Consider the following 57,671-nt stretch of genomic DNA (forward strand, 5'->3'; position numbering starts at 1 on the left):
TCACCCGTCCGCCGCTCGTCATCTTCTAGCAAGCTAGAAATGTTACCGCTCGACTTGCATGTGTTAGGCCTGCCGCCAGCGTTCAATCTGAGCCATGATCAAACTCTTCAATTAAAAGTTTTTTGAAACCTAAGTTTCGTGCTCAATGAATTCTGATTTTGATACCTTTCGGTATCGAATTGACTGTGCTGAATAAACTATGTTTATTCTGTTGGTCACTCAGCTCAATTGAGACTCTAAATTTGTTTGCGTCATCTAGCGAACTAGAATCTGCTGTTAGAACTCAACCTGTACGAGTGCCCACACAGATGATTGCTTCATATTTTTAAAGAACATTTCGAAACATTTCGCTGTTTCGAGGGGTGTGCATTCTAAGCATTCCCGATTTTTTGTCAACACTTAATTTTGAATTTCTTGAGAAGAAGTTTTCTCTTAAGTTTTCAAAGCTAAGTTTTACTTGACGCTAACTCGTTGCTGCTTTGCTTTTCAGCGTAGCGCCCCGTGTCAGTGGGGTCGCATTATAGGGCGATCCGATTTTAGTGCAACCCTTTTTTTCGATCTTCTTGATCGTTCGAACAAACATTAACCAAAACCCACTTTTTAGTATAAAAACCATGCAAAAAAGGACAAATCTTACTATCAGAACTATATTAATTATTGCGAAGTTTAATTAACTCGTTAAGATAGCTAACTCATTTGTTAAATTAATGTTTAACCTTATTTTAATTGGTATATTTATATGAAGTCTTTTGATCATAAAGTAATTTTGATCACTTTGGTTATTGCAGTAGCGAGCTTTTTCATTGTTGATCTTGCATTAAGCTCTACACAGCTCGACGCTGCTCTTATGCTTGCCGTAGGTATTATCATCGGTAGTGTAGTAAGCCAGTTTTTAAAAAGTGATACACAACAAGAAAAACAATCAAACTTATCAACTACTACATTATATGTAGGCAATCTACCATATCGAGCCAACGAACATGTTGTCCGCGAACTTTTCGAAGAGCAAGGGCAAGTATTTTCAGTTCGTCTACTTAAGGATAAAAACACAGGCAAACGACGTGGTTTTGGTTTTGTTGAGATGTCTAAGCAAGATGCAGAAAAGGCGATCACTCAACTCAATGAGCGTGAATTTCAACAGCGTACATTAAAAGTAAGAGAAGCAAAGCAAAAGCCTGAAGGTGAGATGGATCACTCACCCGCTTAATTAATCTTTATTTAAATTAATTATAGAGATTGCTTCTTTACTATCCATTACTGGTGCCGTTGCATAGAAACACACTTCCGATGCACTCGGCACCTTTTCTCCTACTACTATTTGACTTCCCAACAGTGACACTGCACGGTTGGCTATTGCTTTGCCTGAATCAACCAGCTCAACATGCTTCTGTAAGCAATTCTTGATATCGTGAGCTATCAAAGGAAAATGTGTACACCCCAACACGAGCCTATCAACAGTGGCTGGAATGTTAAGCCGAGCTATTTCCGCGCACAGTGCCTCTTTATCCAACTCGTTATGCCAATAAAAGTACTCAGCGATCCTTACAAGCTCCGTTGAATGCAAAGTTTCAACTTTACAACCTGAGGTAAAATCCATGATGAGCTTATGCGTATATGCATTATTTGACGTTGCCGGTGTTGCTAATAGTGCGATGTGCTTGGTCTTTGAACTAGACGCAGCAGGCTTAACAGCAGGAACCACACCTATAATTGGTATCTGGGTATGTTTTCTGGCTTCTTCTAATGCGTATGTTGAAGCGGTATTACATGCAATAACGATAAGATCAACATTGCCCAAGTATTGCTGTTGCCAACGAATAAGTCCCTTGATACGTGATTTGATTAGCTCTTGAGGCTGAAGGCCATATGGGAGAAAAGCATTGTCCATAACATAACTAAATGAAACCCCCTGCAAACATGCCTTTAAGTGCGACAGCACACTGGTGCCACCGATCCCCGAATCGAAAACCAAAATATGCGACAAACTTCATACCTCAAATCAATGAAGTATGAAGTTTGCCATGAGTCCTCGCGAAAATAAACTGGCTTAGCTTGTTTGTTTTTGCTCTACTTGCTCTTTATTTAGTTCATTCAGTTTACTAAAAAAGCTACTAGCATAATCCAAAAACTCATTTAGTCTCGACTGACCTTCATTCATCCAAGCAAGCAGGTTTGGCAACTCATTATCGGCATTGAGTCCCTTAGCTTGCTCTTGCACATCTGCTAACTGCTTATTGAGTGGCATAAATGCCTTCTCTAACTCTTTCATTGGATTACCTTGCTGATATTGAGCAATCGCAGCTGACGTTTTACTTTGTCTTAGATCCATCGTGAAATTAGTGATCTGATCTGAGTTTAAGCTAAGCGACTTTGCCAAATCGAAAGCTTCATCGTATTCACCACCGAAAAAAGAGTCACTGACATTACGGATATCTTCCATCATATCGTTAATTGCCTGCTGCTCCTCTTCGTTCAACTCACCATTTACCTTAATTGAGAAACTGACTTCGTGAGAGGACTTAGTGCCATATGCCATGCCATAATCATTACCTTTTTGCGCGACACTCGCAGCGGCCCCCTGAGCATACGCATCGGAGAATGAAATAACGACTTCATCCCCTTCAGCTGTAGTAAATGCATATTCAGCCTGATTAGAGAGGCTCGCAAACTGTGCGGCACTGATCGCTAATGCCTTTGGCGACTTTTCTTCAAACAGCTCTTTTTCAAAATCATCTAAACCTTTAAAAATCCCTTCTCGTGATTTTTCAATACCATCTTCGATATCGGAATTGAAAGCGCCCATGCCTTTTAACTCTTCGCTGGCTTCATCAATACCCTGCAGCACGCCCTTACGTGCCCCATCTAGCATGGATTTCAATTCGTCATCATTTTTGCCGTCGACTTTGGCTTTCTTCACTGCACCCTGAACAAAATCGAGTACATTTTTGACAATAGATTCAAAATCAAATAGTGGCTTGTCTTTTTTATCTTGTGTCGGCTTCTCAATCCCCAACGCTTCTGCAAGCTTATCATCAAGAATTTTAGCTGCTAGCTTAGATTTATTCCCCGCATAGATGTCCGAATTAATTTGGATATTTGGTCCTATCCCTTTGCTCTTTCCAGGCTTATGCTGCATCGCTGGATTGAGCAACTGATTTAATTGCCCGATTTTCATGGTATGCCCTCCAATATATTAGTTAGATTATCGGCATATTTGCGCAAAGCTAAAGTATAATGATTAAAAAAACAGCAAACCAGACGCATCAGTGATGCTAGACTGGACAAATTAGCAACGCTCCCTAAAATAGCGCCTCTTAATTCAACATAGATGGTTTTAGCATGGCAGTAATAAAAATTGATGATTCAGCATACGAGCAACAGTTAGCAGATAAAGCTGAGCGTATCACAACACAATTTGCACAGTTTGATGCACCTGCACTTGAAGTGTATGAATCTGCAACTCGCCATTACCGCCAGCGCTGTGAATTTAGAGTATGGCATGAGGGTGAAGATCTGTTTCACATCATGTTTGACCAGCAAACAAAAGAAAAGATCCGTGTTGATAGCTTTGATCCTGGTGCGCCGCTTGTCAATGAAATGATGCAGGTGATGATACATCAGCTGAAAGGCAACGAAATATTGCGTCGTAAACTGTTTCAGATCGACTACCTCACGACACTGAGTGGTGAAGTACTGATCAGCTTGCTTTATCACAAGCAGTTAGATGAAGCGTGGCAAACCGCGATGCAGACATTGAGAGCCGAGTTGCAACAAACCTATAAAGTTGATTTTATCGGTCGTGCTAGAAAACAAAAGGTTGTGTTTGGCAACGACTATGTAACTGAAAAACTAAGCGTTAACGGTAAAGAGTATATTTATCAGCAGGTTGAGAACAGCTTTACGCAACCGAATGCACAAGTGAATCAGAAAATGCTAGCTTGGGCGCAGTCCATCAGTGAACCGCTAAGCAACGATCTACTTGAGCTTTATTGTGGTAACGGTAACTTTTCAATTGCGTTGGCTGGTTCATTCAATAAAGTGCTGGCTACGGAGATCTCTAAATCATCAGTAAAGTCTGCACAATTTAATATTGCAGCAAACAAAGTCGATAACTTAGATATTATTCGCATGTCGAGTGAAGAGTTTACACAAGCCATGAAAGGGCTGAAGTTTTCTCGATTAGATGGTATTGATTTACAGTCCTATGATTGCCAAACGATCCTTGTCGACCCGCCTCGTGCTGGTATGGATGAATTAACCTGTCGCTTAGTCAGCAACTACGACAACATTATTTATATCTCATGTAATCCAGACACATTAGAGCGTGATTTAGCCTTGTTATGTGAAACACATAAAATCGCACGCATGGCAATTTTCGATCAGTTCCCTTATACCCATCATATTGAATCTGGCGTTTACTTAGTGAGAAAGTGATCTCTAACTATTAACGACTGGCTGCCATCGCTGTGATAAGTGCTGGCAGTTGAGTTTCGCTAAAGACTTGAATACCGGATTGCTGTAATAAAGACGCCGTTAGCCCCTGCCCTACTATTTTTTTACCTGTATGACTACCATCGTAAATCAGATTGCTGCCGCAAGACGGACTGGACTCTTTTAACAACGCAAACTTTATATCGTGCTGAAGACAAGCCGCTAGCGCTTTTTTAGCACCGAGTTCAAACGCGGTGGTAAAATCATCCCCTTGTTTACTCAAAACTTTACCATCTGCTATTTCAGCCGATGGGCGAGGTGTTGGTAAACCACCAGATACTTCGGGGCACAGCGGTAAGACCCAATTTTTTTGCCGCCAATACTGCAACGTATTGTCTTGAAGGCTTTGTGAAGAGGCGTCATACCTCACCGGATAACCTAATAAACAGCTAGAAACTAAAACTTTAAACATAAAAAAGCCCCGCAACAATTGCAGGGCTAGTCTAATACAAATTAGATTTTATTTCTTTGCTAAATAATTCACCAAAGCTGCAATTTGCTCAGGCTTAGTCGTACCAGACTCACGAAGCAATAGCTTGTATTTACCGTTTACCACGAACATTGGTACACCTGTTAGCGCGCCTTTATCAGAAAGTGTCTTCTGCATTCGTTGCATTTTTGAAGCTTTAGTACGAACAGAGAAACTGGCATAAAGTTTATCAAACTTCTCTTCTTCAACACCTTGTGCAATAAAGATATCTTTTACATCAGCAAGTTCATTGATTTTTGCGCGCTTGCCATGGATATGATTAAACATGGCTGCAACTATCTTGTCTTTTTGTGGCAGCACTTCAGCAGTTGCAAGTGCTTGTGCCAACACCTGTTGGATCTCAGGCTCTCTTGGACCAACAAAATCTATATGGCTCTTTTTAAACTTAACGCCCTCGTCCAGCTTTGGTTTAACGTCAACGATTAAATTTTCCATTGCGTTACAGGCTGGACAATAAAAAGAAAAATACTCCATTACCTCAGGCTTTTTCGTGCCACGCTCGGCAATAACTTCATAATGCACACCTTCTTCAAATGGCGCAGCCTGAGCAAGAAGAGGAAGCATTAGTGCAACCGCTAAGCCTTTTAATACTTTCAACATACTAACTTTCTCCAGTCCTTATTTTTTTAATAGATATGCGATCAATTCATCAAGCTGCTCTTGGCTCTTGATACCTTTCATTTCGATTCTGTATTTGTCATTTACGATAAAAGTTGGAACGCCTGTTAGTGCACCCGCGTCAGAAAACTTATTTTGTGCTTTAAGCATGTTATTTTCAGCACTCACGACAGGCATACTCGTTACAGCCTGCTCAAACTTTTCAGCAGAAATCCCATTTAACTCCATTAGCGTTTTCAAATCTTTAATGTCTAACAGTTTGTTTCTTTCAACATGAATAGTATTGAAAATCTTCTCAGCAATCACATCCGCTTTGCCTTCTTGCTCGGCAATAATATAGGCATAGCTAAGATTACTTTGCGTCTCTGTAGGAATACCTCGTAGGAAGTTTACATGGCTTTTTTCAAAGCGAGCTTCCTTTGGTAAATTCTTTTCAATCGCTTTTGCAATTGGCTCAAAGCGGAAACAGTGAGGACAGTAAAAAGAGAAAAACTCGGTAACTTTCTCTGATTTACTCTGTTCGGTTGTTAAGGTCGTGTAGTGCTCACCTTCGGTAAAGTCTGAAGCCATTGCTGCAATAGGCAAAAATAGTGCGACTAATGCGATTCTGAATTTCTTTAGCATGTTACTCTCTCTAATTTTAAGGAAATAGGCTCAAACTTGGTTCATCTAATGCGGCAAATTGCTCTTTTAACGCTAGGATCTGTTGTTCCCAGTATTTGTCTGTCGCAAACCAAGAAAAGTTCCGTTCGAATGCAGGATCCTGCCAGCGCTGTGCCAACCAAGCCATATAATTCACCATTCTCATGGCACGTAGCGGCTCAATTAACGCAAGCTCTTTTGAATCAAACGGCATAAATTCTTCGTAACCCATAAGCAGGGTGTCTAACTGTACCAATTGCTCGTTGCGGTCGCCATTTAACATCATCCACAAGTCTTGTATTGCAGGGCCTTGCTGACAATCGTCAAGATCCACCAACATCAATTGATCTCTAGACCACAATAAATTTCCAGCATGACAATCCCCATGAAGCCGAAGTGTTTTAGTAACTTGATACTTTAAGGTTGCTTTGTTAATAACTTGCTCAAGAATAGTAACAAATGGAGTATGTAGATGACTAGGTACTAGCTGGCTTTTTAGCAGTGTTTGTTGCGCATCAACCAAAAAACGCTGGGTATTGAGCTGTGGTCTATGCTCGAATGCTCGCTCAGCCGACAGACAATGCAAGCGCCCTAGATAGCGACCTAAAATTTCTAAGTGGTCTAGATTATCGAGTTCGAACTGGCGTCCACCAACGCTTGGAAACAACGTATAGCGGTAACCTTCATGAAAGTGCAGACTACGCCCAGCAATAATTAAAGGTGCCACAACTGGCACTTCAGCTTCTTTCGCTGCCAGCGCGAACTCATGCTCTTCAAGAATTTGTTCATCCGTCCAACGCGCTGGACGGTAAAACTTCACTACATAACGCTTGCCGTCCTCAGCACCAAATTGATAAACACGGTTTTCATAGCTGTTCAGGGCCAATAACCCCGTTGTAGGATATATCTCAAGTGCCTCAATCGCATCTAAAATAAGATCCGGTGTCAGTGCGTTAAAACTAAAATCGTTCATAATGTTTATAAAAAAGCGAGGTTTTATACCTCGCTTTTACCTTACTCTATTATCTTCCTTTGAAGAAATTGGTCGGCTGCGCCAGCCGCTCTTCTGGATCTTCTTGGTTAATAAGCACAAACTCAAATTCGGTTACTGGCTTTTTCAAATCATATGGATCAATCACAACAGAGAGTGGCACATCTAATGTCGTGCCTGCAGCTAAGTGCACCTCATGCTTACCGATCACCTGATAATTACTTAGACCCGTTATTGCAATAGAAAATTTCTGCTCAACTTGCGCTTTGTTTATCACTTTCAAGGTATAGGTATTTTCTACCAATCCCTCAATATTGACACGATAAAGTTGATTTCTATCCCGAATAATATCAAGATCCATCGGCTTACGCATCGCAATATTCGCAACTAATGCACCAGTGATAACGACCAGGATCATTAAATAACCGATTAATTTACCACGTACTGGTTTGGTCTTTTCGCTAGATGATTCTAAATTGCGCTCTGTAGTGTAAGCAATTAATCCGCGCGGGTAGTTCATCTTATCCATAACACCATCACAGGCATCAATACACGCACCACAGTTGATGCATTCATATTGCAAACCATTACGAATATCGATACCGGTAGGACACACCTGAACACACAGGTTACAATCAATACAATCTCCTAGACCTAGCTCTTTTGGATCTTGCTTGCGTCCTCGAGGACCGCGACTTTCACCTCGTTCGCTATCATAAGCGACGGTAAACGTATCCTTATCAAACATGGCTGATTGGAAGCGAGAGTAAGGACAGATGTGTAAACACATAATTTCCCTCATCCAACCGGCATTACCATAAGTACAAATGGTAAACACGATGATGCTAATGACGGAATAAAAACCTGCTGAAAAAGTAAGTAAATCAGGGAGCAATGAGCGGATCGGGGTAAAGTAACCAACAAAAGTGATTGCGGTATACAGTGAAAAGAGTATCCAGCTACCGTGTTTTGCCGTTTTTCGCCAAAACTTGTCAAAATCCATCGGTCTCTGATCTAGTTTTTTCCGTTGGTTTGCTGTTCCTTCAAATTTTTCTTCAAACCAAATAAAAATAAACGTCCAAACGGTTTGCGGACAGGTGTAGCCGCACCATACCCGGCCATAGAAGGTGGTCACCAAGAACAGAGCAAATGCCGCTATCATCAGAATAAAAGCAAAGATAGTCAGATCTTGTGGCCATAGTGTCATGCCAAAAATATTGAACTTCTGCTCAAAAATATCGAACAACACCGCTTGATGGCCGTGAAAGTTTAACCAAGGTAAAGCCATAAATGCCAACATACCAATAAAGCCGATACGCCTTCTTAGCAGTTGATGTAGGCCAGACACCGCCCGGACATATATGCGATTACGAGGATTAAAACGATCGGGCGTAGAGCTATTGAGCGATTTCCCTTCAGTGCCACCTATTGGCTTTTGAATTTTTACTTCAGACGGTATGTTTTTAACCTTGATTCTTTCGTTCTCCATGGAAGCTCCTTAGTGCTTTGGAACGAGATGCACTTGCTACAGTGACCTTGAAAAATACAGGCTAAACTATTGCAATGTGCCCCATGACATAGTTTAGCGCTTACTATTATACGCTTTGAAACCCTATGATTAATAGTAAGTTGAGCTAAAACCCACCATAAATGATGAGAGACCTGTTGCGACCTGACAGACAAGTTTATTACACTAGGAACAAGATTTTTGTTAGCTAGATCAAATCAGCGTCAGATTATGAAAAAATTCTTAGTATTAGCCATTATAGTCGTTGCTCTGTTTACTGTGGATCATCCATTGATTAAAGAGCCAAGAGATAGGTTACTCGGTCAAGGCGTTGAAGTGCTAAGCGAGTCCAGCAAAGTACAACGCAGTACGGCTGCAAGAATCGCCAGAGCCAACGTAGTAAAAGCAATTACCATGACAGATGACGAAAAGCGCTATATTGATGAAGCCCTTGCAACAGATGAAAAAGTAAGGCTTTTCCACCTCAAGTATTGTAAAGAAAACGACTATAACTTGTATTTTTACGGCCCCGATCTCGTCAAAATCTGTGAAATTGCAGAGCAAGCCATTCATGAAGCAAAGGGATTATAATGGACTTTAGTCAATTAAATAAAAAGTCGGCAAAATCCTTTAATGATCAAAAAGCACTCATCAAAAAGCTTAGTCAGGGACGTGTTGTCAATTGCCCAAGCTGTCAGCAACCCATAGCACTCAGTTTAAGCCAATCAACGTCAAATAGAGCTGTGGCGCAATGCCAGCAGGGTTGCACATTTATCGAGTTAGATCTCGCATAAAGGTTATTCAAATAGTCCACTATTCACTGCGGCAACTTCGACTAACTCAGCATAAGATGCGGCAAACTCGTCAGCCAATTGCGCTTGAGTTAGTTGAAACTCGACCAGTGACTGTCCTATTTTGTCACAGTAAATCGTTAACTGTTGCTCACCAAGTGCAAAGAGCCCTAGTTGTTCTGTGCTCACTTGCAAAGCTTGTTTAATATCGTCGGCGAGCGGACTGGACATCAATTGCTCGTAAAAGGGCGTTGCCGCCATTAAAAATCCTTCGGCCCAATTAATTTTTTGCTCAAGTGGTGTTTCACTATTCCAAGGCAATTGAAATTCAGTTTCGTATACCTGCTCAGAAATCTCATGATGTAAGGCCATCAATGCAAACGCAATACTCTCATCTAATTCTGGATCCGCATTGGTTAAAGTCTTAAGCCACTTATCAACCTCAATACCGTTCGGGTCTATGCAGGTAGCAAATAAATATCCTTGTAAAAAAGCGATATCAATAGAAAGCTTGCGCGCAGAAAAGTAGTTTTCTAAATTCAGCTGATCAGCTGCAGTAAAAGAGAAGTCGTGCATAGTGTTGCCTTGAACTTAGGCGCCGTATCAGCGCCTACAAAAATACTTTTATATTAATAACTAACCTGAGATTAGATTAACTAAAGTCTGATATGACAGAAGTATATTATAAATTTACCGGGTAACGACCTTCGCCATCCGGTCTACCCAAAAACTTAACCGCATCGTGTACTTCTTTTGGTAGACTTGCATCTGGCTTAATATTACCAGATACGCGAAACTGGAAATTGGCAGCAAGTGTCGCATCAGCCTGTAAGCCCAGACGATTTTCAGGGTCAACAAGCACGGCAATATCTCCTGATTTACAATCGAGCTGGCCACTAAGGTCGCCGATACTAAACCAACCATTCATGCCTTTAACATCAATATTTGGACTACTTATCTCACCATTTAGCCCTTCACAGTATGGTGCACCACTTTGGTACTTTTTCACATTGACGATAACACGCCCTTTGGCATCAACCGGCAATGGCAGGGTTACTTGATCCATAGCCTGCTCAACACTGAAACGAAGTGAGGCATTATTTACCATCACTGATTTACTGACTAAATTCGATGAGAAATTAGCTTTTCCTGAGATCTCATTTTTATCTCTCGCATTACCAAACTGTACATTGCCTGCCAGATCACCGAGTAGTAAAGCCGACGGTTCAAGCTCCCACTGAACCTGATTCAATTGAATGTTATTGAATCTCACACCGCTCACTTGACCATGCCAAACAGAACCATTTACTGCACCTAGCTGCAAATTAGCTGGCAATTGACCTTTAAAAACTTGCAGCAACACCGCTGCTGGCATAGTAAAAGCACTAAAAATAATAAATGCGAGTAAAAATATAATGAGTAGAGATAGTGTTTTTTTCATAATTATTTCTCTAAAACCAAGCGACTAACACGCACAAAGCCAGGTAAATTCCCTTGTGTAAGGTCTAGGTTTTCTACTTTTACTCCATGCTTATTTGTCAGTTCATCTATCCAAGCAACAAGTTTATTAAATTCCACATCATCGATGGTTAAACGCAGGCTTTCGCCACTAGGTTGCATTTTACTGATATCGATTTGAAAGCGGCCACGGGTGTTATTGACTATCTGGCTGATATTACCGCCGCTAATCACCTGTGCAGGGCTGTTAGATTTCAGCTTATTCACGCTTTGACCAACCCAATTTACGAGCTCGTGATTACGTTTTAGCTTAGCTTTGGCATCGCTGACAGCCTGATTTAAAGGTTTGAATATACCCATTATCAGAACAAAAACGACAAAAATAACGCCGGCAACGATCAGCAGTTTTTGTTCTTGCTCTTTTAAACCACGCCAATAGTTAACTGCTTGCTGCTTCATGCTGCACCTCGAATACGAATTTCACCCACCACAAAGTCACCATCATTGTTCAGGGCCCCCTGTTCAACGCTTACACCGCGTTGCTCTAAAATTGCTTTGACCTGACCAAATATCTGGAACTCTTTTGCGCGCGCTCTAATTCTGAGTTCATTCCTACGTTTGTCGTAACGTAGCGTTTCAGGAGCGAAAGCATCAACCTCTTCATAAATGGCCACAAAATGATTTGTTAATTCGAGCAAGCCGCCTTGCTCCGTACCAGATAAAGCATCAAGCTCATTTTGGATCTGTTTTTTCAATAAATGCGGACGCACTACTTTATTTGGAAATGCCTGTTGATACATAGCAACCGCTTGGGTTTCTAGCTGATTAGCTTGATGACTTATTACATACAGTTGAGTGCCTTTAATTGCGATAAAGCTCACTACTGCCACGCTCGCCGCTATTAAGCCACTGCGCCAATCACGCCACCACTGCGGTTGCTTTTTCTTCGCAGCGAACCGACCTTGACGCAAATTAAAATCAATATTTGATAATGATTTCGCGAAGATGGCTAAAGGTAAATCGTAATCTTGTTGTTGCGCAGTGAGCGCTATCGTTTCTGAGAAATCACTTGCAGGGCTAAAATGCGCCAGCTGCTCAACACCCGCAATGGCGAGGTACTCGTTAACCCAGCTAAGTTCAGCAGTGCCAACTTGCCAAGCATTGTGTTTGAATAGCCATTGCTGCCCTAACTGCACGGCACTAGTCATCTCTTCATGAAGCGGCAGACATAAGGCGTCTGGTAGCGCTTTACTTACACTGATCCCTGCGTCATCGAAGGCACTAAACCAGCTTTGTAGCCAACTGCTATCACAAATCGCAACATCGATAGTATGTGTGTCGGCTTTCATACCCGGTTTACCAATTGCGATAAATAGCGCATCGATGTCGGTCGCGACATGTTCCTCAAGCATAAATGGTAAGGCTTGCTCTAGTTTCCTATTCCATTTTGCTGGTAATTCTAGCGTGCGTAACTGCACCGCTGTCGCTGGTAGTAACAAAACAACTGGTCTCGTTTGCGCTTTTTCGGCAAGGCTAGCAAGCTGTTCACTCCCTTCTAATTCACCACTGGCAATAATTTGTTGTTGTTCTGTTGACCACACTAACCAGTGTATTGTCGCCTGGTGTGACTGATCCACACGGATCAATAATTGTTCTGTCACTCTACGCCTCCAAATTTACGAGCAAGCACGTACGCTTTACCATCTTTTGTTTCTATAATTGATGTGAGAGAAAAGCGTCGCTCATCAAACACAGCTGTTGCTCGCAACTGAAAATAATTGCTGTTAATCGTAAAAATTTTGGAAGTCTTGTTAGGGTCTTTGACCCCTTGATTCGCGACTTCCGTGTAAAATTCATTAATATCGGTAAAACCTTTTTTTGGTCTTGCAGAAATAATAGCTTCAGCACCTGACTTCGATAAACCAGGTATAAGCGCACTGAGTAAAAGCGCTTGTTCTGGCAATATCGTATTGACGTTTACCGCAAGCTCCTCACTTCCGGGGATCACGCAAACATAAGGCTTAATTTTTTCCATCACCAGCGGGTTAAAGCCCTTAATCACGCGTAGCTCACTAACAGACGCCATCAAATTATTAGCCGTTAAATAAGGCGTCTGATTAGACATATACTCGTCTTCTTCTGCCCCTGAGCGGTAAGTAATGCTATCTTCGTCAAGCCAATCGTAGACACTATCAGCAAGGGCTTCCTCGCTTTCGTTACTCGGCAAATCCTCAATATTCTTCAAAAGCTCCAATAGCGCAGCATGGGCTGGGTTAGTATTCTTTCCACCAATCTGCTGACCACCTTGGTCATTTCCATTTGTTTGTGACTTTGCTCTCAAAGCATTCAGGTTTAGGCATGCCTGTAAGTCTGTAACTTTACCGCTCAACGTACCATGGTCAACAGGGTAAGGCACTTCTTCACGAGCCCAAGGCTGGTCTAGATTAACGGTATCAGGATCATCTTTTTTCGCTTGTATCAACGCTCTTTTGACTAATTCCTCAGCACCATAGCTATACCACTTGGCTTGTTGCTGAGTTTGAATATTCGAGGCCTTTTGTACCTGCACCATTAAACTACTCGCCATTTCAGCGGCAATTGTCGCTGCCAATGCAACGATGAAAAGTACGATAACAAGCGCTGCACCTTGCTGCTTCATGGCTGTTGCCCCTTATCATCAGCAACACCACTGCCTGGCGTTAAAAATAAACGGCTTATTGGATCCGAGTCTTTTCTTTGCAACGTCACTTTAATCGCTTTAGGTAACGATTTCGACTTCCAATCAGCTTGCCATTTTAGTTTGTCGTCCAAAAATTCAAACTTTAATTCTTCGACATCTTCCAAGATGACCTGCGCGCGTGGCTCTGTTCCATCTAGCTGATCAACGTATATTCGATAAATACGCTCAAGCTTGTCATCGATAACCCGATAGCCCACTGCCTGCAGTTCAGAGCGAGGCAATAAACTAATAGGGTTAGTCCAACCATCACGAACAAAAGCGATACCATCATATTGGCTCTCAAGCTCATACCGGCCATGGATGATATAAGTTGGGCTAAAATCCCCTGCTTCATTTCTGACTTCTCGCTTAGTGATCTGATTAAAATCCTGATCCATCAAGCGGAAAGTCGTTTGTAGACCTTCAATTTCGGCAATTTTTTCCGCTGATGCAGCTTGGGCCTTCAGCGTTGAATCTAAAATTTGGTGAGTCGCCGTCACCACCACCGCTAAAATAGCCAGTGCCAACAATACTTCTATTAGCGTGAAACCACGCTGAGGTGTATGCACTGTCACTACTTACTCCGGTACATAAAAGTGGTGATGTCATACACTGAGTTTTTGAGTTCAGGTTCGCGGAAAACGTGCACGGTGAGCTTTACAAAGCTAGGATCTGCGGTTTGTTGGATATGCTGTTGCCAATACCAAGTGACCCCGGCCATTTCCTCTTCGCCTTTGTTACCATTCTTCCCATGCCAGTCATCGCCTTGCGCACGCAAAAATACCAAGCGATTTTCTGCCACCCACGACGCATAGGTCTGCTCTTCAAGCGAGCCGATATGGTTTATATGTTCGCTTGTTGCTTGCATTGCAGCAATACCAGCGACAGCACAAATACTGAGCGCAACCATGACTTCAAGTAAGGTAAAGCCCAAGCTTTTTCTAGCGTTCATTCTTCAGGTTCCCGCTTCAGCCCTACTGGTGCCATAAATTCACCTTCGACAAAAAATATTGGCTCTTGAAGCTCTTTATTTTCCACACTTAATCTAAATGCGCTGACTTCACCGGAAGATAAAATAAGTACTTGCGGGATCTTGAGCTTTTTAAGTTCAAGCAAATTGTCGTCGTCGCCGCCACTCATCAACTCTCGCCAATTTGCTTGCTCAAGTAAGTTATCTTGAGACCAAGGCAGATCTTCTAATATTAATTCCACTTTGTACTGCTCAGGCAGCTCAATTGGTTTGTAGATATCGTCGGCTTCGAAAGTTCGCCACTTCTCACCGTCAAAAACCAAAAACTCAATCACACCTTTATCTAAGTGAAAACCAAGTTCAACCTGATTTAGTACTGCAAATTCTGATGCAAGATTAATCGTCCCCTGCACACGCATAGCCATGGTTTCGAGCTCTTCCTCATCACTATCACTGACGGTATAAGTAATGAGGTTTACTGAAAAAGCAATGATCACCAAGACAATAAGGACTTCTAGTAAACTGAAGCCCTTTACCTTAGCTAATGCCGGTTTATGCAGAGGTGCTAACATAGATTAACGTTCGTCTTCCGTATCCCAGTTACCGATATCATCATCAGTTCCAACTTCGCCATCCGGACCCATTGAAAAGATATCGATTTGGCTCATTTCGCCAGGACTTACTAATTGGTAAGGATTACCCCATGGATCTTCTGGAAGCTTAGAAATAAAGCCACCTTCAGGGAAACGTTTTGGTACCGGGTCAATATTGGTTTGCGTTACCAAAGCTTCCAAGCCTTGCTCTGTAGTTGGATAGCGTTTGTTTTTTAGTTTGTACATCTTCATTGCGTCTTCAATCTGACGAATATCTAGACGTGCCTTTTCTTTTGCTGCTTCTTCTTGTTGACCCATCACGTTAGGCGCAACGATAGATAAGATCATACCGATGATAACAAGTACCACCATCACTTCTAGTAGTGAGAAACCTGATTGTTTTTTCACAATGTTTACCTCAATGCTGTTATTGATGACCATGCAAAAACATGCGATGGCCTTTCCTTTTTGACTACAATCCTACGGCTTTGTTCATCGCCATAATCGGCTGAAGAATCGCCATAACTATAAACAGTACAATAATTGCCATCGTCGCTATCATCGCAGGTTCTAGCAACTTCAGCGAGACATTTACCATACTTTCAAATTCTCTTTCTTGGTTATTCGCTGCACGCTCAAGCATCTGTTCTAATTCACCCGACTTTTCACCGCTGGCAATCATGTGCAGCATCATAGGTGGGAACATTTTGGTCTGTTGCAACGACGCTCTAAGGCTTGCACCTTCACTCACACGAGTCGCCGCTTCTGCAACGGAGGCTTTGATTTTTTCGTTCTCAAGTACTTGGCCTGAGATTTTCATGCCCTCAAGTAGCGGAACAGAACTCGATGAGAGAATACTTAAGGTACGCGCAAATCGTGCAGTATTGACACTGCGAGTTACCTTACCAAGACCTGGTAAACTCAGCAGCTTACTATCATACCAAAAGCGGATCTTAGGTTTTTGTAATGCTTTTTTAATCGCGTAGGTGCCAATGACAACCACTGCCAATGTGATCATCCAGTAGTTTTGTACAAAATTACTGGCAGCCATAACCCACTCTGTTGTCCAAGGCAGTGCTTGCTTAGATTTCTCAAAGGTCTTCAAGATCTTTGGTACTACCGTTCCCAATAGAATGGAAACAATCGCGATAGCAAAGATGACCAAAATAATGGGATACACCATCGCTTGCGTAATTTGGCTGCGCATATGCTGGCGCTGTTCAGTGTAATCGGCCAAGCGATTTAGTACTTCATCTAAGTGCCCTGACTTTTCTCCAGCGGCAACCATTGAGCGGTACAAGTGATCAAATACGTGAGGAAACTCCGACATACCATCTGCAAGTGTATAACCTTCAACGACTTTTGATCTTACCGCCATCAGCATACGCTTTAGTCTTGGCTTTTCGCATTGCTCAGCTACAGCCATCACCGCAGCTTCAACAGGTAAAGAGGATTGGATCAAGGTTGCCAACTGGCGCGTGATCAAGGCAAGATCTGATACCGAGGGACGGTAGCCTTTAAAAAGCGTAAAACCACCACTACTTTGGTTTTTATCTTTCTCCGCAGCAGGCAAAACTTCAAGTGGCATCATGGCTTTTTCTCTTAGCATCTGCCTAACTTGCTTCGCCGTATCCGCCTCTAAAATTCCTTTCTTCTCTTTGCCTTTACCATCTAAGGCGCGGTATTCAAACGCTGCCATTAGCCTTCCTCACGTGTTACACGCATTACTTCTTCTAAGGTTGTTTGGCCAGCAAGTACTCGCGAACAGCCATCTTGTCGGATGCTTGGCGTACGCTTACGAATATACTTCTCAACCGCCTGCTCACCTTTACCGTTATGAATAAGTTCACGGATGGGCTCATCAACGATGAGAAGCTCATGAATACCCGTACGGCCTTTGTAACCATTGAAATTACACTCTTCACAGCCGACTGCACGGAAGATTTGCGTGCCACTGTCTTTGGCCACACCCAGTAGTTCACATTCTCGTTCATCCGCCAAATGCGCTTCTTTACAGTTAGGGCAAAGTGTTCTTACCAATCGCTGTGACAGCACGCCTAGTAGTGATGAACTTAAAAGGAATGGCTCAACCCCCATATCTTCCATACGCGTGATAGCACCAGCGGCCGTATTCGTATGCAGTGTGGATAATACCAAGTGGCCGGTCAAAGATGCTTGAACACCAATTTGCGCGGTTTCTAAATCTCGGATCTCACCAACCATCACCACATCGGGATCTTGACGTAGGATCGCACGTAAACCTCGAGCGAATGTCATATCCACTTTTGGATTTACTTGTGTTTGGCCAATGCCTGGGATTTCATATTCAATCGGATCTTCAACCGTTAAAATATTGCGATCCTTAGAATTGATTTGTGTCATGCCTGCGTACAAGGTCGTACTCTTACCTGAGCCCGTTGGACCGGTAACCAGTATGATGCCGTGAGGCTTGGCTATGATCTCTGCAAACGCATCGCGGTTTGCTTGGGTCATGCCCAAATCTTCGAGATCTAATCGCGCATTATTTTTGTCTAGTAGACGCAGCACCACTCGCTCACCAAAGCTTGATGGCATCGTCGATACACGCACATCCACGGCTCGCCCCGCAATCCGCAGACTAATACGGCCATCCTGCGGCACACGTTTTTCTGCGATGTCGAGCTTAGCCATTACTTTGATACGAGAAACTAATAATGAAGACAATTTACGGTTTGGCTTCAAGACTTCTTTCAGTACACCATCAACCCTAAAGCGAATAACTAGTTCTTGCTCGAATGTTTCGATATGAATATCCGATGCACCTTCTTTTATCGCTTCACTCAACATGGCATTAATTAGCTTGATGATAGGCGCATCATCATCCGCGGCAAGCAGGTCTTCTGTTTGTGGCAATTCTTCAGCAAGCGAGAACAAGTCCATCTCGTTGCCGATGTCTTCCATCATCTGTTGTGTTTCAGAGCTGTCTCTTTGATAAGACGCCTCAAGCATATGCTCAAAGCGTTCTTCATCTAAAGCTTCGAGATGTAATGTCTTTCCTGCAACTCGGCGTACCTCCATCAGCGTTTCAAGATCAAGCGTACCTTTGTGAAAGAGCTTAGCCTGATCGCCATCAGGGCTGAGTAACACCCCTTTGCGACGTGCAAACGAAAATGGCAAACGTAAAGTGATTGCTGGGACGGGCGGCATTTCAGCCACCTCACCTAGTATTGGCTCAGCGCTTTGCAGCTGCGCTGCCATCTCTTCAGCTTCAGCTCCTAAATCCGGCGTGACTTTCTCATCAATCATTTTCACGCTCTTTTTTGTTTTGTTCTTTTAAGAACTCTTCATACGTAGGAGGCAGAGTAAGCTTATCATCCCACTTAGGTAAGATTGGCGTGTCTTCAAATGGCATTAGCTCAATGCCATCTTCTCTTTGTTTATGCTGCTCACCACGGATAAAGTTATATTTTGAATGGCTAATTTCATTCATACTGCGGCTATCACGTACAATAGTCGGACGAATGAATACTAATAGATTGCGTTTTTCCTTTTTAGTCCCTGTTGATCTAAATAGGTGACCTAATATTGGAATGTCACCCAATAGTGGTACTTTAGATACACTTTCTTGAACGGTTTCATCAATCAGACCACCTAAGATAACCATGCCGCCATCATCAGCGATAACCGTGGTATTGATAGCACGTTTAGCCACTCGAATATCCACCGACGTCGCACCTTTCACGCTTGATACTTCTTGTTCTATCGTCAGTTGAACCGCTGTGCCATCGTTAATCTGAGGGGTTACTTTTAATTTAATACCCACTTCTTGGCGGTCTACCGTTTGGAACGGGTTTGAATTATTGTCGTTCGCCGTTGAACCCGTAACAATTGGCACTTCTTCACCGACGATCATGGACGCTTCTTCGTTATCCATAGTCGTAACCGATGGCGTGGCAAGAATATTTGAGTTGGTATCAGTAGTTACCGCTTGAATGATTGCACCCCAATCATTCTTGACAATACCTGCGGCTAACCCATTAATACCGCCTAGAACTTTGGCAAGCCCAGTCAAATCGCCCTTAACAGTCTCATCATATTCCGTTGTTTTTCCAGATTCTGTACCTGTTATATTTTTAGTGACTGTTTTGTCACGTGCTTGCTCAGCAGCAACCGCTATGGATCCAATTGGTGCAGTTGTACCGTCATTAAACTGTAGCATACCGCCTTTTTCAGAGATCCATTGTAAGCCAAGGTTAATACCATCGGCTTCAGAAACCTCAACAACAATCGCTTCAACCAATACTTGGGCACGACGGATATCCAGTTTTTTAATAACTTGACTCAGTGAACGCATAGTGTCTGGCTGCGCCGTTATCACCAATGAGTTTGAGTCTTCATGCGCCTCAATGCTGGTTTCATTTTTGCTACTACTGCGAGTTCTTGCTTGCTGACCTGCGGCTTGCTCTTCTTCAATCGATTTACTCACGCCTTGAAGAACCTTAACCAGATCTTCAGCTTTTGCGTAATTCAGATAGAAGACCTGAGTATTGCCTTGGGATTGCAACTCGTCGTCTAAACGCTTTATAAGCTCAGCAGCTCGGCTACGCGCCTGTGACTCACCGCTGACAATGACGCTATTAGTGCGGGTATCTGACACAATTTTCGGGATAAGGAAGTCTGGTACACCGCCTTTCCCTGAGTCTTGAAAAATCTTTTCAACGACTTTAACAACATCTTCAGCAGTGGCATGCTTCAGCTTAACGATATCAACACGTTTATCACCTGCTTGGTCAACCGTTTTGATTATATCAACTAGGCGATTCACCGAGGACGCGTGGCCAGTTAGCATCATCACGTTTGCTGAATTTAGATTGGTTACGTGACCACCATCTTTTTGGTCACTGAACTGACGAATAAGTGGACCAAGCTCTTGCACGCTAACGTTCTTCACGCGAACAACGCGTGTTACCATTACGTCACCATTACCTAGCTCTTCACCAGATACCAAAGGTACATTTGACTTTTTACCATCAGAACTACGAACTACCTTAAGCACACCGCTATCCATTTCAATAACAGAATAACCATACACTTCCAGCACGTTTAAAAAGAACTGATAATAAAGCTTTTCATCCATCAACTCATAACTGCGAACATTGATATTACCGCGCACGTTAGGGTCTATGATGATAGTTTTATTCAGCTTATCACTAACGATATTAATGAATTCATTAATATCGGTACCTTTGAAGTTCGCGGCATATTCAACCGCAGAAACAGAAAGTGAAATACCAGCAGCAATCAAGAGCGTTGCATACTTAGCTAACCCTTTTTTGGTTTTTGTGAGGTGTAGCTTTTTACCCATTATTCTAAAACTCCAAAATTAGTAACTTTACAGGCTAAACTGCACATCCATCACTTGACCGTCTCGCTCAATCGTGATGTTCGCATCTGTGCTCGTTCTAAGTTCATTAATAGCTGACATAGCCTGTTTCATATCCGTGAGCTGAAACCCATTAATTGCGATTGCTAAATCATTCGCTTTAAGCCCCACCTGTTCGAACAATTCAGGATCCTTTCCAGGTGAGAGACGATAGCCAATAACTTCGCCGTTACGCTGTTCCGGAGCAATCTTAATATAATCAAATAATTTACCTGGATCGCTGAGCAATTCCTGGCGACGATTTGCTAGTTCATTTCGAGATGGGGTTGGTGAAGCTGTGCTGTTGACGATTTTCTTTGACTTTGTTGGCATCGCCACAGTGCGACTAAACTCTATACCATCTAACATCAGCGTTTCAAAACGCCCACTGACATCCAAAATCACACGATCAGGTAACACTCGGGCAAGCTTAGCGCGAGTGCCTGTGATTGGTGCATCAACTGAGTAGGTCTCCTGGCGACCCTGAGACTCGATAATAGCAAGACCCGCACCATCATCTTGGCTTACCGCTACGATACCGGTTAGCCTAACGTTAAGCGTTGTTTCTGGTGCATCAGAAACCACGGGCTGTGGTTTGGTATCAGGCTTAGCATTTGCCTCACCAAACAAATTTTGAGCGACAATTCCTTGGCTTGTGATACCGCTACTTGATTGACTATACAGTTGTGATGCTGGAAGCAAGGGTTGTGTTTGTGGCACTGGCCATAACAACCAAAATAATTGCGAAAAGAGAAACGCAACGTAAACAACCGACAGGACAACAATGATACGACTCAATTTTGCGTGAGGCAAACCAAGCCAAAACTTCTGAAGCTGTTGTAACTGTAATTCCATATAATACTTTTCTTATTTTCTTGAACGCCCCAGTGTACCGCCTCGAAATTTTTTCAACAAGCGTGCATTTGTTAAACTTTTAATTAAATAGGTACACCGTAGGCCAATTAACTGAATCTAAACTTAACCTTGGAACATAGACACTCATATTAGTTCATTTTTTAGGTAAAGTGCGATTAACTCACAAGTTTAGTGCCTGTCATCTACTTTGTTTGCATAACGAAATATGCTAAATTTGTTAGGTTAAATTTCACACTAGCAAATAGTTAACGAATTGTGACAAAACTCCAACAGGAAAACAACCAATCTGAACAGAAAGTTCGTATTGATAAGTGGTTATGGGCTGCTCGCTTTTACAAAACACGAGCGCTTGCTCGCGATATGGTCCAAGGTGGCAAAGTACATTACAACGGTCAACGCTGTAAACCAAGTAAAACGGTTGAAGTCGGCGCGGTAGTGAAATTAGCCCAAGGATATGAAGAGAAAGAAGTAACCATACTCAAAATCATGGAAAAGCGACAAGCGGCTCCAATTGCTCAAACTCTTTATGAAGAGTCTGAAGCAAGCATTGAAAAACGAACGCAAAACGCGTTGGCGCGCCAAAACAATAGCTTGTTTGCGCCTCGTCCTGCCACTAAGCCGGACAAGAAACAACGCCGTGAATTACTTAAATTGAAATCAAACTAGGATTTTCATTGATGCAGACTGATTTACTTCATCGTTATATTTTTGACAAGCTAGACGTACGTGGTGAGCTTGTACAAATAGAACAGACTTTTACTGACATCATTAGCGGTCACAACTACCCAGAGCCTGTGCAACACCTATTAGGCGAGTTATTGGTTGCAACCAGTTTACTGACCGCTACGTTAAAATTTGAAGGTGACATTGCGGTTCAGCTCCAAGGTGATGGTCCAGTAAAATATGCGGTGATCAATGGTAATCACAAACAACAGATGCGTGGCGTGGCAAGGCTGCAATCTGAGGTTTTGGGATCATCTATACCTGAGCTCATGGGCAAAGGGTATATGGTTATCACCATTACACCGACAAAAGGCGAACGCTATCAAGGCATAGTTCCCCTTTCTAAAGAATCACTTGCCGAATGTTTAGAAGAATACTTCGAGCAATCTGAGCAATTGAAAACCCGTTTATGGTTCGCAACAAGCCTAGTCGGCGATAAAGTGAAAGCGGCAGGTCTGTTTTTACAAGTACTGCCCGTCAATAAAGAAAAGTCTGTTGCCGATTTCCAACATCTTGAAGCACTAAGCGACACGATTAAAGATGAAGAGCTACTAGATTTAGACGCCAATACCGTACTAACTAGACTGTATCACGAAGACAATCCTCAACTTTTTGAACCGCAAGCTATCTCGTTTGTATGTGGATGTAGCCGAGAAAAAACCGAGAATGCGCTGGCCAATGTCGGACTAGAAGCCTTGATGGAAGACTTGCAAAAACACGGCGAGGTCAATATTAGCTGTCATTACTGCTTGAAAAACTACGTTTTTAACGAGCAAGATATTAAATCGTTATTTAATTAAGTTGCGCTTTAGCCCTTAATTACAAAATGAAACCGCCATTTTTGGCGGTTTTTTTATGGCTATTGGGTGATACCGGTGTCATAAAACATACAAAAGTTATGACACCGGTATCATTGAAATTATTCAAGTTTTTTGACGTTTTTATGTAATTTTAAGCACTCTAAAGGCTCGAATATCTCAATTTCATCTGTTACTATAAATTTAGCTAAGGGCAAGAGTACCCCAGAGCTATCCCGTTCAACTCTCACTTTTTAGGTATAAACATGACTTCAAGCGCTACTCGTTTTGTCGATTTAACCGCAGCTGAACTTGTCGAACACGCTATCCGTCGTGGCGAGGGCACTTTAGCCGCAAATGGAGCTTTTGTTGCAAAAACTGGTCGTCGTACTGGACGTTCACCAAACGACCGTTTCATCGTAAAAGAATCAAGCACAGAAAATGACATCCAATGGGGTAACGTAAACCGCCCATTCGAAGGTGCTAAGTTTGATGCTTTATGGGCTCGCGTAGAAGCGCACGTTCTTGAAAATGACCACTTCGTCTCTCACTTAGAAGTCGGTGCGGATCCAGAGCACTATTTACCAGTCGTTGTAACGACTGAAACTGCTTGGCACCACATTTTCGCTAAAAACATGTTTATCGAACCTAACTCTTATAACAAAACTGATTTACCTGAATGGCAGGTGATGAACGTTCCTTCTTTTGTTTGTGATCCTGAGCGTGATGGTACAAACAGCGATGGTACCGTTATCATCAACTTTGCACAGCGCAAAGTGCTTATCGCAGGTATGCATTACGCCGGTGAAATGAAGAAGTCGATGTTCTCTGTACAGAACTTCTTACTACCAGCAAAAGGTGTGCTACCTATGCACTGTAGTGCAAACGTTGGCGAAGCTGGTGACACAACGTTATTCTTTGGTCTATCAGGAACAGGTAAAACTACGCTTTCTGCGGATCCTAAGCGTTTTCTTATCGGTGATGATGAGCACGGTTGGGCACCTGGTAGCGTATTCAACATTGAAGGCGGTTGTTATGCGAAATGTATCGACCTGTCACAAAAGAACGAGCCTGTTATTTGGGATGCAATCCGTTTTGGTACTATTTTAGAAAACGTCGTGCTAGATGAAACGCGTACTCCTGATTATACCGATTCAAGCTTAACGCAAAATACGCGTGCAGCTTACCCTCTTGAGCATGTTGAAAAGCGTAAAGTTGAAAACCGCGCAGGCGAGCCTCGTGCAGTTGTATTCTTGACTTGTGACGTGAGCGGCGTATTACCTCCAGTTTCAATTCTAAGCGAAGAAGCTGCGGCTTATCACTTCCTTAGTGGCTACACAGCGAAAGTAGGCTCAACTGAGATTGGTTCAACTTCTGATATCGAATCAACTTTCTCAACTTGTTTTGGTGCTCCTTTCTTCCCGCGTCCAGCAGGCGTGTACGCTGAGCTACTAATGAAACGCGTGCGTGAGTTTGGCGCTAAAGTTTACCTAGTAAACACAGGTTGGACTGGTGGTCCTTATGGCATTGGTAAGCGTTTTGACATTCCAACAACTCGCGCCGTGATTGATGCAATCGTAAACGATACATTAGAGGGCGTTGAGACACAGCACATTGAGGCACTAAATTTAGATGTACCAGTGGCAGTGGAAGGTGTTGATAGCAAGCTACTTAATCCGGTAAATACATGGCAAGATCAGGCTAAGTATGCGGAATATGCAGCTAAACTTGCGGCTGACTTCAAAGAAAACTTCGCTAAATACGATGTTTCTGAAGCAATCAAAGCAGCAGGCCCTCGCGGCTAACCTAAGAAAGATTCCTTTATCAAAAGCGCCCCTTGTTTGGGCGTTTTTTTGTGCCTAATTTTTTACACATGAATATCTTTCAACAAACTTATTATTAACATCTAGGTACATACATGCTTATATATTGCTGATTATTTAAACAGCACGTATAAGGAAAACCATGAAATTACAATTAAAAAAGAAACAACTAAAATCGCTGCAAGCGAAAGATCTAAACAATCAGGCGACCAGAAAAATTGCTGCCGCGGGCGCGACTTTTGGCTCTAGAGTTGATTGTGGCAGTTGGCAAATTTGTGATACTCACGTCGCAATTTGTGAGTCAATGGGACTTTGTCGTTCAGTAGATATCTGCTAATAACGCGATAACCAAGTCCTTTAATAGGGCGAAAACTCGCCCTATTACGACGTACTCCAAAGCTTATTTAGCACCAACTTTTTAAAGGTTAATACAAATTGTTTCATTGTGATTGGAATGATAGCCACAAGCGCAATTCCCTTATCAAAGTCAGGATTAACACAACAGTAAAGTGCAATCTCAGTTTTGCTGCTTTCTCTAAAGCGTGTAATTTCAGCCTCGCTGTAATTGGTTTTGCGTCCAACAGCTTTCAAACACCTTAGGCCATTATAAGGGCTTACCAAGCCAACTGGATTGATGGTGTCATAGAGAATTGCTATCGCGCTATTTTGAGACAAGCTATTCGGATAAACTTCGGCGATATTTTTTGCCATGGCCCTGAACATGGCGGGACTGAGCATGGTATCTGCATATAACAGTTTTCTACGTGGGTTACGTATATAACGTTTTAATACCTCGATAAGAGAAAACCTAAAGGTACTGTTTTTCCCTCTAAAGTCAGGCAAAAAAGCAGCTGAAGCGCCAACAATGCAAACATCCTTGTTGCTATCATCAAAGGTCAATAAGCAATAGCCGACAATGTCACCGCCTGATAAAAACAACCGGAGTCTGCGCTTTGTGCTTTCGCCTTTTTCAAAGTACAAAGCAAAGTAATGCTCTACCTCTACATTAGAAAAGCTTGTCGCTATCACTCGCTTCAATTGGTTTAAATACTGTGTATCTAACACTCCCTTTTGATAGCTTAAATCCCTATGCTTTATTGTGCTCAACTTGCTCGCCTACCCTATTGAAAATCATGCTTCCTCAAGCTTTCCCCGATAAGCTGGCAAAGAAACCTCCGCGATCAGACCACCACCATCTCGATTTCGTAGTCTTACTTTACCGCCGTGTGTGGTCACGATACGTTTGATAATGGCAAGCCCTAAACCACTCCCCTCACTCCCTCTAGCCTGATCTCCCTGTTTAAATGGTTCGAATACAGACTCTAACTCTGACTCAGGAATACCAGGCCCTCTATCCATTACTTTTACGATAACAGCACGGTGCTTGGGGCTATACTCTGTCGTCACCTCAATATCTTGTTCAGAATAACGGATCGCATTTTCAATCATGTTAGTAAACACTCGCTTTAACGCGACGGCATTCATCATTACCGCTGGTAAGTATTCCTCTGCTTGCAGGTGAATTGGTCGCTGATGCTGCTGTTCTGCATGAACAACTTCTTCAATAACCGTGTTAACATCGTCTGGCGACATTTCCGCACCGTTGTGATGACGGAGATATTCAATGAATTGGTCAATAATCGCATTCATATCTTCAATATCGTCGATTATCCCCTCGCGCAGGTAGTCTTCTTCATCCGACATCATTTCAGTTGCTAGACGAATTCGGGTTAAAGGCGTACGTAAATCGTGCGATACACCAGCCATTAACAGTCGTCTATCACTTTCTAGGTCTGCGATCCCTTTAGACATTTTATTAAACGCCCGAGTCACCTCTATGACTTCCGTGGACCCTTCTTCAACAAGCCGGGTTGAAAAGTCCCCGACCCCTACTCGACTAGCAGCAATTTGTAGTGATTTTAGCGGTTTATTTAGATGCCGAGCAAAAAGCCAACCCCCTAACACACTTAAGAAACCAATACTGGAGAGGTAGAAAACTAAAAACTCCATTTTTGTTTCACTGAGTCCGCTAAGCGGCACTCTTACCCAATATCCTGGCGCTTGTGGTGGCTCAACCCAATAAACAACCGGATCTCCTTGGCTTATCCTGACTCGCGCAGAGCCATTAAGTTGCTCCGACATACTACGAGACAGCAATGTATATTCTTTGGCCTGCCCCAGCCCATTTACATACGCCTCTCTTTGTGTCATCACCTCAATGCCGGTTATCTCAAAAAATTTTCGAGATAGTGTATTGTCCACTTCAACACCATCTTCCCAATCAATGAAGACCGTTTTAACCTGCTTAGCGAGCATCAGATTCACTTGTTCAAAGGTTGGTTTGAAGACGTATAAGGTAACGGTAATGTAAGACACGACTTGATTTATCAATAGTAACGCGCCGACAAAGAAGACGGTTTGCCCAAATGCACTACGAGGTAACATGCTGGCTACTTCACGCCGTCAGGCACAAATACATACCCAAGACCCCACACCGTTTGTATATAGCGAGGATTAGAGGCGTCATCTTCAATCATACGACGTAAGCGCGAAACCTGAACGTCAATGCTACGCTCAAGTGCGCTATAATCACGCCCTCTAGCAAGGTTCATTAACTTATCTCGACTAAGCGGCTCGCGAGGGTGACTCACCAGTGCTTTAAGTACCGCAAACTCACCTGAGGTAAGTGAAATTGTCGCTTCTCCATGTTGCATCTCTCGCGTCGCTAAATTAAGGGTAAAGTTACCAAAGCTCACTTCATTTTCTTCTGCCGCAGGCGCACCTGGTACTTCTTTGGCACGACGACGAAGAATGGCTTTTATTCGCGCCAGCAGTTCTCTTGGGTTGAATGGTTTTGGAATGTAATCATCCGCGCCAAGCTCAAGGCCAATAATACGGTCAACTTCGTCACCTTTCGCCGTCAACATAACAATTGGGATCTCATTCTCTTTTTGTCTTAAACGACGACAGATGGAAAGGCCATCTTCTCCAGGAAGCATCAAATCTAACACCATTAAGTGAAAGTTTTCGCGTTCAAGTAGTCTATCCATTTGTTCAGAATTGGCTGCGCTGCGGACGATAAATCCCTGCTCAACGAGATAACGCTCTAAAAGACTGCGTAAACGCATATCGTCATCAACTACGAGCACTTTGGTGGTTTCATTTCCCATTTATATTTCTTCTATTTATTAATTTACTAAAGCTTGCTGATCTGCGACATTTCGTGCACAAATCATTATCCTGTTCATTTAACGCTCATGGCGATAATGGACCATGATATTATTATGCTTAAATATAATTGAATTTGGTGCTTTTCGACACCATACATTGATACTAGATTGTTACCGAACATTACAAGGGTTTAACCCAAAATACCTGAGAAACATGAAAACGAATTTGATCACGCCCGAAGGATACCGCCAACTGCAGCAAGAACATGATCATCTGTGGTTTGAAAAGCGCCCAGAGATCACCAAAATTGTGAATTGGGCAGCGAGTTTAGGCGATCGCTCCGAAAATGCCGACTACACCTTCAATAAACGTTTATTAAGGCAAATAGATAGACGGGTGCGCTTTTTACGAAAGCGTATGCCCGAACTAAAAGTCGTGGAATACAGTCCCGAACAAGAAGGTAAAGTATTTTTTGGCGCTTGGGTAGAAGTAGAAAGCGAAGAAGGCGAGGTTCGTGCATTTCGGATTGTTGGACCTGATGAAATATACGAACGCAATGACTACATCTCCATCGATGCGCCAATGGCAAGGGCCTTACTAAGCAAACAAGTCGATGATGAAATTACGGTCACCACACCGCACGGCCGAAGACTTTGGTATATCAACCAAATCGAATATCGCAGAAACACCGAACAATGATAACATTGAGCTAAATTTTGTTTGCCCAAGATGAGTATTATCTAGGCAACACAGACCGATTAAGAAGAGTATAAGGATTTTGCATGAGCAATATCACACAACGTTTAGCAACTGAGCTTAACGCCAGAGAACAGCAAGTTAATGCTGCTATTAGTTTGCTAGACGAAGGGGCAACCGTTCCATTTATTGCACGTTACCGTAAAGAGGTAACGGGTGGCTTAGATGACACTCAACTGCGTTTGCTTGAGCAAAGGTTAGGTTACTTACGAGAACTTGATGAACGTCGCGAGTTTATTTTAAAAACCATCGATGAACAGGGTAAACTCTCTGCTGAGCTAAGTGCAGAAATACAAGCCGCCGACAGTAAAACCGTACTCGAAGATTTATATCTCCCATACAAACCAAAGCGCAGAACAAAAGGCCAAATCGCGATAGAAGCAGGTTTGGAACCCTTAGCTGACGCTTTATTTGCAGATCCAACATTAGACCCAGAACAACAAGCGACTCCTTTCATTGATGAGAACAAAGGCGTTGCAGACAGCAAAGCAGCTTTAGATGGCGCTAAATTCATTCTCATGGAGCGTTTTGCAGAAGACGCTAAACTACTTGCTAAGCTCCGAGCACACCTTAAAGACAACGCGCAAATCGAAGCAAGAGTCATCGCAGGTAAAGAAGAAGCAGGAAGCAAATACCGTGACTACTTTGAACATAATGAGCTACTAAATAAAATTCCATCACACCGTGCGCTGGCGATGCTAAGAGCACGTAACGAAGGCTTTTTGCAGTTATCTATCAACCCGGAACCAAGTGCAGAAGACGCCGCTCAATTTTGTGCACAGATCATTGCCGATCATTACCGCCTAGCCGTCTCTGGTAAAGCTGCCAGTGATTGGTTGATGGGTGTAGTCCAGTGGGCATGGAAGATTAAAATCGCCCTGCACTTGGAAAACGAATTCTTAGGGTCAATGCGTGAAAAGTCAGAGCTAGATGCTATCGAAGTTTTTGCGAAAAACCTAAAAGATCTGCTGATGGCTGCGCCTGCAGGTGCAAAAGTGACAATGGGTATCGATCCGGGATTACGTACCGGATGTAAAGTCGCCATTGTCGATGCCACAGGCAAACTGATTGCAACGAGTACTATCCACCCTCATGCCCCTCAAAACCAGTGGGATAAGTCGCTGAAGACACTAGAGCAAATGTGTCGCCAATACAAAGTTGAGCTTATTGCTATCGGTAACGGAACCGCGTCTCGCGAGACCGACAAACTGGCCGCAGAACTGCTAAAAAGCGCCACCGAATTAAAACTTAATAAAATCATGGTGAGTGAAGCTGGCGCATCGGTGTACTCTGCCTCTGAATTTGCCGCAAACGAATTTCCAGATCTTGATGTATCTCTACGTGGCGCAGTTTCTATTGCAAGAAGATTACAAGATCCGTTAGCAGAGCTTGTAAAAATCGAACCAAAATCAATCGGTGTTGGCCAATATCAGCATGATGTTTCTCAAAGCCAGTTAGGGCAAACGCTAACTGCTGTGGTCGAAGACTGCGTAAACTCAGTGGGTGTCGATGTGAACACGGCATCGATACCATTACTAACGCGCGTCTCGGGCTTGAATAAAACATTAGCCAGTAACATCGTAAAATACCGCGACGAAAATGGCTCTTTCACGGATCGCAAAGCGCTTAAAAAAGTTGAGCGATTAGGACCTAAAGCATTTGAACAAGCAGCCGGTTTCTTACGTATCGCCAATGGCGACGATCCACTGGATGCATCAGCAGTGCATCCTGAAGCTTACCCTGTTGTCAAAGCGATTTGTAAAAAACAAAATCTAGAAGTGAATACCCTTATCGGTAATCGCGAAGTCTTGAATGGCCTTGTGGCAAATGACTATGTAGATGATAAGTTTGGGGTACCAACGGTCACTGATATTATCAAAGAATTAGATAAGCCAGGCCGAGATCCTCGCCCAGAATTTAAAACGGCGCAGTTTAAAGCTGGTGTTGAGACAATCACAGATCTTAAAGTCGGTATGATTTTAGAAGGTGTGGTCTCTAATGTTGCCAATTTTGGGGCTTTTGTGGATGTAGGTGTACATCAAGATGGACTTGTTCACATTTCAGCACTCACGGATAAGTTTATTTCCGATCCACGTGAAGTCGTTAAAGCGGGAGATATCGTTAAGGTCAAAGTGATTGAGGTTGATGTGCCTCGTAAACGCATTAGCTTTACCATGCGCTTAAACGATGAAATATCTCAAGCTCCAGCGCAAAAACAAAACGCTAAGCCGCACAAAGGAAAACCGGTACCTAAGTCTTCTAAGCCAAATTCACGAGATGCAGGTAACGCCGCGATGGGTAATGCGTTTGCTGAAGCCTTCGCAAAGCTGAAGAAGTAATCTCAACAGAACAGTGAACAAAGAAAAGCGCGGCCTTGGTCGCGCTTTTCGTTTGTCGGGGGTTTTAACTCGTTTTCACTGCAATGACCCGCGGAGGAGAAGGCCAATACCTACGGTTAAATTTGCACTGATAGCGATGCGGGTTGGTTAGGCATCGCTACATGTTGATAAAAATTTGAGATCCTGAGCGATCTTGCTTGGATTTCAGGGTCAGCTTCAATTGGCATCGCAACAGCATAAGGATCTGCATCCTGCTTAAGCTTGGCTTGCTCTTCTTCACTCTCTGCTTTTGCCTGCTCACCACTCAAGCGGCGAGTTTGAATGTTTTGCACCCGCTTGCTATCACTTTGCTCTTCACCACTGATAGAAGCTTTTGCCAACTCAGCCTGCGCCGCCGAGAGTTTTTGAGTCGCATCTGCTGCGATGGCTCTGTCAGCGCCAGATGGTTCTGCTGGTGCTAACGCTGCCGCTCTCACCGTTTGCATTTTTTCAATCGTGCCCTGCGGGTCACCTTCAAGCGGCGCAACGTCGATCATCACCTCGCCGCCAATAGCATAGTTATTGCCATCAGGACCGCGCTGATATTCATAACTCGGTGAGCCGGCATATTGCCCGCCTACTCTGGCATGAGCCTGCTCATGTAATCTTACTTCTCTATCTCGAGATTTTAATTCTTGAACGATCTGCTCATCTTGCTCGGTTTGTTGCTGCTCTTGTTCATTCTTTTCTTTTTCTTGGCCTTCGCCTTTTTCACCTTGCTCTTTGCCTTGAATGGTTTTGCTTTGCTCTGTTTTACCATCAGAGCCGTAAACTTTTGCATCGTCTACGTTAGAAGAGCGGCCTTTTTCAGAATCGGAAAGATTGCGGTTTTCAGTAAATGAGGGATTGGTTGGTGCAGGTTTTGGGATCGCTTCACGCAACTGATTATCGCGTACAACCGTTTCGGTGTACACGTTGGCAGTGTTTAAATTCATCGCCGGTGGTGGCGTTACTATGTTCATTACACTTTAATATCAATCAACGTACCTAACACTTCATCTGCAGTGCGAATAGTTTGCACATTGGCTTTCGCGTTAAACTCTTCAACTTTTAAGGCTACCACTGATTCGGTCAAGCTTGGCGTTTCACTCACTGGAACCGTCACAGCTTCACCGGCACTAGCACCATGCAACTGCCGCCCAGCTGCACGTTCAGAATCACTTTGTTGATCAATGGCAGCACGGTTAATATCAGCACTTGCTTGGGCAATCCCCTGAGCAGCGCGGTTATAACCGTCGATTCCATTATTTAACACATCACCTACTGGCATATTCGCACCTAGATAAACCTTTTCTTACTGACTAATTATTGCGCAAAATATCAACAAAGAAAAGTAAAAGCGGCAATTTTTTGCCGCTTTATTACTCCAAATATTTAAACAATTGATTTAAGGCGTGATAAAAAGGCCTCTTTATGTGAGATAAAAGGCGCATGAGAGGCCTTTGCAAGCGTATGAGCCTTAAAATTTGGATTGAGTACCTGCATTTTCTCTACAGCCGCTTGTGGAACAAGAGAATCTAAACGGCCGAAGATGCCTATTGTGGGGAGTTGCAGCCGTGAAAATTCATCTCGTAAGTCCTGCGATTTCAATATCTCCAGTCCACCAGCTAGTGCTTTCGCCTCCGCTTCCGGCAGTGTGCCTAGTAGCGCTTTGAGTTGTTTGATGTCTTCTCTGGCATGTTCACTGCCCATCGCTTGAATCGCTAAAAACCTTTCTATCGTCTTTGCGCTATTGGTTTGCAGTTGAGTCTCAAAGTTGTTTAGCACCTTAGGGGCTATTCCGGGCCAATCTGCTTGCTCACAAAAAAATGGCGTTGAAGCGACCAAAATAACCTTGCTAACTTTGTCTGGAAAATGAGCAGCTAAATACAATGCAAATAAGCCCCCCAAAGACCAGCCTATCAACACGCTTTGTGGCATCAGCTGCTCAGCAATAAGTAAAGCGTTACGCTCAAGAGAATAATCGCCCTCAGCGCTTGGTGTACCACCAAATCCAGGAAGATTGACCGCTTTAATTAGTGTTGTAGGTGCTAAAGCTTCCTCGCATAACTGCCACACCGCTTTGTTCATCCCCCAACCATGGAGCAGCACAACTTCATTTTGCATTTATCTGTTCTCTATACCAAACTTGACGCCATGATAGCTAACCCGGGATGGAAAGCAATGATCCAACTTAATCGGTTATTACCTAAAAAGTGGTGTCAGCCTTGTGTATGTTGTGAACAACGCACAACAGAAGCCTTGCTTTGTCCACACTGCTTACAAGCCTGCTTAGACTTTATGGAACAAGAGATTAATCTACTTAACTACCCCAATATCCAACGCATGGTTAGCCTTGAAGACTGCGATGGGTTAACCGTGGCGAGTTGGTACCGCACGCCTATAAACACATGGTTGCAAGGAATAAAGTTTAACCACAGCAAAGCCTATCAATGTGCCTTAAACCTGCTAGCTCAGGCGCTATGGCAGCGCTTCAGTGAAGAAAATGCATTTCCTGTAGACCTTGTTTGTTGTTTGCCACTACACCGAAGACGGTTAATCCGACGAGGTTACAATCAAGTTGAGCAAATTTGGCAAGGGCTACCACTCACCCAAACAATACTCAAAAGAACAAAGCACACCAAGCCACAATCTGAGCTGACCAAAGCTAAACGAAAACGTAACTTAAACAATGCCTTTGTGCTCAGCCAACCTGTTGAAGGAAAAAATATCGTATTACTTGAGGATGTGATCACAACGGGTGCGACCATGAATGCAGCGGCAAAAGTGTGTAAACAAAATGGGGCAAAAATGGTGTGGGCGATGGCTATCAGCCTCACACCATTCGACGCTTAAAAGCGTATTATTTGATTGATATAACAGATACCAATCAACTTGCTAAATGTTCTGGACCTTATCTTATGCCGTGTGCAAAGAACAACGCGTTATTTAGCAGCCGGCTAGAACCGAACCAAAAGCCACGAAATACTGGGTTGTCAGTCATTCCAACAGCCACCCCACGTCCAGACTTTGACGCAATCAAGACAGAGGAACCTGCGATCTGCTCAACGTTGATATTATCAGTATACCCTGCCAATAAAGGCTTTTGAGTGTAAGTCAACGACTCGATAAATGGCTTATTATTACGATGCATCACCCAAGTACTATTTTTAAAGACAGGTAATTCCCGGTTCTCGAAGCCAAAAGACAAGGGATGACTTAAATCCAAACGCGCATCAAAAATCGCGCCGGCAATCCGCTGCTTTGCCGAAAGGCTATCTTGATCTGCAAAGGTGAGATTTTTGCTGTCAAACTGGGCTCGCATTTCTTTGCTTGAAACCATTTTAGCGTCTAGTAGTTGCTGTTCGATTAGCCACTGTGCACCACGCTTTTGCCCCCAAATCACACCGCCTTTAGCAACCCAACTCAAGAGCTTGGCTTTGCTCTTGTCACTTAAATCTCCATATTTACCATCAGCCAATAAAATATGGGTGTAGCGTGTAAGATCGAGTTTCTCGATATGCTGCTTTTCCACAATCGACGGGGCTAGTTTTAAATGCCTATCCAAATGATACCAAAGCTCACCCGCTTCATATTGACTTACACCCGCACCACCTATGATGAGGACTTCTGGCTTTTGCAGCTGCAGCATTTGTCTTGACCCAAAATCGACGCCACTTTGTGTCATGCCTGTAGTCACACTATATACTGGAAGTGAAAGCTCTCTGGCGATTGTTTCAAGCTCAGTAAACCAGTCCTCTTGCTGTTGAATACCACTTGCTATCACCAATGTACCGGCCTGAAAGTCATGAGAGCCTGAGGTGGTTGATGCTGAAAATGGTGACATTGCAGCTGCTACTTTCACTCCTGCCTGTAAGAGTCGATTTGCTAATTGTGGCGCCAGATAATGGTGCCATTCTATGGTGTAGGCATAACTTCCTGCAACGGGAGCCAATATATTTGAGTCAGTGCTCGATTCACCTTGAAGCTTTAAACCCCAGCCACTTTTTACTGCGGCAAAATCTAAATCATAAGCATACGACATCGTCCAACCTGAAACATCGTAGAACGTGTTGTCCTTAAAATGCGTCTGTGTGCTAAATAGTGCTTTTATCAAGCGATATTGCGGCTGAGCTAGTGGAATGTATAAATCCCCTTGCTGATATTCGGTGTTATCAACTTCTTTGGCTTTTGAGAGGTATTTCACCTCTATCTGATGCTGTTTCAATAAATCCACAAACGCTTGAAAACGGTAGTTATCTTTGCCGCGAGCAACAACGTAACCGTTGATTTCATCTTTACTCGCAAGCTCGTTCGCTTGTTGATAAAACTGCTGCTGATAATCAAGTAAAGCGCGTCGATGCGTTATGCTGGCTTGGAATGTCGAGAGACTCGTCGTGACTTGATTTTTAATCGTTTCAGGAAAACTCAACACGCCATACTGAGTTTCTTGTGCGTGCCCTCTACTACTAGCTTGTTCGAATAAAATGCCAACCGCACCATTTACGTCGGGGTACGTAGAGCCTTTGCCATAATAAAAGTCATCAAAACTCTCTTGAGTAAAATATAACTCCCCTTGCGCATCAAGAGCTTTGGCATGAAACTTACCAATCTCGTTGGTTAGCGCTACGTTTTGTAATGGGGTAATTGGGTGAGTTCTTGATGGGATCCCTGGTTGGAAAAAATACGTACTATTTGGTCCCATTTCATGAAAATCGGTCAGTACGTTTGGTTTCCAACGATGGAACGCTTTGATCCGTGCTTTTGACTCAGGATGTTGTAGTAGTAACCAGTCACGATTGAGGTCAAACCAATAATGGTTAGTGCGACTAGAAGGCCAAGACTCATTATGCTCACGATGTGCAGGATCGGTTGATAGAGACATGCTCTTATTGGCGTTTGCCCATGTAGCAAAACGTGATAAGCCATCAGGGTTCAAAGCTGGATCTAACAATATCACCGCATTATCAAGGAGCTGCGTAACAGACTCGCCCTGCGCCGCAGCTAAATAATATGCCATGAGTACCGCGGCATTGCTTCCTGAAGACTCATTACCGTGCACGCTATACCCCATCCACATCACAACTGGCTGGTCTGAACGGTTTTGGCTACTGCTCAATGAAGCAATATGATCTTGCTGAATACGCGCCAAGTTTTGTTGGTTTTGTGGCGAGCTCGCTTTTAGGAGTAACAAAGGACGTCGCTCATGGCTAAACCCGATTGTTTCGACACTCAGTCTTGGACTTTCGCTTGCAAGGGTATGTAGATAATTAACGATTTGATCGTGGCGCAAATGCCACTGCCCAACTTCATATCCAAATGCTTGTTTTGGCGTAGTTATTGTGGGATCAAATTTTACTTCATCGCCAAAATAATAGGCAATGGGCTTGGCCTGCAAGCTAAAGCTCAACAGCACGATAATACAGCTTATTAACCGCATGATAATGTCCTTTAATTCCGATTACTTTTCAAGCTAACAAGCACACCGCCGATTGCCAAATTTTTACGCCGAACACTAGCGACAACACGACGAGGAGAGTATGATACGTATTAACCGAGTAATTTAGTCAAGTATAGAGCGAATTATGATCCATATTTCAGATTCTGCCCAAAGCCATTTCGCGAAACTATTAGCCGATCAGGCTGAAGGCACCAATATTAGGGTTTTCGTGGTTAATCCAGGCACCTCTCAAGCTGAGTGTGGCGTGTCATATTGCCCAGCAGATGCCGTTGAACAAAGCGATATCCGCTTACCGTTTAATGGTTTTGAAGCCATCGTTGATGAAGAAAGTGCACCATTTTTAGAAGAAGCCGATATCGATTTCGTTACCGATAAAATGGGGAGTCAGTTGACGCTTAAGGCACCGAATGCCAAAGCTAAACGATTACGTGACGATGCGAGCCTAGCTGAACGCGTAGAGCACATGCTTGTGACAGAAGTAAATCCACAATTGGCCAATCATGGTGGTCAAGTTAGCCTAGTAGAAATTACCGCAGATGGTATTGCAGTACTTCAATTCGGCGGTGGTTGTAACGGCTGCTCAATGATTGATGTCACATTGAAAGAGGGCATCGAAAAAGAGATGATCGCTAAGTTTGAAGAGATCAATGGCGTACGTGACATCACAGAGCACGCGCGTGGCGAACACTCTTACTATTAATGAGCAAAACCCTCATTTATCGCTTAGGGTCTCACCCTAAGCGAAGCCTCAAATTTTTCCTTTTTGGCCTTGTTATTGTGTTACTCGCGGGTGCTTTAATCGCACTGGGTTATTATCAAGATCATCGCTTTCAAATCGCAGGTTTAGTGCTTTTACTTCCTGGTTTGTGCTGTGCCTTTTACGGTTATATTGGTATTTTTTCTAATCGCTTTTCTCAAGTGATAGAAGCCAGAGAAAAACGCCGCCAAGCCCTAAAAGATAACGACCCATTTGCTTAACGCAGCTCCATTATTCGAGTAAAGCAGCTTCTCGAGAGAGCTGATGATATTTATATGCCAAAGTCAATCCACGCAACCCCATAAAACAACTCATCGCAAGCCAGAGCGCATGATTACCGAGTGGCAATGCAATCAAAAACGGCAAGAAGAAACCGAATACCGCAGAAACTAACATGCTGTTTCGCATTTCTTTAGCACGAGTAAGCCCCACAAAGATGCCGTCAAACAAAAAGCAACTCATGGCAATCAAAGGTAATAGCACCAACCAAGGTAAGTAAGTGCCTGCTAATGTTATCACTTCGGGGATATTGGTTAATAAGCTAATGATCCAGCCACCAGCTAGATAAAAAATAGCGCTGTATAAAAGCGCAAATGCGGCCCCCCAAAACAGGCTTACTTTTACCCATAATTGCAATTGCCCCAACGAGCCTTGTCCTTTTGCTCTGCCGACCTTAGCCTCCGCAGCATAAGCAATACCGTCCATCGCAAAGCTGACTAACATCAAAAAATTCAGTAAGACAGCGTTGGCCGCTAGTGTGATCTCACCAAGCCTTGCGCCATAGAAAGTCATGAAACTAAAGCAGAGTTGTAAGATCAAGGAACGAATAAAAATATCACGATTCAAGGTGAGTAAACTGATCCACTGTGCGCGCTTTGGTAGAGTGAATTTCAACGTAATACCGTGACGCTTTGCGACCAATGCGCTCAAAAACAAGGATAAGCCTAATGCCGAATAGTCTGCAATCAGTGAAGCCCAAGCTGCGCCTGCTACTCCCCACTCAAATCCGACAACAAATAAAATGTCCAAAGCTATATTCACTATGTTTGTGAACAACACCAGATAGAATGGCCCTCGCCCGTAATGCATCCCAAGCATAAAGCCCAGCAGCACAAGGTTTAACATTGCTGCAGGCGCACTAAATACACGGATTTGAAAATATAATTTTGCTTGCTCAAATACTTCACTAGAAGCATTTGAAAGCTGAGCAATAACTTGGATCAGCAGAGGAGATAACACAATCAAACTCATGGCGAAGAGCAGCGCAATGAGCATACTGGTATATAGTGAACGTGTTAGCTTGTCATGGTCTTGCTGGCCGCTTGATTGAGCGATCACTCCTGTTGTACTCATTCGCAGAAAACTTGCAAGCCAAAATAGTACCGAAATAGCGCTAGAGCCAAGCGCAATCCCAGCCAAAAAATGCGCATCTCCCATATGACCAATCACCGCTGTATCGACTAATCCTAACAGTGGCACCGTGATATTTGATAGTATCATCGGACCTGCAAGTAGTAAGAGGCTCAGATGTTGCGCTTTATGGCATTTAAGAAATTGATACAACATGTTATTTTTGGTTTGGCCCTATTTTCAGCAAATAGTTGGAGTGCGGTTATCTTACAGTATCATCACGTGAGTAAGAAACTCCCAGCGGTCACCAGCGTGAGTGAAGAAACCTTTAAATCTCATCTTAACCACATTAAAGAACATGGTTTTTCGGTGATACCTTTACCACATTTGTTAGATAGCCTGAAGTCGGGTAAGTCTCTACCAGAAAAAACGTTGGCTATCACCTTTGATGATGGCTATGAAAACAATATCACTGCGGCGGCCCCGATCCTGGAATCTTTTGGCTTTCCCTATACGATTTTCGTCAACCCTCAACTTATTGACGAAAAGAAAAGCTATGTCATGACGTGGGATGAACTGAGGGCATTAGCAAAACGCGGGGCTATTATCGCAAATCATAGTGCTAAGCACGATTACCTCCATCTCAAACTAAAAAATGAAACAGTGGCACAGTGGCGTGCGCGTGTTGAGCACGATATCACATGGTCACAACAGCGAATTAAAGAAGAAATTGGCCACGATTACCCCTACCTCGCATACCCGTACGGCGAATTTAATCATGAATTACAAAAGCTAGTAGCAGAGCTTGGACTTATTGGTATTGGGCAACACTCTGGTGCGGTTGGTATTTCTTCAGATTTTACACGTATCGCTCGCTTTCCCGCATCGGGAAACTACAGCAACTTAGAAACATTAAAAACTAAGCTCGAGACCAAAGCGTTCTCTCTACAAAAATTAGAGTACCTTGATAGCGTCACGAACAATAAAACCCCAGCAATCACGTTGCATTTTAACAATAAGGATTTTCATCAGAGTCAATTTGCATGCTACGTTTCAGGTGTTGGGCAAGCTGAGCTGACGTGGCTATCAGAAACCAGCGTACGTATCCAAACCCCGAAAGCACTATCCATAGGACGGTCACGATATAACTGTACTGCACCTTCAATCAAAGACACAGGACGATATTATTGGTTTTCACAACCTTGGGTTATTGAAAAATAACAGCTTTGGGTAGGAGCAAATTAGCTCTTACCCTTACTTTTTAACCGCGCTCAGCATGGTTTCGGTCACTTTACTCAAAGGTACTAGGCTTTGCACTGCACCAAGCTCGTACGCAGCTCTAGGCATTCCCCATACCACACAGCTAAGTTCATCTTGTGCAAATGTTTTAGCACCTGCAGCTTTCAAAGCTAGCATTGCTTTTGCTCCATCACTGCCCATTCCCGTGAGCATAGCAGCACAAACATGCTTACCCATTGGCACAAGGGAGTTAAATAACACTTCAACGGAAGGTTTATGACGATTAACAGGCTCAGTATCATCTAATCGGCAGACATATCCGGTTGCTGTGTGTGCCACCTTAAGATGTTTGTCTCCCGGTGCAATGAATACATGACCTGGTAATAAAACATCTCCCTCTTCCGCTTCTTTGACTGATACCGCACAGGTGCGATCCATTCTTTGCGCGAATGAGGTACTGAAAACTGGTGGGATGTGTTGTGTGATAACAACAGGAGGCGCGTGTGTTGGTAATCGCATAAGCACCTCTCTGATAGCTTCAGTTCCTCCAGTTGAGGCGCCTATGGCTAAAATAGTATTACGCGAAAATGTATAATTACGGCCAATTTCTAATTCGCTTTCCTGTTTTGGTGCTTTAAAAGCCCTCACTCGTGCACCAGCCGCGACTCTAATCTTCTTAACCAGTAAATCAGAATAGGACATTAAGGTATCAGCAACATTGCTGGTGGGCTTAGAAATAAAATCAACTGCACCTAACTCTAGTGCTTCTATCGTGGCGGGTGAGCCCTCTTGGGTCAACGTAGAGATCATCACAACAGGCATAGGCCTTAAACGCATTAAGTTTTTAAGAAAATTAATGCCATTCATTTTTGGCATTTCTATATCCAAAGTTAATACGTCAGGCGAAGTAGATTTAATGAGCTCTCTAGCTTCATAAGGGTCTTCCGCGGTGCCAACGACTTTAATACCATCCGCCTGACCTAGTATTTCTTTTAACAACCCACGAATTAACGGCGAGTCGTCAACAATCAGAACTTTGATCATATTTCACACCTAAAATAGCTCAATATCCGTTTTATTGTCTTGAGCCTCAATGTCATGTAAGTAACGCACTTCACGTTGTTCAATTGTGTTATTGTGCATGGTTCGTAACTTTTTCACTTGCGCTTTGCCACTTTGAGGATGAAAGATAACTTTTCTTGGCCAGGGGCCACCTACATCCTGTGAAATTAAATTCAAACTTTCCTCTTCCACATAGGCTTGAGCAAACCTGATGTTCCCTTCCCCAATATCAGTCATTGCGCTAATAATTTTTCCACCGCCAAAAAGTTTGATTTTTAAATTGCTTCTAGACGCCCCATTTTTGAGTACTTCATTTATCAGATACTCCATCGCCCAGTTACCATAACGACAATTTAGGTCATCCGCATGCACTTCTCGTAGCGCTTTCGCTCCGGGTAACATAAAGTGATTCATACCACCTATCCCCAATTTCTCGTCATATACGCAAGCTGCAATACAAGACCCTAATACCGTCGAAATCAATTCGTCCTGCTTAGATACATAAAATTCCCCAGGTAATACTTTTGCAACGACTTTAGAACGTCCTGAATCCCAAAAGCGTTTTACATGTTCGAATCCTCTGAGAACAGGTCTAAACTCTCTCATTCAACTGGCCTTTTTGATAAATGGTTTTACCTAGGTTTTTAAATTCCAGATGCTCTTTTCCCATCGTCTCGGAGTGCCCGATAAGTAAGTAACCATTGGGAACTAACATGTCATGATATTGCTCAAACAATTTATCTTTGGTTTCTTTATCAAAATAAATCAAAACATTACGACAGAAAATAACATCAAAGGGTCCTTTCATTGGCCATGGTTCTAGAAGATTAAGTCGTTTAAAATGGATGAAAGATTGCAATTTAGGCTTCACTTTATACATTGCTCCATCTGCACTTCTAAGAAACCATTTTTTGAGCTTATCTTCATCTAAACCCGTGACGTTATTTGCCGTATATTCTCCGAGACTCGCTTTGCCCAAGACGTTGGAATCTAGATCTGTTGCTAGCACTTTGACGTCCCAACCACTTGGAAAAGCATTCGCAATGGTCATCGCGATACTATAAGGCTCTTCACCTGTAGAGCATCCAGCAGACCAGATTCGGACTCTTCTGTCGTGTTTGTGCCTGGCAATAATTTCAGGAACTATTCTTTTCGTTAAGAACTCGAAGTGATGATTTTCTCGAAAGAAAGAAGTTAAGTTAGTTGTTATTGCATTAATAAAATGGCTAAACTCAACATCTTGATTTTCTTCCAAAAAAGACAAATACGCCTCAAATGATTTTAGCCCGTTGGCTCTTATGCGCCTTGCTAACCTTGAGTAAACCATTTCCCTTTTATGCGGCCCGAGTACTATGCCGCATGTGTCATAGACCCGAGCCGAAATTTCGGAAAAATCCTTATCGGTCAACAGAAACTCTCGCATCGTCGTATTCCTTCAGCCAACCCCACTAAGGAATTGGTCTATTACCAAACCCTAAAACTCTTCCCACTCTTCCGAGTCATCAGCAAACTGATTACTTCTCGTGTTTTGCTGCGGGGGCTTATTGGAGTTCATTGTCCGTTTTGGTAATTGCTTTTCTGGCGCTTTATAGTTCTTCGGTGACTCAGATATTTCTAAGCTACGGTGTGAAGATTCATCAAGAGTGAAGAAGTTTAATAATCTTCTCATATCATTTGCTTGCTCAGCCATCGACTCCCCTGCGGCTGACGCTTCTTCAACTAAGGCAGCATTTTGCTGCGTCATTTCATCCATTTGTGACACTGCTTTATTAACCTGCTCAATACCTGAACTCTGCTCAATCGACGCTTCAGCAATGTCAGAAATCATGTTTGTCACCCGCTTAACAGACTCAACTATTTCTTTTAGTGTTTCACCTGACTCATTAACCAGTAACGTACCATCTTCAACCTTACTTACACTGTCTCTGATCAGGTCCTTAATTTCTTTAGCTGCTGCGGCAGAGCGCTGAGCTAGATTACGAACTTCACCAGCAACCACAGCAAATCCTCTACCTTGCTCTCCAGCCCGAGCAGCTTCAACGGCTGCATTTAATGCCAATAGGTTTGTCTGGAAAGCAATTTCATCAATAACACCTATAATGTCAGCAATTTTCTTACTTGAATCATTAATTTCAGACATGCTTTCAACTGCGCGTGTGACTACTTCACCGCCTTTGGTCGCCTTGTCACAAGTATCTTCAGCCAACTCATTAGCTACTTTCGCGTTATCTGCATTTTGTCTAACTGTGCTCGTCATTTCTTCCATGCTAGAAGCAGTTTCTTCTAGCGAGGAAGCTTGCTCCTCGGTCCGCTGACTCAAATCTGCGTTTCCTTGAGATATTTCATCTGCACCACTGGCAACTAGATTTGCAGATGTACGTATGCGACCAAGCATTTCGGTTAACTTCTCAGCAGTGGTGTTTGCGTCTTTTTTGAGCTTTTCATAAGCCCCGCGATAATCGCCTTCAATACGCCTAGTCAAATTACCAGTCGCCAATGCGTCTAACATATCCCCCATGTCTGTAACAGTCTCATCGACAGTAGACACTAAACTATTTAACCCTTTGGTTAGCCTTAAATAGAAGCCATCTTTCCCATCTTCTGATAAACGAACACTAAGGTTACCAGCGTTAGCCGACTGAACGAGGCCATTCACCTCTTTCTCAATCGTAACTTCTTTGGTTCTATCTTCCCATTCGACAACGGTGCCCACGCGTTCATTATTGCCGTCAAATATCGGATTGGCGACTAGACCAAAGGTTCTTCCGCCGACAACGATTTCCGTTTTATACTCAGTTTCGAGCCGAGAAAGCATACTGCGTTGATGACTTGGGTTGCGGTGGAATACATCAATATTCGCCCCCATAAGATGGTTACTGTCAAAATTAGGCAGGTCACGCCTTAGGTCGCTCTCAGCATTTCTCATCATATCTTTCACTGCGCGATTCAAGTAAACGATCTCAAACTGCTCATTTGCTATCATCGTATTCGTTGAAACGTTGTCTAATGCTCTTCGGACGCGTAAGTTTTCAGCTGCGGCAGTTTTCTCTTCTTCTTCACGAACTAAACGCTCTGTTTTGTCGTCCCACTCTACAACGGTACCAATCCGCTTTTTCTCTTCATCAAACACCGGGGTCGCAATTAAACCAAAGGTGAAGCCAGCAACTTTGATATCTGTACTGTATACATCACTCAGTTTCTCAAGCAGATTTCTTTGATGGCTAGGGTTCGCATGAAACACATCAATACATTGCCCTACAAGCTTATCCACATCAAAGTTCGGTAATGATTTTCTAAGCTGCGTTTGATTGTCTCTCAACATTCGCACAACCGAATCATTAACATAAATAATATTCAATCCTTCGTCCGCTAACATTACGTTTGCCTGACAAACGTCCAGCGCGCTCGATATACGAGCATTGTGACTCGCCAAGTCCGCCTGCTTTTTCTCTAGCGCTAATTCTCTTGTAAGGTCTTTCCACTCAACTAAAGTCGCGATCCTTTGCCCTTCATCATCGAAAACAGGCGTGGCAATAAGATCAAAGGTCAAACCTGCCACTTTGATTTGTGTGACATATGGACGGGTCAAATTAGCTAGGATGCCTCTCTGATGGCTGGGGTTTTTATGAAATGTATCAATGTTTGCACCAATCAAATTATCAACATTAAAGCCAGGCAATTCTTGCTGTAACTTAGCCTGATTTTTACGCAGCATGCTGGTTACGGAATCGTTCAAATACACAATATTGAGAGAAGCATCTGCAAGCATAACATTGGCCTGACAGACCTTTAAAGCTAGCAACAAACTATGGCTATGATCTTGACTATCTACTGCGTCACCATTTAATAAATTAGCAACCGCTTTGTATAAGGATGATTGACGTGACGCATTACTTGCATTGAGTAAGCTAGCATCTTTACTCTCTATCGCGGGAACAATTTCCTCAACATCTTGCAACTTAGAAAGCAGAATATTTGCGCTTTGCTTAAGTAGTAAAATTGCCAGCACCACACTGACAGCTGCTATAACCATCGCCACATAGGCCTGTGTAGACATATTAATATTCAACATTTGAACACTAATTGCCAAGCCCACAAATATTATGGCACCCGCAATCAGAACCCTATTGTTGAGTTGACTTGCTAATGCTTGATCGCTCATGTTATCCCCCGACAACCAATTGCTCATTCTGCTTGACTTCAAGATCTAATATCTTCTTCAAATTTAAAAGTACGACCATTTTTTCACCAACATTTACAAGTCCTTGTACAAATTGACTATTTTCCGAGTCTTGAAAATCTGGAACATCCTTCGCTGTTTCTTCGTTGATGCTGTATACGTCAGAAACAGCATCAACAACTAACCCCATAATTTTTGTTGCCTCTTTTATTACAACGGAGACAACGATAACCACGGTTAGAGCTCCATATTCGATTTGCGGTAAGCCGAATCGAATCCTTAAATCTATGATTGGTACTATCGTGCCACGTAAATTAATCGCACCGTTCACATACTTAGGAGCATTTGGAATTGCAGTGACTTCTTCCCACCCTCTGATTTCCTGTACGGCCAGAATATCCATGCCATACTCTTCGCCCGCCATCATAAAGGTGAGAAATTGTGTATCGTCATCTCTGTCTGCAAGCATGACTTGTTCATTAATCGAGGCTTTTTCAGTGATCATGACACCACCTCATCTAACTCTTGTTCTACTAATAACTCTTGAGTTCCTGGACGCTTTAAGCCGCTCAGTTTGATAAGACCACTAATATCGACAATTAAAGAGACTCTGCCATCACCTAAAATTGTCGCCCCTGAGATCCCATTTACTTTCTGATAATTCGCTTCGAGACTTTTAATAACGACCTGTTGTTGCGCCAGTAAATCATCAACCAACAACCCCACTTTGTGATTATCACTCTCAACAACCACTAACAGTGTTTTATCCAACTCTTCTATTGCACCACCATGATTAAATAATTGATATAGCCTTAGTATTGGTATGTATTCATCTCGTAACCGTAGCACCTCTAAGCCATTACCTACTTTGCTCACTTTTTTAATATCTATTTGTAAAGACTCAACAATAGAAATAAGTGGAATGATGTAGGTATGCTTTGCAACTTTAACCAGTTGACCATCAAGAATGGCCAGCGTTAATGGCAATCTAATTGTAAACGTTGAGCCAACCCCTTTTGCTGAAGTTACTTCAACGCTGCCGTTTAATGCTTGAATATTTCTTCGAACAACGTCCATACCCACGCCGCGACCAGAGATATCACTCACTTCATCGGCTGTTGAAAACCCAGGCCTAAAAATAAGTTCATTAACCTCTTCAATAGTCAGCTCATCAGTTGCTTGAATTAGGCCATTGGCAATCGCTTTACTTTTTATTTTTTCGGTATTCAAGCCTCTGCCATCATCCATGATTTCAATCACAATATTTCCACCTTGGTGGAAAGCATTCAGTGTCACCGTACCCACAGGATCTTTTCCGGCTTTTATTCTGTCTTCCGGTGTTTCTAAGCCGTGATCCAAAGAATTTCTTACTAAATGAACCATAGGATCGGAAATTTTTTCCATCACGGTTTTATCTAATTCTGTTTGCTCTCCTAGCAGTTTTAGCTCAACCTGTTTGTTCAACTTCTGTGATGTGTCTCTTACTAAACGAGGAAATCGGCTGAAGACAAAACTAATAGGTAACATCCTGATCCGCATTACATTTTCTTGTAAATCTCGCGTATTATGGGCTAATTGAGCGAGGCCTTCTTGCATCGCAGCAAGCGTATTTTCGGTCGGTTCTTGCTCGCCTAATTGAGTCAACATAGCTTGGGTAATAACCAACTCCCCTACCATATTGATAAGCGAATCAACTTTATCAATCCCAACACGGATCGAAGTCGATTCTGCTGATTTCTTGCTAGCCTCAGGCTTAGCCTTTGTCGCTGAGGATGTTTTTGGTACATCAATATTTTGAGTGTCGTTGCTCGACGCTTCTTTCTTCTCACTCTCTGGTTCTGGCGTTGTGGAGACACTCACATCATCTTCAAATAAACCACCACATAAGGTAATAGAAATTTCAGCATCATCCTCAACCCACTCAAATACTTCTTTAATCGCCGACTCTGGATGACTGGTTGTTAAGTATAACCGCCAACTGAGGTAGCAATCCTCTGGATTGAAGTCATCAATTTCAGGTATTGCATCACAAAACGCATGAGTTTCTAAATCCCCCAATTCTGATAGCTCACTTAACATATAGAGCGGTTCGTTACCGGTTTTAAACAAGTGGGGGAGCGGTTTAAAGTCTATTTGATAGGTTTGAGATTCTTGCCCTTGAGGTATGCTATCGGCAGTATCTGAGCTAACACTCTCTTTACCACCTAAAATCTCTTCAAATTTAACTTTCAACTCATTCGCATTGGAGAGATCTGGCTCTTCTTCGGCTTGTAATGCGGTTAGTAAGGCCCTTAAACAATCAACGGATTGGAGCAGCAAATTGACATGTTCAGCGGTCAACTGTCGACGCCCATCCCTGATTTGATCGAGTAAGGTTTCCAACACATGCGTGAAGTTAGCGACAGAAGTAAAACCAAATGTTCCACTGCCACCTTTGATGCTGTGTGCTGCGCGAAATATAGTATTGATCGTTTCTGAGTCTTCATGGCCTGGCTGTAAATTCAGCAGCTCAGCTTCCATTATGTCTAGGCCTTCAAAGCTTTCTTCAAAAAAGACATCAAAAAATTGGCTTAAATCAATACTCATATCGACGCCTCTCTGTATCTATCTTATGACTTTTTTCAATACCGCTAGTAGTTGTTCAGGGTTGAATGGCTTCACTATCCAACCAGTTGCTCCCGCCGCTTTACCTTCTGTTTTTTTATCTAACCCCGACTCGGTGGTCAGCATTAGTAAAGGGGTGAACTTATAGTTGGGTAGGCTACGCAGCTCTTTAATAAGTGTGATCCCATCCATTACAGGCATGTTTACATCAGAGATCACGGCATCGAACCCTTGTTGCTTGGCAATAGATAGCGCTTCACTGCCATCTTTGGCTTCCGTAACATCAAAACCTGCTTTTTTCAAAGTAAAGCCAACCATTTGGCGCATTGACGCCGAATCATCCACAGCTAAAATCTTTTTCATATTCACCTCTTAATTTTCAATACTATGGAATAAATAATGGGTTAATCCCAACTCATTGACAGCCTGCGCTAAAGCGTCACTTTCACCATGCCATACAATTTTATGTTCTAACGAGAGCAAGTGTTTCTGTACGGCACAGAGCAGTTGTATAGATGCTGTATCGGCTCTTTGCACTTCACTAATATCAATCGTGATGTCTGATGTTTCCATAGAGTCTTGGAAAATCTGATGGTACAGGCTTTCCACATGGTTAATCGCCATTTCAGGTGGAAGTTTCAACATGAGCTGAAGACTATCCTTGTAAAAATGAGTAATAAAATTAGCTTAGACCGTGATGGTAAAAATGCCACAAAGATTGATTAAAAATCCGCAAATAATTAAAGCGTTAGAGGTAAGATAGTGCAGCGACACTAGGGTCGACCAGTGTCGCTATAAGACTAATTGATGATCTTCTCAAGGTCAGCAAGAAGTAGTTTGTCATCGATTGTAGGGACAGCTCCCACTGTATGTGTAGGTTTGAAAATAGCCTCAAGCTGACCTTTTGGGTTAATTAATGCTACAGACGCACTATGATCAACATAATACTCTTCTGTCTGTTCCTGATTTATTGCGTATATTAAACCGAGATCTCTCACAAACGGAAATAAAGCAGAATGCTCGGCAGATACCGCTTTAAAATCAGGATCAAAGTGCTTGATGTAGGCCAAACGCTTTTCTTCAGTATCTCGGTTGGGATCGACCGATACAAACCATACTTGTAAGTCACCTTTATTTTTTACAGATTGATATACGTGAGTTAATTTCAACAGCGTCATAGGACACACGTCGGGACAACTCGTGTAGCCCAAAAATAGCAAATTCCATTTATCGGTAAAGTCTTGGTTTGAGACTATCGCACCGTGTTGATCCCTTAATTCAAACGCTTTAACGTCCTTAGGCTTTGGGTACCAAACCACTTTTTCCGACACATCTGGTGCAGGCCCACAACCAAACAAAGTTAACATAGAGATAATTAACAGAAATTTTTTCATATAAATGCTTTATCCACAAAAAGTGCAATGAACACTATCAAAAGATGCCAGATAGAGAAATAAAATACCCTCATAGCATACTCTAAACTATTTGTTCTCATAAGCTTTGTCGCTTTGTAAATAAAAGCGACATTTGCCATACCAGAGACCAACAAGTAGATCCAACCAGACATTCCCACTAGATAAGGGAGCAAACAGACTAAAGTCAAAATGATGGTATAAAATAGCACACAGAGTTTTGTAAATTCGTTTCCATGCGTTACTGGTAACATGGGGACTTCGGCTTTTTCGTAGTCTCGTTTACGAGCAATAGCTAATGCCCAAAAGTGAGGAGGTGTCCAAGCAAAAATGATCATTACTAACAACCAAGGCTCTGCACCAAGCTGACCAGTCTCACTGACCCAACCTAACAGGGGTGGCATCGCTCCTGCTAACCCCCCAATTACTATGTTTTGAGGTGTTGCGCGTTTTAACAATAACGTATAAATCACGGCATAACCGAATAGCGCGGCTAAGGTAAGTAGCGCACATAACTGATTGGCGAAAATAGTTAATAGAGCATACCCAGAAATTGCGAGGCCTATCGCAAAGATTAAAGCTGATGATACAGAAACAGAGTCTGTCGCTAACGGTCGGTTTCGTGTTCGCGCCATCTTTTTATCTATTTCTCTATCCACGATATGATTTACAGCTGCTGCACTACTCGAAAGTAAACCAATGCCAAACAAACTCATTAATTGTGCCAATAATGTTTTATCACTTTGTGGTGCTAACATCATCCCGACCCAAGCAGTAATAACCAACATACATACTACTTTGAACTTACACATGCCAAAGTAGGCTTTGAATAAAGTAGTTGCTTTTTGAAGCTCTGAAAAACTAGTTAATTGAAGCATGTTTTACTCCTACTTTTTGCGCCAAGCTGATAAAGAAACACAATTTCACCATTGCTAATAACACCATTGCTGCCATGAAGTTATGGAATAAGGTCAACAACAGAGGAAATTGGAAGTGTACGATTGCCCCCCCCACCAAAACTTGTATAGAAACTAAAGCTAAAACGACAAGCGCTGAATGTCGGAGTAAGTGGTTTTGACCAGCTCTAAGGAGTGGCCAACATGCAGCAAGTAGCGTTAAAACGGTAACAACTGCCCAAACCCGATGGATAAAGTGAATAGATACTCTAGATTCAAACGGTAACACTCCAAACTCGTAGGTCGCTGAAGCTTCAGGAAGCGTAAATAAGCTCTGCCAAGAGAAAAGCTGAAGGTTGTCACATAGTGGCAGCCCTGTACAATGTGGAGCAGCATAATTGGCTGCAAGCCACCCACCAAGCGCAATTTGTATAATCAACACACCAAGAGCCACATAACATAAACGACAGGTAAGGCTGGTTACACTAGCTGTAATAGTGGTGTATTTCAGCCTTAAAACCAATAACATCAGCAATGCAAGAATACTAAACCCACCTAGTAAATGACCCATCACAATGACTGGCTGTAAATTCATCGTCACGGTCCACATCCCAAGTGCCCCTTGAAATAACACAAGCAATAGCAGTAGATAGTAGTGACGGTTAGGACTTTCTGTATTTTGCTTTTTGAACAGCCTTATGCATGCAAGTGCCAAAATAAGTAACCCGAGGAAGCTGGCAAAATAGCGATGGATCATTTCAATCCAAGCTTTTTCTGCTTCCACTTCTAAATGTGGAAAATTGTCTTTAGCCGCAGATAGTTCATGAGTCTCATTTGGTACTGTTAAAAAGCCGTAACACCCAGGCCAATCTGGACACCCAAGTCCCGCGTCACTTAAACGTGTGAAGGCGCCAAGTGTCACTACAGTTATTGCGACGAAACAGGCAAATATTGCGATTTTTATTTTTACCTTGGACATATTTACCTCCTAACTTGAACGAGAGTAATTCAATAATTTCTTCAAATCACTCAGTAGCCCTTTTTGCACATTTCGCATTTCTTCTAAGCTTGCTACTGGTGCATACTTGAGTACAAATAACCCTGTTTTATCAACCAAATAGAGATGATTGTCGTCTAACTGGTTGAGGTATATCGGCAAAGAAGTAGCGTACTCAATACCTTTTTCATTTCGCTCTTGCAATACCACAAGCGATACTTTCTGCTGGTTTTTCCCCAGCGCTAAATACAAATTAGGTAAGCTATCTAGTAGTAAAGAACATTGCTTATTACACTGTCTTGGTCGCTGGTAAACGATACTCCACTCAGTATCTAAAACCAGCTCTGATTGGCGAACCTCCTGACTTAAAAATTCACCGTGATTAGTCGTGCTATGTGGTATCCAGCCAACCTTCAGGGCAACAAATGCCAACAGTAAGGGGAATACGAACAGCCCTATAAACCATGCCGCACTTTTAGACATTTTTATTCTCCTTTTTTGAAAGTTTCCAGCCAATTACTACCGCAGCCAAGGCAATAAGCAACCACTGTAAAGCATAAGCTTCATGTTTTTGCGGTGACATTACGACCGGTTGATAATGGGGCTCAGTCCCGGCAAATCTGTTTTTAGTCATATAGGCAATTAGAGGTAAAAGAGGTTTACCTGACTCCGCAGATAAGTAATCAACATCAATATATTGGATCACAGATTGTTTTGTTGCCTCCTCTGCCGCAGACTTAGCTAAGGTGAACCGCTTACTAGCACTAGATTTGATATAGACAGGTAGAGAAACGGTACCACTTGGAAGAGAGAAAACGGTAGGCACGCGACTAGCTTGCTGTGGCACAAAACCCAAATTCACAGCTAGATACTCATCAGTTCCGGAAATTTTTATAATGCCAATTACATCAAAACCGACTCGGCCTTTTACGACTTGATTATCTAAATACCAAACCGCATCGCCTACAAAATTCCCTGAAATCGACACTTCAGCATTAACATATTGCATTAGCGGCTGGGATGTTACTTGCTGCTCATTAGCTACGCCTAGCGATTTTTCAATCTCAACTTTATGCTGCAACACATGTTTTTGCTGTGCTCTTTGCCACTGCCAATAAGAGAGCGAGCCACATAAAAGAACAACTATTAATGCTGCCAATATGGGGGGTTTTGATCTACCTTTAAAAAGTGCACCTAAATCCATCGGACACCCCTTATGATTAAAATTATTATTGTTGTACTGCTACTACTCGTTTTTCTAAATCTATTTAGAGCTATGCTAGTCATGCTCAAGTCAGAGCAACAAGAGTCGATGGCGAGGCTATTGCAACAAAGAGTTTATGCATCAATAGCTGTCGTACTTCTAATCTGTCTTGCTGCTCAATTTGGCTTTATAAAACTACACTCTTCACCCGTTGTTACAACACATAAACAAATACAAACAGGCACAACCAAACAACATCAACAAAATGCCAATACCAAGCCCCAGCTTGAAAAGCAAAGTGGTTCTTAGCGGTAAAGTGGCCCTTCAACACCCTGATCCATATAACGAAAAGAATAATCGCGCCAAGTGTGACATGAAAGCCATGAAACCCTGTCAGTAAAAAGAATGTATTACCGTAAACCCCCGACTGGAGAGTTAACCCCAGATCTTGGTAAGCGTGAATATACTCTTCCACTTGCAAGGTTAAGAATGCGACGCCAAGTAGTACTGTTAATCCCAAGAACGCCTTTACTTTCGCCCGTTGCTCTTTTTCTAAAGCTACATGAGCAAAGCTAAGGGTTACTGATGATGCTAATAGAATAATCGTATTGATCAGTGGAAGTCCCTGCCAACCCATAGCTTGAGTGACAGTTCCATCTGGAGTTGTGAGCAATGGCCATACAGCTTCAAATTGAGGCCATAAAACCTCATTGGTACTGGCATTATTACTTGCACCGCCTAACCACGGCACAGCTATCATTCGTGCATAGAAAAGTGCACCAAAAAAAGCAGCAAAAAACATAACCTCGGAAAAGATAAACCATCCCATTCCTTGCTTGAACGAACGATCCATTTGGGCAGAATATAACCCATTTTGAGATTCTTGGATCACATTCCTGAACCAACCAAAAATCATATAGATCAGCACAGCAATACCCACGAGCAGTAGCATTACTCCACTATTACTGGTTGATTTAAGTTGAATAATCGTTAAGCCAGCGCCAACAGCGATAAAGAAAAGTGCAAAAGCCCCAACGATTGGCCATGGACTTTGCTCAGGCACGTAATATTTTTCTTGTTCATGGTTCATATTTGAACTCCTCTCGAGCAACTAGCATATTCAGTCCATCACTGTCTTGTTTGCTAACTCGCTCTGTAATATCAAACAACGTATATGAAAGCGTGAGTTCCTCAACATCACTTGGTAGCTCCGTATCTACATAAAACCTCAAGACAAACTCAACTTCTTCTTTGCCTTTCATTGATTGCTGATCAAAACAAAAGCAGGCCATTTTGTGTAAATACTTTGCAGCTTTCCCCGGGGACACTGAAGGGATCGCTTGCAACACACGCTCACTATCACTCAAGTTTTTTGCAATAAATTTGACATCGGTTAGCTTACCGGGTTGAACACTAACCGAATGCTCGACTGCATCGACCTTAAATGGCGCCTGGCTTTGACTATGCGTTGTGAAGCTCACATCTACTTGTCGACTTTGTGCAATTGACTCGCTCTGCTTTGCGATTTCCATGGATGGCTTACCATTTAGGCCTGTGACATCACAAAAAACGTCATATAGAGGAACCAGTGCAAAGGCAAAAGCAAACATACCTAGCGTCAACAAAATAAGCTTCTTAAGCAGGCGGCCATGTTGCATTACTTAATCTCCGGTGGCGTTGAAAAGGTATGATAAGGAGCCGGAGATGGTACTTGCCATTCTAATCCCTCTGCCCCATCCCATACTTTCCCAGAGGCCTGCTCTCCACCTTTTATACATTTATAAACCACTGCAACAAACAACAGTTGAGAAAGACCGAATGCAAACCCTCCGATACTAATGATCGCGTTGAAATCAGCGAACTGTAGAGCATAGTCAGGGATCCGCCTTGGCATGCCAGCAAGACCAACAAAGTGCATTGGGAAGAACAATACGTTCACACTAACCAAGGAGAGCCAAAAGTGAAATTTAGCCAATTTGATATCAAACATGTGCCCCGTCCACTTTGGTAACCAATAATATGCGGCGGCCATTATTGAGAACACAGCTCCCGTAACTAACACGTAATGGAAATGCGCGACAACGAAGTAGGTATCGTGATATTGGAAGTCGGCGGGAGTAATCGCTAACATCAAACCGGAAAATCCACCAATTGTGAAAAGTACGATGAATGCAATAGCAAAAAGCATAGGCACCTCAAAACTAATAGCACCTCGCCACATTGTAGCTACCCAGTTAAAAACCTTAACGCCAGTAGGCACTGAAATGAGCATAGTTGCATACATAAAAAACAACTCACCAGCTAAAGGCATACCCGTTGTAAACATATGATGAGCCCAAACGACGAACGACAGCAGTGCAATTGAAGCGGTTGCATAAACCATTGATGCATAGCCAAACAGTTTCTTTCTTGAAAATGTCGGTACTATCGTAGAGATTATGCCGAAGGCAGGTAATATCATGATGTACACTTCAGGATGACCAAAAAACCAGAATATATGCTGGAACATAACAGGATCACCACCACCTGCTGCATCAAAAAAGCTCGTTCCAAAGAACTTGTCGGTCAGCACCATAGTTACGGCGCCTGCAAGTACCGGCATAACAGCTATCAGAAGAAATGCAGTTATCAACCAGGTCCAGACAAATAAAGGCAACTTCATCCATGTCATACCTGGAGCTCTAAGATTGACGATGGTCACGATAACGTTGATAGCACCCATAATAGAGCTAATGCCCATTATATGAACAGCAAAAACAAAAAATGCAGTATTGTCATTGCTGTACGTTGTAGATAGTGGCGCATAAAAAGTCCAACCGAAAGCAGGCCCGCCGCCTTCCAAAAATAATGACATCAGTAAAATTGCAAATGCAAAGGGTAGTATCCAAAAACTCCAGTTATTCATTCTCGGTAACGCCATATCAGGAGCACCAATCATCATTGGGATCATCCAGTTGGCAAGACCTGTAAATGCGGGCATTACTGCGCCAAATACCATTATTAGTCCATGCACTGTCGTCATTTGATTAAAAAAATGCGGATCTACAAGCTGTAACCCAGGTTGGAAAAGCTCGGCTCGGATCACCATCGCCATAGCACCGCCAATTAAAAACATGGTTAGTGAGAACAATAAATACAGTGTTCCAATGTCTTTATGATTGGTGGTAAACAGCCAGCGCTTTAAGCCTTTGGGAGCTGTATGGTGTGAATGTTCGTCTACGATGGCACTCATTACTTACCCTCCTCTAGTGCATCTATCTCACGCTGTATTTGGCTTGGCTGAATAACATCGCCAGTGTCATTACCCCAGCTATTTCTTTTATAGGTGATCACCCCCGCGATCTGCTTAATTGTTAATTGCTTTGCGAAAGATTGCATCGCAGTTCCTGGGCGACCTAAAAGTAGAATATCTATATGAGCTTTAATATCTCCAGTGACGACTTTACTTCCTTTCATTGCAGGGAAGACTCCTGGTAGCCCAAGCCCAGTTGGTTGATGGCAAGCTGCGCAATAAGCCATGTAAGTTTGTTCCCCAACCTCCATTAACTCTTCTTTCGAAAGAGTTTGTTGCGCAACTGCCTGTGACTCCGCCTCTGCTTTTGCTTTTTCAGCTTTAGCATCGTTAAGCCAACTATCAAATTTATCAGGACTTACGGCCTCGACGACGATTGGCATAAAGCCATGATCTTTGCCACATAATTCAGCACATTGGCCTCTATAAATTCCCTCATCGTTTACCTTTGCCCATGCCTCATTTATAAATCCCGGATTGGCATCCTTCTTCACCGCAAAATCAGGCACCCACCAAGAATGGATGACATCATCCGAGGTCATCAAAAAGCGGACTTTCCTATCGGTAGGAATAACTAAATGCTTATCAACTTCAAGCAGGTAATTTTCATTTTTTTCTTTAAGATCACTAATTTCATCTTTCGAAGTAGAGAGCAAAGAATAGAACTCAACATCATGCCCCATATACTCATAGTGCCATTTCCACTGAGAGCCTGTGACCTTAATGGTCAGATCAGCTTTACTCGTGTCTTCCATAGCAATAAGCGTTTTTGTGGCTGGTATTGCCATACCAATGAGTATCAGGAAGGGAATTGCAGTCCAAAGTATTTCCACTTTGGTGCTTTCATGAAATTGCGCCGCAACAACGCCTTTTGACTTTCTGTGTTTTATAAGCGCCCAAAACATAATCCCAAATACAATCACTCCAATGACACAACATATTAGAAATATGGTCATGTGAAGCTCATACACTTGATGACTAATGTCTGTAACACCTTGCCTCATATTGTAAGCGCTGTTAGCAAGTGAGGGCATGGCGATTAGCACCGCGATGAATGCTACAACTAATCGACAAATTTTCATTTGACGTCTCCTTCAAGACAACTCGTGGTTGTCTCTTGTTATTATTGGATGACTGTCATATTGTCTATTTGTACATAGACTTACTGCACGACTATTAACCAATTAGTCAAAAAACAAACAAATTGCAAGATTTTCGAGAAGACCGACTTTAGAATCAAAACTGGGGACTATAGGGAGTAAAACGAAGAATGATGAAAAATAGTGTATAAAGATCAGAAAACTAAAAATATTACTAAATGATTAAAGTCACTATAATTATCTAACTTTCACACAGTTAGAAAAGTTAATTATTACTTTCTAAACAAAATATAGTTAAAGCAAGCGCAACTTTATATTTAACGCTACGCTCGCTCTCATAAACTACATCCAGTCTGCACTTCGGATAACACCGACAGCTAACCCTTCAATGGAGAAATTTTGATGTTCTAGATCTACTTCAATCGCTTTAAATTCTTCATTCTCAGCATGTAAAAAAACTTTCTTTCCTTTCTTTTCAAGGCGTTTAACAGTCACATCTTCTTCTACACGAGCAACTATCACTTGCCCATTTTCTGCCACTTGAGTTCTGTGAACAGCCAATAGGTCACCATCTATAATACCAATATCCTTCATGCTCATACCATTAACTCTCAAAAGGTAATCAGCATTAGGTTTAAAAAAACTAGCATCTACATTACAGTGGCTTTCTACATGTTGCTCTGCCAAAATAGGCTCACCAGCAGCAACACGACCAATAATAGGCAAACCAAGTTGTTCTGATTCATCCTCTACAAGTCGAATCCCTCGGCTTGCGCCTGGGACCATTTCGATAACTCCCTTTTTCGCAAGCGCTTTCAGGTGCTCTTCCGCTGCATTTGCACTCTTAAAACCCAAAGCATCAGCTATTTCAGCACGAGTTGGAGGCATGCCTGTATCTTTTATGAATACTTTTATTAATTCAAAGATTTGTTCTTGTCGTTTT

60 protein-coding genes and 1 rRNA gene (1 of these 61 running past the window's edge) are annotated in these 57,671 nt (G+C 42.7%); 14 read left to right on the forward strand and 47 right to left on the reverse strand.

The genetic code is table 11. From position 1 onward, the window contains the following. Positions 1–114: ribosomal RNA gene (locus tag ABMY45_RS22670) — 16S ribosomal RNA — on the reverse strand; the annotation flags it as partial. Positions 115–739: 625 nt separating this feature from the next. Between ABMY45_RS22670 and ABMY45_RS22675 the strand changes: the two genes are divergently transcribed. Next, positions 740–1,207: an RNA-binding protein gene (locus tag ABMY45_RS22675; protein ID WP_045988290.1), complete on the forward strand. Its 468-nt coding sequence runs from the start codon at positions 740–742 to the stop codon at positions 1,205–1,207. Here the strand turns inward: ABMY45_RS22675 and murI are convergent, their stop codons facing one another. Both murI and ABMY45_RS22685 read right to left on the reverse strand, forming a co-directional pair. Next, positions 1,208–1,984, reverse strand: coding sequence for a glutamate racemase (gene murI / locus ABMY45_RS22680; RefSeq protein ID WP_349289532.1), 777 nt, complete (start codon positions 1,982–1,984; stop codon positions 1,208–1,210). It lies immediately after the preceding gene. A 63-nt stretch (positions 1,985–2,047) separates the two neighbouring features. Beyond that, positions 2,048–3,175: a DUF5610 domain-containing protein gene (locus ABMY45_RS22685; RefSeq protein ID WP_349289533.1), complete on the reverse strand. Its 1,128-nt coding sequence runs from the start codon at positions 3,173–3,175 to the stop codon at positions 2,048–2,050. A 164-nt stretch (positions 3,176–3,339) separates the two neighbouring features. Here ABMY45_RS22685 and trmA point away from each other — a divergent pair, with 164 nt between their 5' ends. Then, positions 3,340–4,434 carry a tRNA (uridine(54)-C5)-methyltransferase TrmA gene (gene trmA, locus ABMY45_RS22690; protein WP_349289534.1) on the forward strand — a complete coding sequence of 365 codons (1,095 nt, stop codon included), beginning with the start codon at positions 3,340–3,342 and terminating at the stop codon, positions 4,432–4,434. A gap of 10 nt (positions 4,435–4,444) precedes the next feature. Here trmA and ABMY45_RS22695 read toward each other — a convergent pair whose 3' ends face one another. The 5 genes from ABMY45_RS22695 to ccoG are packed head-to-tail and all read right to left on the reverse strand — an operon-like array spanning position 4,445 to position 8,721. Further along, positions 4,445–4,903 carry a DUF523 domain-containing protein gene (locus ABMY45_RS22695; protein WP_010604383.1) on the reverse strand — a complete coding sequence of 153 codons (459 nt, stop codon included), beginning with the start codon at positions 4,901–4,903 and terminating at the stop codon, positions 4,445–4,447. Between the two features lie 48 nt (positions 4,904–4,951). Further along, entirely contained in the window at positions 4,952–5,581 is a 630-nt protein-coding gene (locus tag ABMY45_RS22700) for a thiol:disulfide interchange protein DsbA/DsbL (protein ID WP_010604382.1), read from the reverse strand. An 18-nt stretch (positions 5,582–5,599) separates the two neighbouring features. Next, a complete protein-coding gene (locus ABMY45_RS22705) occupies positions 5,600–6,223 on the reverse strand; it encodes a thiol:disulfide interchange protein DsbA/DsbL (RefSeq protein WP_206471517.1) in 624 nt (207 codons plus the stop codon). A gap of 16 nt (positions 6,224–6,239) precedes the next feature. Further along, positions 6,240–7,214: a serine/threonine protein kinase gene (locus ABMY45_RS22710; protein ID WP_227386790.1), complete on the reverse strand. Its 975-nt coding sequence runs from the start codon at positions 7,212–7,214 to the stop codon at positions 6,240–6,242. 49 nt (positions 7,215–7,263) lie between these two features. Then, a complete protein-coding gene (gene ccoG, locus ABMY45_RS22715; protein ID WP_102057652.1) occupies positions 7,264–8,721 on the reverse strand; it encodes a cytochrome c oxidase accessory protein CcoG in 1,458 nt (485 codons plus the stop codon). Positions 8,722–8,970: 249 nt separating this feature from the next. Between ccoG and ABMY45_RS22720 the strand changes: the two genes are divergently transcribed. Both ABMY45_RS22720 and ABMY45_RS22725 read left to right on the forward strand, forming a co-directional pair. Beyond that, positions 8,971–9,330, forward strand: coding sequence for a hypothetical protein (locus ABMY45_RS22720; protein WP_026001103.1), 360 nt, complete (start codon positions 8,971–8,973; stop codon positions 9,328–9,330). Further along, positions 9,330–9,533, forward strand: coding sequence for a hypothetical protein (locus ABMY45_RS22725; protein WP_010604378.1), 204 nt, complete (start codon positions 9,330–9,332; stop codon positions 9,531–9,533). Before ABMY45_RS22720 ends, ABMY45_RS22725 begins: the two co-directional genes overlap by 1 nt. Before the next feature lie 3 nt (positions 9,534–9,536). Here the strand turns inward: ABMY45_RS22725 and ABMY45_RS22730 are convergent, their stop codons facing one another. The 13 genes from ABMY45_RS22730 to gspC all read right to left on the reverse strand — a co-directional run bounded on the left by ABMY45_RS22730 (position 9,537) and on the right by gspC (position 21,526). Next, on the reverse strand, positions 9,537–10,106 hold the full coding sequence (locus ABMY45_RS22730; RefSeq protein ID WP_174171060.1) for a UPF0149 family protein: 570 nt from the start codon (positions 10,104–10,106) through the stop codon (positions 9,537–9,539). 106 nt (positions 10,107–10,212) lie between these two features. Further along, the gene (locus ABMY45_RS22735; protein ID WP_010604376.1) at positions 10,213–10,971 is read right to left on the reverse strand and encodes a type II secretion system protein N; all 759 of its coding nucleotides are present in this window, start codon (positions 10,969–10,971) and stop codon (positions 10,213–10,215) included. A 2-nt stretch (positions 10,972–10,973) separates the two neighbouring features. Then, positions 10,974–11,447 carry a type II secretion system protein M gene (locus ABMY45_RS22740; RefSeq protein ID WP_349289535.1) on the reverse strand — a complete coding sequence of 158 codons (474 nt, stop codon included), beginning with the start codon at positions 11,445–11,447 and terminating at the stop codon, positions 10,974–10,976. Then, a complete protein-coding gene (gene gspL / locus ABMY45_RS22745; protein WP_349289536.1) occupies positions 11,444–12,649 on the reverse strand; it encodes a type II secretion system protein GspL in 1,206 nt (401 codons plus the stop codon). Before gspL ends, ABMY45_RS22740 begins: the two co-directional genes overlap by 4 nt. Continuing rightward, positions 12,646–13,647 carry a type II secretion system minor pseudopilin GspK gene (gene gspK / locus ABMY45_RS22750; protein ID WP_206471520.1) on the reverse strand — a complete coding sequence of 334 codons (1,002 nt, stop codon included), beginning with the start codon at positions 13,645–13,647 and terminating at the stop codon, positions 12,646–12,648. Before gspK ends, gspL begins: the two co-directional genes overlap by 4 nt. Next, complete coding sequence (gspJ, locus tag ABMY45_RS22755) at positions 13,644–14,282, reverse strand: type II secretion system minor pseudopilin GspJ (RefSeq protein WP_010604372.1); 639 nt, start codon at positions 14,280–14,282, stop codon at positions 13,644–13,646. The genes gspK and gspJ overlap by 4 nt, the downstream gene beginning before the upstream one ends. After that, complete coding sequence (gspI, locus tag ABMY45_RS22760) at positions 14,282–14,659, reverse strand: type II secretion system minor pseudopilin GspI (RefSeq protein WP_206471521.1); 378 nt, start codon at positions 14,657–14,659, stop codon at positions 14,282–14,284. The genes gspJ and gspI overlap by 1 nt, the downstream gene beginning before the upstream one ends. Next, entirely contained in the window at positions 14,656–15,249 is a 594-nt protein-coding gene (locus tag ABMY45_RS22765) for a prepilin-type N-terminal cleavage/methylation domain-containing protein (RefSeq protein WP_010604370.1), read from the reverse strand. The genes gspI and ABMY45_RS22765 overlap by 4 nt, the downstream gene beginning before the upstream one ends. 3 nt (positions 15,250–15,252) lie before the next feature. After that, complete coding sequence (gene gspG / locus ABMY45_RS22770) at positions 15,253–15,678, reverse strand: type II secretion system major pseudopilin GspG (protein WP_026001105.1); 426 nt, start codon at positions 15,676–15,678, stop codon at positions 15,253–15,255. 64 nt (positions 15,679–15,742) lie between these two features. Then, positions 15,743–16,969 carry a type II secretion system inner membrane protein GspF gene (gene gspF / locus ABMY45_RS22775; protein WP_010378505.1) on the reverse strand — a complete coding sequence of 409 codons (1,227 nt, stop codon included), beginning with the start codon at positions 16,967–16,969 and terminating at the stop codon, positions 15,743–15,745. Next, positions 16,969–18,456 (reverse strand): type II secretion system ATPase GspE, encoded by a 1,488-nt coding sequence (gene gspE, locus ABMY45_RS22780; protein WP_174171065.1) that lies wholly within the window; start codon positions 18,454–18,456, stop codon positions 16,969–16,971. Before gspE ends, gspF begins: the two co-directional genes overlap by 1 nt. 91 nt (positions 18,457–18,547) lie before the next feature. Beyond that, positions 18,548–20,614 (reverse strand): type II secretion system secretin GspD, encoded by a 2,067-nt coding sequence (gene gspD / locus ABMY45_RS22785; protein WP_010604368.1) that lies wholly within the window; start codon positions 20,612–20,614, stop codon positions 18,548–18,550. A gap of 27 nt (positions 20,615–20,641) precedes the next feature. Next, on the reverse strand, positions 20,642–21,526 hold the full coding sequence (gspC, locus tag ABMY45_RS22790) for a type II secretion system protein GspC (RefSeq protein ID WP_010604367.1): 885 nt from the start codon (positions 21,524–21,526) through the stop codon (positions 20,642–20,644). 276 nt (positions 21,527–21,802) lie between these two features. Here gspC and hslR point away from each other — a divergent pair, with 276 nt between their 5' ends. The 4 genes from hslR to ABMY45_RS22810 all read left to right on the forward strand — a co-directional run bounded on the left by hslR (position 21,803) and on the right by ABMY45_RS22810 (position 25,227). Next, positions 21,803–22,213, forward strand: a complete 411-nt coding sequence (gene hslR / locus ABMY45_RS22795) for a ribosome-associated heat shock protein Hsp15 (protein ID WP_010378496.1) — start codon at positions 21,803–21,805, stop codon at positions 22,211–22,213. A gap of 11 nt (positions 22,214–22,224) precedes the next feature. Beyond that, on the forward strand, positions 22,225–23,070 hold the full coding sequence (gene hslO / locus ABMY45_RS22800; RefSeq protein ID WP_010604366.1) for an Hsp33 family molecular chaperone HslO: 846 nt from the start codon (positions 22,225–22,227) through the stop codon (positions 23,068–23,070). Positions 23,071–23,333: 263 nt separating this feature from the next. Further along, positions 23,334–24,872 carry a phosphoenolpyruvate carboxykinase gene (locus tag ABMY45_RS22805; protein ID WP_010378491.1) on the forward strand — a complete coding sequence of 513 codons (1,539 nt, stop codon included), beginning with the start codon at positions 23,334–23,336 and terminating at the stop codon, positions 24,870–24,872. Between the two features lie 160 nt (positions 24,873–25,032). Beyond that, the gene (locus ABMY45_RS22810) at positions 25,033–25,227 is read left to right on the forward strand and encodes a hypothetical protein (protein WP_010604365.1); all 195 of its coding nucleotides are present in this window, start codon (positions 25,033–25,035) and stop codon (positions 25,225–25,227) included. 44 nt (positions 25,228–25,271) lie between these two features. Here ABMY45_RS22810 and ABMY45_RS22815 read toward each other — a convergent pair whose 3' ends face one another. The 3 genes from ABMY45_RS22815 to ompR are packed head-to-tail and all read right to left on the reverse strand — an operon-like array spanning position 25,272 to position 28,060. Next, entirely contained in the window at positions 25,272–25,997 is a 726-nt protein-coding gene (locus ABMY45_RS22815) for a hypothetical protein (RefSeq protein ID WP_233525187.1), read from the reverse strand. 24 nt (positions 25,998–26,021) lie between these two features. Further along, complete coding sequence (gene envZ / locus ABMY45_RS22820) at positions 26,022–27,335, reverse strand: two-component system sensor histidine kinase EnvZ (protein ID WP_010604363.1); 1,314 nt, start codon at positions 27,333–27,335, stop codon at positions 26,022–26,024. Positions 27,336–27,340: 5 nt separating this feature from the next. Then, positions 27,341–28,060: a two-component system response regulator OmpR gene (ompR, locus tag ABMY45_RS22825; protein ID WP_010378483.1), complete on the reverse strand. Its 720-nt coding sequence runs from the start codon at positions 28,058–28,060 to the stop codon at positions 27,341–27,343. A gap of 214 nt (positions 28,061–28,274) precedes the next feature. On the opposite strand from ompR, the gene greB reads away from it, so the two are divergent. After that, entirely contained in the window at positions 28,275–28,760 is a 486-nt protein-coding gene (greB, locus tag ABMY45_RS22830) for a transcription elongation factor GreB (protein WP_010378480.1), read from the forward strand. 83 nt (positions 28,761–28,843) lie between these two features. After that, the gene (locus ABMY45_RS22835; RefSeq protein ID WP_349289537.1) at positions 28,844–31,156 is read left to right on the forward strand and encodes a Tex family protein; all 2,313 of its coding nucleotides are present in this window, start codon (positions 28,844–28,846) and stop codon (positions 31,154–31,156) included. Between the two features lie 116 nt (positions 31,157–31,272). Here ABMY45_RS22835 and ABMY45_RS22840 read toward each other — a convergent pair whose 3' ends face one another. The 3 genes from ABMY45_RS22840 to bioH all read right to left on the reverse strand — a co-directional run bounded on the left by ABMY45_RS22840 (position 31,273) and on the right by bioH (position 33,301). After that, positions 31,273–32,157, reverse strand: a complete 885-nt coding sequence (locus ABMY45_RS22840; RefSeq protein ID WP_349289538.1) for a putative metalloprotease CJM1_0395 family protein — start codon at positions 32,155–32,157, stop codon at positions 31,273–31,275. Beyond that, positions 32,157–32,465, reverse strand: coding sequence for a hypothetical protein (locus ABMY45_RS22845; protein ID WP_349289539.1), 309 nt, complete (start codon positions 32,463–32,465; stop codon positions 32,157–32,159). The genes ABMY45_RS22840 and ABMY45_RS22845 overlap by 1 nt, the downstream gene beginning before the upstream one ends. 104 nt (positions 32,466–32,569) lie before the next feature. Beyond that, positions 32,570–33,301, reverse strand: a complete 732-nt coding sequence (bioH, locus tag ABMY45_RS22850; protein ID WP_349289540.1) for a pimeloyl-ACP methyl ester esterase BioH — start codon at positions 33,299–33,301, stop codon at positions 32,570–32,572. A 57-nt stretch (positions 33,302–33,358) separates the two neighbouring features. Between bioH and ABMY45_RS22855 the strand changes: the two genes are divergently transcribed. Next, positions 33,359–34,030: a phosphoribosyltransferase family protein gene (locus ABMY45_RS22855; RefSeq protein WP_102057662.1), complete on the forward strand. Its 672-nt coding sequence runs from the start codon at positions 33,359–33,361 to the stop codon at positions 34,028–34,030. Between the two features lie 58 nt (positions 34,031–34,088). Here ABMY45_RS22855 and ABMY45_RS22860 read toward each other — a convergent pair whose 3' ends face one another. After that, positions 34,089–36,614, reverse strand: a complete 2,526-nt coding sequence (locus ABMY45_RS22860) for a M14 metallopeptidase family protein (protein WP_349289541.1) — start codon at positions 36,612–36,614, stop codon at positions 34,089–34,091. Between the two features lie 145 nt (positions 36,615–36,759). Between ABMY45_RS22860 and nfuA the strand changes: the two genes are divergently transcribed. Beyond that, on the forward strand, positions 36,760–37,335 hold the full coding sequence (gene nfuA, locus ABMY45_RS22865) for a Fe-S biogenesis protein NfuA (protein WP_010378467.1): 576 nt from the start codon (positions 36,760–36,762) through the stop codon (positions 37,333–37,335). After that, a complete protein-coding gene (locus ABMY45_RS22870; RefSeq protein WP_102057664.1) occupies positions 37,335–37,613 on the forward strand; it encodes a hypothetical protein in 279 nt (92 codons plus the stop codon). Before nfuA ends, ABMY45_RS22870 begins: the two co-directional genes overlap by 1 nt. Positions 37,614–37,623: 10 nt before the next feature. On the opposite strand, the gene ABMY45_RS22875 is transcribed toward ABMY45_RS22870, so the two are convergent. Then, positions 37,624–38,892 carry an MATE family efflux transporter gene (locus ABMY45_RS22875; RefSeq protein ID WP_010604356.1) on the reverse strand — a complete coding sequence of 423 codons (1,269 nt, stop codon included), beginning with the start codon at positions 38,890–38,892 and terminating at the stop codon, positions 37,624–37,626. Positions 38,893–38,919: 27 nt separating this feature from the next. On the opposite strand from ABMY45_RS22875, the gene ABMY45_RS22880 reads away from it, so the two are divergent. Then, entirely contained in the window at positions 38,920–39,963 is a 1,044-nt protein-coding gene (locus ABMY45_RS22880) for a polysaccharide deacetylase family protein (protein ID WP_349289542.1), read from the forward strand. A 33-nt stretch (positions 39,964–39,996) separates the two neighbouring features. Here the strand turns inward: ABMY45_RS22880 and ABMY45_RS22885 are convergent, their stop codons facing one another. The 18 genes from ABMY45_RS22885 to lexA form a co-directional block, all read right to left on the reverse strand. Further along, positions 39,997–41,025: a chemotaxis response regulator protein-glutamate methylesterase gene (locus ABMY45_RS22885; RefSeq protein WP_039490870.1), complete on the reverse strand. Its 1,029-nt coding sequence runs from the start codon at positions 41,023–41,025 to the stop codon at positions 39,997–39,999. Between the two features lie 9 nt (positions 41,026–41,034). Beyond that, a complete protein-coding gene (gene cheD, locus ABMY45_RS22890; RefSeq protein ID WP_010604353.1) occupies positions 41,035–41,649 on the reverse strand; it encodes a chemoreceptor glutamine deamidase CheD in 615 nt (204 codons plus the stop codon). Further along, positions 41,636–42,466, reverse strand: a complete 831-nt coding sequence (locus tag ABMY45_RS22895; protein WP_095728126.1) for a protein-glutamate O-methyltransferase CheR — start codon at positions 42,464–42,466, stop codon at positions 41,636–41,638. Before ABMY45_RS22895 ends, cheD begins: the two co-directional genes overlap by 14 nt. 51 nt (positions 42,467–42,517) lie before the next feature. Then, positions 42,518–45,205 (reverse strand): methyl-accepting chemotaxis protein, encoded by a 2,688-nt coding sequence (locus tag ABMY45_RS22900; protein WP_349289543.1) that lies wholly within the window; start codon positions 45,203–45,205, stop codon positions 42,518–42,520. Between the two features lies 1 nt (position 45,206). After that, a complete protein-coding gene (locus ABMY45_RS22905) occupies positions 45,207–45,728 on the reverse strand; it encodes a chemotaxis protein CheW (protein WP_010604350.1) in 522 nt (173 codons plus the stop codon). Further along, positions 45,725–47,809 carry a chemotaxis protein CheA gene (locus tag ABMY45_RS22910; RefSeq protein WP_235368846.1) on the reverse strand — a complete coding sequence of 695 codons (2,085 nt, stop codon included), beginning with the start codon at positions 47,807–47,809 and terminating at the stop codon, positions 45,725–45,727. The genes ABMY45_RS22905 and ABMY45_RS22910 overlap by 4 nt, the downstream gene beginning before the upstream one ends. An 18-nt stretch (positions 47,810–47,827) precedes the next feature. Further along, positions 47,828–48,190 carry a response regulator gene (locus ABMY45_RS22915; protein ID WP_010378447.1) on the reverse strand — a complete coding sequence of 121 codons (363 nt, stop codon included), beginning with the start codon at positions 48,188–48,190 and terminating at the stop codon, positions 47,828–47,830. Positions 48,191–48,199: 9 nt separating this feature from the next. Further along, positions 48,200–48,472, reverse strand: coding sequence for an STAS domain-containing protein (locus tag ABMY45_RS22920; RefSeq protein ID WP_010604348.1), 273 nt, complete (start codon positions 48,470–48,472; stop codon positions 48,200–48,202). A gap of 155 nt (positions 48,473–48,627) precedes the next feature. Then, a complete protein-coding gene (locus tag ABMY45_RS22925; RefSeq protein WP_010604347.1) occupies positions 48,628–49,221 on the reverse strand; it encodes an SCO family protein in 594 nt (197 codons plus the stop codon). Continuing rightward, positions 49,218–50,117, reverse strand: coding sequence for a heme o synthase (cyoE, locus tag ABMY45_RS22930; protein WP_029215745.1), 900 nt, complete (start codon positions 50,115–50,117; stop codon positions 49,218–49,220). The genes ABMY45_RS22925 and cyoE overlap by 4 nt, the downstream gene beginning before the upstream one ends. Continuing rightward, positions 50,101–51,114: a COX15/CtaA family protein gene (locus ABMY45_RS22935; RefSeq protein WP_349289544.1), complete on the reverse strand. Its 1,014-nt coding sequence runs from the start codon at positions 51,112–51,114 to the stop codon at positions 50,101–50,103. The genes cyoE and ABMY45_RS22935 overlap by 17 nt, the downstream gene beginning before the upstream one ends. Positions 51,115–51,123: 9 nt before the next feature. Next, entirely contained in the window at positions 51,124–51,615 is a 492-nt protein-coding gene (locus ABMY45_RS22940) for a transmembrane cytochrome oxidase associated protein (RefSeq protein ID WP_349289545.1), read from the reverse strand. Beyond that, positions 51,608–52,336 carry an SURF1 family protein gene (locus ABMY45_RS22945; RefSeq protein ID WP_211867191.1) on the reverse strand — a complete coding sequence of 243 codons (729 nt, stop codon included), beginning with the start codon at positions 52,334–52,336 and terminating at the stop codon, positions 51,608–51,610. The genes ABMY45_RS22940 and ABMY45_RS22945 overlap by 8 nt, the downstream gene beginning before the upstream one ends. Positions 52,337–52,550: 214 nt before the next feature. Next, entirely contained in the window at positions 52,551–53,426 is an 876-nt protein-coding gene (locus ABMY45_RS22950) for a cytochrome c oxidase subunit 3 (RefSeq protein ID WP_102057670.1), read from the reverse strand. Beyond that, a complete protein-coding gene (locus ABMY45_RS22955; protein WP_102057671.1) occupies positions 53,416–53,994 on the reverse strand; it encodes a cytochrome c oxidase assembly protein in 579 nt (192 codons plus the stop codon). Before ABMY45_RS22955 ends, ABMY45_RS22950 begins: the two co-directional genes overlap by 11 nt. Next, positions 53,994–55,568 carry a cytochrome c oxidase subunit I gene (ctaD, locus tag ABMY45_RS22960; protein ID WP_102057672.1) on the reverse strand — a complete coding sequence of 525 codons (1,575 nt, stop codon included), beginning with the start codon at positions 55,566–55,568 and terminating at the stop codon, positions 53,994–53,996. The genes ABMY45_RS22955 and ctaD overlap by 1 nt, the downstream gene beginning before the upstream one ends. Further along, positions 55,568–56,710: a cytochrome c oxidase subunit II gene (gene coxB, locus ABMY45_RS22965; protein ID WP_010604340.1), complete on the reverse strand. Its 1,143-nt coding sequence runs from the start codon at positions 56,708–56,710 to the stop codon at positions 55,568–55,570. The genes ctaD and coxB overlap by 1 nt, the downstream gene beginning before the upstream one ends. 360 nt (positions 56,711–57,070) lie before the next feature. Further along, on the reverse strand, positions 57,071–57,671 hold the 3' portion of the coding sequence (gene lexA / locus ABMY45_RS22970; protein WP_102057673.1) for a transcriptional repressor LexA. It continues 14 nt past the right edge of the window; only the last 601 of its 615 coding nucleotides appear in the window; its start codon lies off the right edge, out of view — the gene reads right to left on this strand; the stop codon is at positions 57,071–57,073.

It is taken from the genome of Pseudoalteromonas sp. XMcav11-Q (assembly GCF_040104525.1).
Taxonomy (GTDB): domain Bacteria; phylum Pseudomonadota; class Gammaproteobacteria; order Enterobacterales; family Alteromonadaceae; genus Pseudoalteromonas.

Bases quoted from the DNA above. Each gene is read 5' to 3' on its own strand.
- ABMY45_RS22675 (WP_045988290.1), top strand. From the start codon at position 740: ATGAAGTCTTTTGATCATAAAGTAATTTTGATCACTTTGGTTATTGCA.
- ABMY45_RS22685 (WP_349289533.1), bottom strand. From the start codon at position 3,175: ATGAAAATCGGGCAATTAAATCAGTTGCTCAATCCAGCGATGCAGCAT.
- trmA (WP_349289534.1), top strand. From the start codon at position 3,340: ATGGCAGTAATAAAAATTGATGATTCAGCATACGAGCAACAGTTAGCA.
- ABMY45_RS22695 (WP_010604383.1), bottom strand. From the start codon at position 4,903: ATGTTTAAAGTTTTAGTTTCTAGCTGTTTATTAGGTTATCCGGTGAGG.
- ABMY45_RS22700 (WP_010604382.1), bottom strand. From the start codon at position 5,581: ATGTTGAAAGTATTAAAAGGCTTAGCGGTTGCACTAATGCTTCCTCTT.
- ABMY45_RS22705 (WP_206471517.1), bottom strand. From the start codon at position 6,223: ATGCTAAAGAAATTCAGAATCGCATTAGTCGCACTATTTTTGCCTATT.
- ABMY45_RS22710 (WP_227386790.1), bottom strand. From the start codon at position 7,214: ATGAACGATTTTAGTTTTAACGCACTGACACCGGATCTTATTTTAGAT.
- ccoG (WP_102057652.1), bottom strand. From the start codon at position 8,721: ATGGAGAACGAAAGAATCAAGGTTAAAAACATACCGTCTGAAGTAAAA.
- ABMY45_RS22720 (WP_026001103.1), top strand. From the start codon at position 8,971: ATGAAAAAATTCTTAGTATTAGCCATTATAGTCGTTGCTCTGTTTACT.
- ABMY45_RS22725 (WP_010604378.1), top strand. From the start codon at position 9,330: ATGGACTTTAGTCAATTAAATAAAAAGTCGGCAAAATCCTTTAATGAT.
- ABMY45_RS22730 (WP_174171060.1), bottom strand. From the start codon at position 10,106: ATGCACGACTTCTCTTTTACTGCAGCTGATCAGCTGAATTTAGAAAAC.
- ABMY45_RS22735 (WP_010604376.1), bottom strand. From the start codon at position 10,971: ATGAAAAAAACACTATCTCTACTCATTATATTTTTACTCGCATTTATT.
- ABMY45_RS22740 (WP_349289535.1), bottom strand. From the start codon at position 11,447: ATGAAGCAGCAAGCAGTTAACTATTGGCGTGGTTTAAAAGAGCAAGAA.
- gspK (WP_206471520.1), bottom strand. From the start codon at position 13,647: ATGAAGCAGCAAGGTGCAGCGCTTGTTATCGTACTTTTCATCGTTGCA.
- gspI (WP_206471521.1), bottom strand. From the start codon at position 14,659: ATGAACGCTAGAAAAAGCTTGGGCTTTACCTTACTTGAAGTCATGGTT.
- ABMY45_RS22765 (WP_010604370.1), bottom strand. From the start codon at position 15,249: ATGTTAGCACCTCTGCATAAACCGGCATTAGCTAAGGTAAAGGGCTTC.
- gspF (WP_010378505.1), bottom strand. From the start codon at position 16,969: ATGGCAGCGTTTGAATACCGCGCCTTAGATGGTAAAGGCAAAGAGAAG.
- gspE (WP_174171065.1), bottom strand. From the start codon at position 18,456: ATGCCGCCCGTCCCAGCAATCACTTTACGTTTGCCATTTTCGTTTGCA.
- gspD (WP_010604368.1), bottom strand. From the start codon at position 20,614: ATGGGTAAAAAGCTACACCTCACAAAAACCAAAAAAGGGTTAGCTAAG.
- gspC (WP_010604367.1), bottom strand. From the start codon at position 21,526: ATGGAATTACAGTTACAACAGCTTCAGAAGTTTTGGCTTGGTTTGCCT.
- hslO (WP_010604366.1), top strand. From the start codon at position 22,225: ATGCAGACTGATTTACTTCATCGTTATATTTTTGACAAGCTAGACGTA.
- ABMY45_RS22805 (WP_010378491.1), top strand. From the start codon at position 23,334: ATGACTTCAAGCGCTACTCGTTTTGTCGATTTAACCGCAGCTGAACTT.
- ABMY45_RS22810 (WP_010604365.1), top strand. From the start codon at position 25,033: ATGAAATTACAATTAAAAAAGAAACAACTAAAATCGCTGCAAGCGAAA.
- envZ (WP_010604363.1), bottom strand. From the start codon at position 27,335: ATGTTACCTCGTAGTGCATTTGGGCAAACCGTCTTCTTTGTCGGCGCG.
- ompR (WP_010378483.1), bottom strand. From the start codon at position 28,060: ATGGGAAATGAAACCACCAAAGTGCTCGTAGTTGATGACGATATGCGT.
- greB (WP_010378480.1), top strand. From the start codon at position 28,275: ATGAAAACGAATTTGATCACGCCCGAAGGATACCGCCAACTGCAGCAA.
- ABMY45_RS22835 (WP_349289537.1), top strand. From the start codon at position 28,844: ATGAGCAATATCACACAACGTTTAGCAACTGAGCTTAACGCCAGAGAA.
- ABMY45_RS22840 (WP_349289538.1), bottom strand. From the start codon at position 32,157: ATGAACATAGTAACGCCACCACCGGCGATGAATTTAAACACTGCCAAC.
- ABMY45_RS22845 (WP_349289539.1), bottom strand. From the start codon at position 32,465: ATGCCAGTAGGTGATGTGTTAAATAATGGAATCGACGGTTATAACCGC.
- bioH (WP_349289540.1), bottom strand. From the start codon at position 33,301: ATGCAAAATGAAGTTGTGCTGCTCCATGGTTGGGGGATGAACAAAGCG.
- ABMY45_RS22855 (WP_102057662.1), top strand. From the start codon at position 33,359: ATGATCCAACTTAATCGGTTATTACCTAAAAAGTGGTGTCAGCCTTGT.
- ABMY45_RS22860 (WP_349289541.1), bottom strand. From the start codon at position 36,614: ATGCGGTTAATAAGCTGTATTATCGTGCTGTTGAGCTTTAGCTTGCAG.
- nfuA (WP_010378467.1), top strand. From the start codon at position 36,760: ATGATCCATATTTCAGATTCTGCCCAAAGCCATTTCGCGAAACTATTA.
- ABMY45_RS22870 (WP_102057664.1), top strand. From the start codon at position 37,335: ATGAGCAAAACCCTCATTTATCGCTTAGGGTCTCACCCTAAGCGAAGC.
- ABMY45_RS22875 (WP_010604356.1), bottom strand. From the start codon at position 38,892: ATGATACTATCAAATATCACGGTGCCACTGTTAGGATTAGTCGATACA.
- ABMY45_RS22880 (WP_349289542.1), top strand. From the start codon at position 38,920: ATGTTGCGCTTTATGGCATTTAAGAAATTGATACAACATGTTATTTTT.
- ABMY45_RS22885 (WP_039490870.1), bottom strand. From the start codon at position 41,025: ATGATCAAAGTTCTGATTGTTGACGACTCGCCGTTAATTCGTGGGTTG.
- cheD (WP_010604353.1), bottom strand. From the start codon at position 41,649: ATGAGAGAGTTTAGACCTGTTCTCAGAGGATTCGAACATGTAAAACGC.
- ABMY45_RS22895 (WP_095728126.1), bottom strand. From the start codon at position 42,466: ATGCGAGAGTTTCTGTTGACCGATAAGGATTTTTCCGAAATTTCGGCT.
- ABMY45_RS22900 (WP_349289543.1), bottom strand. From the start codon at position 45,205: ATGAGCGATCAAGCATTAGCAAGTCAACTCAACAATAGGGTTCTGATT.
- ABMY45_RS22905 (WP_010604350.1), bottom strand. From the start codon at position 45,728: ATGATCACTGAAAAAGCCTCGATTAATGAACAAGTCATGCTTGCAGAC.
- ABMY45_RS22910 (WP_235368846.1), bottom strand. From the start codon at position 47,809: ATGAGTATTGATTTAAGCCAATTTTTTGATGTCTTTTTTGAAGAAAGC.
- ABMY45_RS22915 (WP_010378447.1), bottom strand. From the start codon at position 48,190: ATGAAAAAGATTTTAGCTGTGGATGATTCGGCGTCAATGCGCCAAATG.
- ABMY45_RS22920 (WP_010604348.1), bottom strand. From the start codon at position 48,472: ATGTTGAAACTTCCACCTGAAATGGCGATTAACCATGTGGAAAGCCTG.
- ABMY45_RS22925 (WP_010604347.1), bottom strand. From the start codon at position 49,221: ATGAAAAAATTTCTGTTAATTATCTCTATGTTAACTTTGTTTGGTTGT.
- cyoE (WP_029215745.1), bottom strand. From the start codon at position 50,117: ATGCTTCAATTAACTAGTTTTTCAGAGCTTCAAAAAGCAACTACTTTA.
- ABMY45_RS22935 (WP_349289544.1), bottom strand. From the start codon at position 51,114: ATGTCCAAGGTAAAAATAAAAATCGCAATATTTGCCTGTTTCGTCGCA.
- ABMY45_RS22940 (WP_349289545.1), bottom strand. From the start codon at position 51,615: ATGTCTAAAAGTGCGGCATGGTTTATAGGGCTGTTCGTATTCCCCTTA.
- ABMY45_RS22945 (WP_211867191.1), bottom strand. From the start codon at position 52,336: ATGGATTTAGGTGCACTTTTTAAAGGTAGATCAAAACCCCCCATATTG.
- ABMY45_RS22950 (WP_102057670.1), bottom strand. From the start codon at position 53,426: ATGAACCATGAACAAGAAAAATATTACGTGCCTGAGCAAAGTCCATGG.
- ABMY45_RS22955 (WP_102057671.1), bottom strand. From the start codon at position 53,994: ATGCAACATGGCCGCCTGCTTAAGAAGCTTATTTTGTTGACGCTAGGT.
- ctaD (WP_102057672.1), bottom strand. From the start codon at position 55,568: ATGAGTGCCATCGTAGACGAACATTCACACCATACAGCTCCCAAAGGC.
- coxB (WP_010604340.1), bottom strand. From the start codon at position 56,710: ATGAAAATTTGTCGATTAGTTGTAGCATTCATCGCGGTGCTAATCGCC.